Here is a 57671-nt window from a genome sequence, read left to right as displayed (position 1 = left end):
GGCTCGTTGGGGAAGAAGACCTGCGGAAACACCAGCACCGAAGCCAGTGCATAAACGAAGAAGTCGAAGTATTCGGACGCTCGTCCGATCACCACGCCGACGGCGATCTCACCGGGTTCGATCGTGCCGTGTTCGTGGGAAGTGGAAGGATTGTTCGCTTGAGGCCGGAGTTGACCCGAACCCTGAGCATTGTGGATGCTGGTGCTTGCCATGGCTTTGTCTCCCACTGTTAGAGGTTTAGTCGCAGTACGTGCTACAGGGCCTGTTCACATTTAATCTGCGAGTGCGAGAGGTCGCCAAGCGTTGACTGCCTAGGCGCAGCGACGCGCCGTGGTGGTGCCACGGCAAGGAGCTGCAACAACGGCAGGCGACGCTTGGCGGCCTCTCCCGGAGGGTTGCCCCCAGAAGGCGCGCTGGCCGCGTTGCACGTCAGGGCTGGTGGCGCCACCACCAGCCCTGACGCGCGCCTTGCCACCACGCCTTCTGGGGGCAACGCATCTCGCAGATTAAATGTGAACAGGCCCTAATCCCAACCTGGCAGGTGGCAAGTGACAGGGTGGGACAAAACGTCCAATCGCCAACACACTTTATTGGCGTTACATTACCACGCTCTGATACATACGACTGGAATTTTCCTTCATGGTTTCTCAAATCCTCCGTCGCGGATTGCTCCTGCTTCCTGCGCTTCTGTTGGCTGGGTGCAACACCGTCGTGATGAATCCTTCCGGCGACATCGCTAACCAGCAAGCACGCCTGATCGTCATCTCGACTGCGTTGATGCTGCTCATCATCGTTCCGGTGATCATCCTGACGCTGCTGTTTGCATGGCGTTATCGCAAGAGCAACACTTCCGCTCCCTACGAGCCGGACTGGGATCACTCGACCCGCCTGGAGCTGGTCATCTGGGGCGCGCCCCTGCTGATCATCATCGCCCTGGGCCTGCTGACCTGGATCACCACCCACACCCTGGACCCGTACCGTCCGCTCTCGCGCATCGACGCCGAGCGTCCGTTGTCGCCCCAGGTCAAGCCGCTGGTGGTGGAAGTCGTGGCGCTGGACTGGAAGTGGCTGTTCATCTATCCGGAGCAGGGCATCGCCACCGTCAACGAGCTGGCCGCACCGGTGGATACCCCGATCCAGTTCAAGATCACTGCCTCCAACGTGATGAACTCCTTCTACATCCCGGCACTGGCAGGTCAGATCTACGCCATGCCGAGCATGGAAACCAAACTGCACGCCGTGATCAACAAGGCCGGCGAATACGACGGCTTCTCGGCCAACTACAGCGGTGCCGGCTTCTCGCACATGCGCTTCAAGTTCCACGGCCTGGATCAGGCCGGCTTCGACGCCTGGGTCCAGAAAGCCAAGGCGTCGGCCGGCAAGCTGGACCGTGCCGAGTACATGAAACTGGAACAGCCGAGCGAACGTGAACCTGCCCGCCTCATCGGCAGTGTCGAGCCCGACCTGTTCCACGCCATCGTGAACCGCTGCGTGGCTGCCAACACGGTCTGCATGGACAAGATGATGGCCACCGACCTGAACGTGAAACCGGGCCAGCAAAAGGCCGAATGATTTCCTTGCCTGGTAGCCGTATCAGCGCAGCAGAATACCGCTGCGCCCCCATTTCCTTTTTCCCCGGGAAGTAAAGATGTCTGACAATTTTGACCTGATAAAGCTGATCTTCGGCCGTCTCAGTCTGGAAGCGATTCCATACCATGAGCCGATCCTGATTGGTACCTTCGCCATGGTGGCGCTGGGCGGCATAGTGGTACTGGGCCTGCTCACCAAATATCGCCTGTGGGGCATGCTGTGGCGCGACTGGTTCACCAGTATCGATCACAAGCGCATCGGCATCATGTACATCGTGCTGGCCATCGTCATGCTGCTGCGTGGCTTTGCCGACGCGCTGATGATGCGTGCGCAGCAGGCCATCGCGTTCGGCGACAATGCCGGCTTCCTGCCTCCGCACCACTATGACCAGGTGTTCACCGCCCACGGCGTGATCATGATCTTCTTCGTGGCCATGCCCCTGGTGACCGGTCTGATGAACTACGTCGTGCCCCTGCAGATCGGTGCGCGTGACGTGGCCTTCCCCTTCCTGAACAACTTCAGCTTCTGGATGACCACCTTCGGCGCAATGCTGGTGATGGCCTCGCTGTTCGTGGGCGAGTTCGCCCGCACCGGCTGGCTGGCCTACCCGCCGCTGTCGGGCATCCTCTACAGCCCCGACGTGGGGGTGGACTACTACATCTGGGCCTTGCAGGTGGCCGGGGTAGGGACACTGCTATCCGGCATCAACCTGGTGGTGACCATCGTCAAGATGCGCGCCCCGGGCATGAACATGATGAAGATGCCGGTCTTCACCTGGACTTCGCTGTGCACCAACGTCCTGATCGTGGCGGCCTTCCCGGTGCTGACCGCCGTGCTGGCGATGCTGTCCCTGGACCGCGTCTTCGGCACCAACTTCTTCACCAACGACATGGGCGGCAACGCCATGATGTACGTGAACCTGATCTGGATCTGGGGCCACCCTGAGGTCTACATCCTGATCCTGCCGGCCTTCGGCGTGTTCTCGGAAATCGTCTCGACCTTCAGCGGCAAGCGCCTGTTCGGCTACACCTCGATGGTGTACGCGACGGTGGTGATCACCATCCTGTCCTACCTGGTGTGGCTGCACCACTTCTTCACCATGGGTTCGGGCGCCAGCGTGAACTCGTTCTTCGGCATCACCACGATGATCATCTCGATCCCGACCGGTGCCAAGATCTTCAACTGGCTCTTCACGATGTACCGTGGCCGTATCCGCTTCGAAGTGCCGATGCTGTGGACCATTGGTTTCATGGTCACCTTCGTCATCGGCGGCATGACCGGCGTGCTGCTGGCCGTTCCCCCGGCTGACTTCGTGCTGCACAACTCGCTGTTCCTGATCGCCCACTTCCACAACGTCATCATTGGCGGCGTGGTGTTCGGCATGTTTGCCGGCATCAACTTCTGGTTCCCGAAGGCCTTCGGCTTCAAGCTCAATGAGTTCTGGGGCAAGTGCTCGTTCTGGTTCTGGCTGGTCGGCTTCTACCTTGCCTTCATGCCGCTGTACGTGCTGGGCCTGATGGGTGTGACCCGCCGCATGAGCCACTTCGACGATCCGTCGCTGCAGATCTGGTTCGTGGTCGCTGCACTGGGCGCCGGCCTGATCGCCCTGGGCATCGGTTCCTTCATCATCCAGATCGCCGTCTCCATCCGCGACCGCAAGAAGCTGGCTGATGTGACCGGCGACCCGTGGAATGGCCGTACCCTGGAATGGTCGACCTCGTCGCCGCCGCCGGCCTACAACTTCGCCTTCACCCCGGTCGTGCATGACAACGACGCCTGGGCTGACATGAAGAAGAACCAGTATCAGCGTCCGCTGGGTGACTTCGTGGAAATCCACATGCCCAAGAACACCGGTGCCGGCTTCATCATCGCTGCACTGTCGGCCGTACTCGGTTTCACCCTGATCTGGCACATGTGGCTGCCGGCCGTGGCGATCTTCGTTGCACTGATCGCTGCCACCATCATCCACACCTTTAATTACAACCGCGACTACTACATCCCGGCCGACGAAGTCGTCCGTGTCGAAGCAGAGCGCACTCGTCTGTTGAATAGCCATGTCTGAAGCAATCAACCACACGGCCGACGCGACGCCAAGCTCGCGCTACTTCGTCCGCCATCATCATCCGGAGAACGGCACCCTGCTGGGCTTCTGGATCTACCTGATGAGCGATTGCCTGATCTTCGCCTGCCTGTTTGCGTGCTACGCCGTGCTCGGCCGCAACTATGCAGGCGGTCCGACCGGCGCCGAGCTGTTCGACCTGCCGCTGGTGGCGCTCAACACTGCGCTGCTGCTGCTGTCGTCGATCACCTACGGTTTCGCCATGCTGGCCATGCAGGCCAAGAAGCAGCAGAACACCATCATCTGGCTGGTCATCACGGGTCTGTTGGGTGCGGGCTTCATCTACTTCGAACTGTATGAGTTCCTGCACCTGATCCACGAAGGCGCCGGCCCGTCCCGCAGCGGCTTCCTGACCTCGTTCTTCGCGCTGGTCGGTACCCACGGTCTGCACGTCACCTTCGGCATCATCTGGCTGATCGTGCTGCTGTTCCAGATCAACAAGCATGGCCTGACCGAAGCCAACGGTCGCCGCCTGATGTGCCTGTCGATGTTCTGGCACTTCCTGGACGTGGTCTGGATCGGCGTCTTCACCTTTGTCTATCTGATGGGAGTCCTGCCATGAGCCGCGGCCACCAAGAACACCCGGCCCGTCCGATGGGCCAGCATGACGACCATGGCCACGGCCACGGTCATGGCGACCACGCCGCCCACGGCACGATGAAGGATTACGTCACCGGCTTCGTGCTGGCCGTGATCCTGACCGCGATCCCGTTCTGGATGGTGATGAACAAGACCATTTCCAGCTCGTCGACCCTGGGCATCGTGCTGCTGGCCTTCGCGGCCGTGCAGATCGTGGTGCACATCAAGTACTTCCTGCACATGAACGGCAAGTCCGAAGGTGGCTGGAACATGCTGGCGATGATCTTCACCGTCGTCATCGTGGTCATCGCGCTGTCCGGTTCGCTGTGGGTCATGTATCACCTGAACCACAACATGATGCCGACCATGTCGCCTGAAAACATGCCCACCGAAACGGTGCCGCAATCGATGCAAGGTATGCCGGGCATGCAGGATATGCAGCACGGCGCAGCCCAATCGAAATGAGCCCGACGCCAACCGATGGCGTGACGCAAGGCAAAGAAAGCGGGGCGGTGCAAGCCGCCCCGGTATCCCGCACAAAGGCCAGCTTGCTGCTGCTGACGCTTTTGGCGGGATTTTTCTTTCTGGTCTTCGCTGCGCTGGGAACCTGGCAGGTCTATCGCCTGCAATGGAAGCTGGACCTGATCGCCAAGGTCGATGCCCGCGTCCACGCCGCACCGGCGCCGCCGCCTGGTCCGCAGGAGTGGCCGAGCGTGAACGCCGAACGCGACGAGTACAAACGCGTGGTTCTCGCGGGCCGCTATCTGTACAGCAAGACAGTTGCCGTGCAGGCCAGTACCGACCTGGGCAGCGGCGCCTGGCTGCTCACCCCCTTGCAGATGGCCGATGGCAGCGTGGTGCTGATCAATCGCGGTTTCGTAGCGGTCTCGCCGCTCAAGCTGGCGGAAATGCAGCTGACCGATGCGCCTGCAGGACAAATGAACGAAGTGACCGGGCTCTTGCGCATGAGCGAGCAGGGCGGCGGCTTCCTGCGCAGCAATGACGCCGCGCAGAACCGCTGGTATTCACGCGATGTGAAGGCAATTGCGCAAGCGCGTGGCCTGCCGCTGGCGCAGGTGGCCCCTTACTTCGTCGATGCCGACAAGGCTTCCGCGCAAGCCAATGCCGCCGTGGCGCCGGATGCACAGAAACCGGTCGGCGGACTGACGGTGATTGCCTTCCACAACAGCCACCTGGTCTACGCCCTGACCTGGTATGCCCTGGCTCTCATGTCGCTGGCTGCAGGCTACTGGGTGATCCGCGACGAGCGCCGCTGGCGCCAGCGCATTCTGGATGCGCAAACCGGGCACTGAGTCATGACCGCCTCCGACACCGTCGCCAAGCGCAAGACGCTGCGCGAGCGCTGGCAGCGTCTGCGCCAGGGCGAGCAGAATCCGGCCGGCCACCAGAACATGCTGCTGCTGATCCAGCTGCGCTGGCTGGCGGTGCTGGGGCAGGTGTCCACCATCGCCTTCGTGGTGCTGGTATTCGACCTGCACCTGCCGCTGCCGCACATGCTGGAGGTGCTGTCCTGCCTGATCGCCTTCAATATCGCCAGCCACCTGCGCTGGCACGAGCGGCGCATCGCCACCAATGCTGAACTGTTTCTGGCCTTGCTGGTGGATGTGGCCGTACTGACCTTCCAGCTCTATCTCAGTGGCGGCATCACCAATCCCTTCGCCTTCCTGTATCTGATGCAGATCATCCTCTCGGCGGTGCTGCTCAAGCCCTGGTCGAGCTGGGCCATCGTCGGCGTGACCATGCTCTGCCTGGCCGGGCTGGCGCTGTTTTCCGAACCACTGGCGCTGCCGCCGGACCATAACGCCGGCCTCCTGAGCCTGTACGTCGAAGGAACGCTGATCTGCTTCCTGCTCAATGCCGGATTGATGGTCTTCTTCATCACCCGCATCAGCAGCAACCTGCGCGCCGGTGACGCCTTGCTGGCCGACCTGCGCCAGCGCGCCGCCGAGGAAGACCACATCGTGCGCATGGGCCTGCTGGCCTCGGGCGCTGCGCATGAGCTCGGTACGCCCCTGGCGACCGTCTCGGTGATCCTGGGCGACTGGAAACGCATGCCCGAGATCAGCCAGCGCGCCGACATGCTTGACGACATCGCCGAGATGGAAGCGCAGCTGCAGCGCTGCAAGTCCATCGTCAGCGGCGTGCTGTTGTCTGCCGGTGAGGCGCGGGGCGAATCCTCCATCAAGACCACGATCAATACTTTCCTCGACAGCGTGGCCGAGGACTGGCGCAAGACCCGTCCCGTCGAGATCTTCGAATACCGCAACCAGATCGGGCAGGATGTGCCGGTGGCCTTCGACTCGGCCATCAAGCAGATGCTGGGCAATGTGCTGGACAACGCCTTCGAGGTCTCGCCGCAATGGCTGGCCCTGGAAGTGCGGCGCGAAGGCGATCTGCTGCTCATGGAAGTGAGCGATCGCGGTCCCGGTTTCCCCGACTGGATGATCAATCAGATCGGCAAGCCCTACCAGTCCACCAAAGGCAAGCCTGGACGCGGCCTGGGCCTGTTCTTCGTGGTCAACGTTGCGCGCAAGCTGGGCGGTCGCGTTTGGGCCAGCAACCGTTCAGCCGGCGGCGCGCGCGTGACGCTGGAGCTGCCCCTGTCGGCCATCAGCCTCGAACCGCTGGAGCAGGCTGGTCCCGCCAGCGAAGCGCCGGACTATCCCACCGGCGCTTGAGCTGCCGCAAGCCGCCTCTGAAGCGGCTTTGACCGTGATCATTTCCTTTTTCTTCAGGGGCCGGCCATGTCCGGTGCCGTCTCGCCTTACAATACCGGCTTTGGCAAAGTAGAAAAATAGGGAATGACCATGTCGGCTGATCGCCTGCTGCTGATCATCGAGGACGACGCCGCCTTCGCACGCACCTTGGGACGCTCCTTCGAACGTCGCGGCTACACCGTCCTGCTGGCCGCCAGCCAGGAGGAAGCGGCCCTCCACCTGAAAGAACACAAGCCCGGCTATGCCGTGGTCGACCTCAAGCTGGGCGGCAATGCTTCGGGCCTGGCCTGCGTGCAGATGCTGCACACCCACGATGAAAACATGCTCATCGTGGTCCTGACCGGCTTCGCCAGCATCACCACGGCGGTGGAAGCCATCAAGCTGGGCGCCTGCCAATACCTGGCCAAGCCCTCCAATACCGACGACATCGAAGCCGCCTTCGGCCACGTGGCCGGTGCTTCCGAGCTCGAACTGCCGGCGCGCGCCACCTCCATCAAGACCCTGGAGTGGGAACGCATCCACGAGGTACTGGTGGAAACCGATTTCAACATCTCCGAAACCGCACGGCGCCTCGGTATGCACCGTCGTACCCTGGCGCGCAAGCTGGAAAAACAGCGTGTGAAGTAATCTGCACATGCCGTCGGCAGCGGTTATCATTACGCCCGCCCCGCGCGGTGAAGCGGGCCGGGCACTTTCATCAGAGGGAAATGACGTGAACCATTTCAACTTCCAGCGCGGCCTGCTGTGGGCCTGCACCGCAGCCATCGTGAATCTTTCTGCCGGCACTGCTCGGGCCGAGGACACCATCAAGATCGGCGAGATCAACAGCTACAAGGCCCAACCAGCCTTCCTGGAGCCGTACCGCCGGGGCTGGGAGATGGCCCTCGATGAAGTCAATGCCGCCGGCGGCGTGCTGGGCAAGAAGCTGGAAGTGATTGCCCGCGACGACAACGGCAACCCCGGTGACTCGGTACGCGTGGCCGAAGAGCTGATGGCGCGCGAGCGCGTGGCGCTGCTGTTCGGCGGTTTTCTCTCCAATACCGGCCTGGCCCTGACCGATTACGCCAGGCAGCACAAGGTGTTCTTCCTCGCCGCCGAACCACTGACCGACAAGATCGTCTGGCAGAACGGCAACAAGTACACCTACCGCCTGCGTCCCTCGACGTACATGCTGGTGGCCTCGGTGGTCAAGGAGGCGGCCAAGCTGAAGAAGAAGCGCTGGGCCATCGTCTATCCCAACTATGAGTACGGGCAGTCCGCCGTGGCCAGCTTCAAGACCCTGATGAAGCAGGCCCAGCCGGATGTGGAATTCGTAGCCGAACAGGCCACGCCGCTGGGCAAGATCGATGCCGGCGCGGTCACCCAGGCACTGGCCGATGCCAAGCCGGATGCCATCTTCAATGCGCTGTTCGCGGCTGATCTGGGCAAGTTCGTCCGGGAAGGCAACACGCGCGGCCTGTTCGAGAAGGTGGACGTGGTGTCGCTGCTGACCGGCGAGCCGGAATACCTCGATCCGCTCAAGGGCGAAGCGCCGCAGAACTGGATCGTCACCGGCTATCCCTGGTACGCCATCAACACACCCGAACACAAGAAGTTCGTCGAGGCCTACCGCAAGAAATACAACGACTACCCCCGCAACGGGTCGCTGGTCGGCTACAGCGCCCTGATGTCCATCGCCGCCGGCATCAGGAAGGCCGGCAGTACCGATGCCGACAAGCTCTCCGCAGCCTTCTCGGGCCTCAAGGTGGACACACCGGTCGCCTCCATCGTCTATCGTCCGCAGGACCACCAGTCCACCCTGGGCGCCTTCGTCGGCCGCACCGGCATCAAGGACGGCAAGGGCATCATGACCAGCTTCAGCTATGTCGACGGCGCCAGCCTGCAGTTGCCGGATGCCGAGGTCAAGAAGCTGCGTCCGGCCGACTGATCCGCGCAGCAATCGTGTCCGCCTTCGTATCCGGCCCACGCTGAGGCCATGCGCTCATGACGCTTGCCAGTCTCACCGTCCAGCTGCTCAACGGCCTGGCCGATGCCTGCGCGATGTTTCTGGTGGCGGCGGGGCTGTCGCTGATCTTCGGCGTGACGCGCATCGTCAATTTTGCCCACGGCTCCTTCTACATGCTGGGGCTGTATGTGGCCTACAGCCTGGTGGACCGGCTGGGCAGCAGTGCGCCTGGTTTCTGGGGGGCGCTGCTGCTGGCTGCGCTGGTGGTGGCTGCGCTTGGGGCGCTGGTGGAAGTGCTGATCCTGCGCCGCATCTATCGCGCGCCGGAACTGTTCCAGTTGCTGGCCACCTTCGCCCTGGTACTCATCATCAAGGATGCGGCGCTCTGGCTATGGGGTCCGGAAGACCTCTTCGGCCCGCGCGCACCGGGCCTCTCGGGGGCCGTGCATCTGCTGGGACGCAGGCTGCCGCAATATGACCTGCTGCTCATCGTCATCGGCCCGCTGGTGTTCGCCCTCTTGTGGCTGCTGCTCAATCGTACGCGCTGGGGCACGCTCATCCGTGCTGCCACGCAGGACCGCGAGATGCTGGGCGCGCTGGGGGTGAACCAGGCCTGGTTGTTTACCGCCGTGTTCGCCTTGGGCTGCTTCCTGGCGGGGCTGGGTGGCGCGCTGCAAGGGCCGCGCATGCCGGCCAACCTGGCGCTGGATCTGGACACCATCGGCAACGCCTTCGTGGTGGTGGTGGTCGGCGGCATGGGCTCGCTTGGAGGCGCGTTCGCCGCCGCCTTGCTGATCGCCGAAGTCAAGGCGCTCTGCATTGCGCTGGGCAATGTCTCCTTGTTCGGACTGGAAGTCTCGCTCTCGCGACTCACGCTGGTGGTGGAATTCCTGGTCATGGCGGCGATCCTAGTGATACGCCCGTGGGGCCTGTTCGGCAAGCCGCTGGCGCTGCTGCGCAATGGCGCCGGGCATGACGCGCCGCTGCGCGCATCAGGCCGCCAGGCGCGCCTGGCGGGATGGGCCGCGCTACTGCTCTTGCTGGCACTGCCGTTGCTGGCTGCGCGCTTCCCCTATCTGCCGGTGCTGATGGTGGAAATCCTCATCGCCGTCCTCTTCGCGGCCAGTCTGCATTTCCTGATGGGGCCGGGTGGCATGGTGTCCTTCGGCCATGCCGCCTATTTCGGACTGGGCGCCTACGCTGCCGCACTGGTCACGCTCAAGCTGCAATGGCCGATGCCGCTGGCCATGCTCACGGGGGCGCTCACGGCAATGGCCGGGGCGCTGCTGTTCGGCTGGTTCTGCGTGCGCCTGTCGGGTGTCTATCTGGCCATGCTCACGCTGGCCTTCGCGCAGATCGTCTGGGCGGCCATCTTCCAGTGGGACGACCTGACCGGCGGCAGCAACGGGCTGGTCGGCATACGGCCCAGTGCAGCGCTGGCCTCGCCGCTGGCCTACTACTATCTGGCCCTGGGGTGTGCGGCGCTGGGTGTCTACCTGTTACGGCGCGCGATCCACGCGCCATTCGGCCTGGCCCTGCGTGCCGCACGCGATGCTGCCGTGCGCGCCGAATCACTGGGCATGGACGTGCGCAGCCTGCAGTGGGGTGGCTTTGCCGTCGCCGGGCTGTTCTGCGGGCTGGCCGGGGTATTGTTCGCTTTTTCCAAGGGCAGCATCTCGCCCGAAGTGTCCAGTGTCGGACGCTCGGTCGATGGTCTGGTGATGGTCTTGCTGGGCGGCGTACAGAGCCTGCTTGGCCCGGTGCTGGGGGCGGCCCTGTTCACCTGGCTGCAGGATCTGGTGGCGCGCGAGACCGATTACTGGCGTGCCTTGCTGGGGGGCGTGATTCTGTTGCTGGTGTTGCTGTTCCCGGACGGTATCGCCGGGGCCTGGCAGCGCCTGCGCCGGCCGGTCAGGGAGGAGGGCACATGAGCCTGCTGCAAATCGACGGCCTGCGCAAATCCTTTGGCGGCGTTGCCGCGCTCGATGACCTGTCCTTCACGCTGCCGGCCGGCCAGATGCTGGCACTGATCGGCCCGAACGGCGCCGGCAAGTCGACCTGCTTCAATGTCATCAACGGCCAGTTGCGGCCCGATGCCGGGCGCGTACTGCTCGATGGTGCCGATATCGCCGGTCTGGATCCGCGCCGCATCTGGGCGCGCGGCGTGGGGCGTACCTTCCAGGTGTCGGCGGCTTTCGCTTCGCTCACGGTACTGGAGAACGTCCAGGCGGCCTTGCTCTCGCATCACCGTCGGCTGTGGCAGTTATGGCGTCCGGCGGCCGCCTGCCTGCGCCAGGAAGCCATGCAGCTGCTGGAGCAGGTCGGCATGGCCGACCAGGCCGGGCGGGCCTGTGCTGTGCTGGCCTATGGCGACATCAAGCGGCTTGAGCTGGCCATGGCCCTGTCCAATGCGCCGCGCCTGCTGTTGATGGATGAGCCGACCGCCGGCATGGCCCCGCTCGAGCGTCAGGAACTGATGGCGCTGACGCGCCGCCTGGTCAGCGAGCGCGGCTTGTCGGTGCTCTTTACCGAGCACAGCATGGATGTGGTCTTCGCCTTCGCCGACCGCATCATCGTATTGGCGCGTGGTCAGCTGATCGCCCAGGGCGAGCCCGAAGCAGTCCGCCAGGATGCCCGCGTGCGCGACGTCTATTTCGGTTCCGGCGCCAGTTTCGGGAGTGCGGCATGAGTGCGCCTCTGTTGAGAGTGGAGGGCCTGCATGCGTTCTACGGACAGGCGCACATCCTCTTCGATCTTTCCCTGGAGGTGGGGCGGGGCGAGGTGCTGGCGCTCACCGGTCCCAATGGCGCGGGCAAATCCACCACGCTGAAGGCGTTGATGGGACTGCTGCAAGGCACGCAGGGCCGGGTCATGCTGGACGGACATGACATCACGCGTCTGGCCCCCTATCAGCGCGCACGCCTGGGGCTGGGTTTCGTACCCGAGGACAGGCGCATCTTCACCGAACTGAGCGTCCTGCAGAACCTGGAGACCGGCCGCCAGCCCCCGCGCCAGGGCGTGCCGAGCTGGACCGTGCAGGCGCTGCTGGCACTGTTTCCCAACCTGGCCGCCATGCCGCATCGCCCCGGTGGGCGCATGAGCGGCGGCGAGCAACAGATGCTGACCATCGCGCGCACGCTGATGGGCAATCCCCAACTGCTGTTGCTGGACGAACCGTCCGAAGGGGTGGCCCCGGTCATCGTCGAGCAGATGGCCAGGATGATCCTCGACCTGAAGCAGCGCGGCCTCTCCATCCTGTTGTGCGAACAGAATACGCACTTCGCAAACATGGTCAGCGACCGCAGCTGCGTGCTGGATCAAGGCCGCTTGTTGGTGTAGGAAAACGCCCGATGGCGGCAAGCTCATCCGCGCCAAAGTGGCCTGTGGCAAGGCCCGTAGGGGAGGGGCTGCAAGATGTAACAACGCATGCCCATCCTTGTTGCAAATCGCGGGGAACCGTTGAGGTGGCCCGTGTCCAAACTCCTGAACGCTGCTCGTTTCCTGTTTCCTCACTGCAATCGAGCCCAGCCCAACGGAGAAAAATACAATGCCCAACATCGCCAGGCACCCCACGGTGCATTGGCCTGCCGACGACTTCAATGATGCTGGAATACGCAACGACCACGCCAAGGTCGCGGTAGGCGATGACGCCAACGATATCTTCTTTGCCGCCGTCGAAATGACGCGCATGCCGATGATCGTGTCCGACCCCAACAAGCCGGACAACCCCATCATCTTCGTCAACAATGCCTTCATGAACATGACCGGCTACAGCCGTGCCGAAGTGGTGGGCAAGAACTGCCGCTTCCTGCAAGGGCCGGAGACCGACCGTTCGGTGGTGGCTCAGGTCCGCCAGGCGGTGGCCGAGCGACGCGAGATGGCCACCGAACTATTGAACTACCGCAAGAACGGCTCGACTTTCTGGAATGCCCTGTTCATTTCACCGGTCTATGATCAGCGCGGCGAGCTGAAGTATTTCTTCAGCTCCCAACTGGACATCAGCCGCCGCCGCGATGCCGAACAGGCGCTGGGCCAGGCGCGCAAGATGGAGGCGCTGGGCCAGCTGACCGGCGGCATTGCGCACGACTTCAACAACCTGCTGCAGGTCATCAGCGGTTACCTGGACATCATCAACCTGGCCCTGCGCAGCGATACGCCTGACCTGAGCCGGGTCTCGCGCAGCGCCGACAGCATCCGCAAGGCCTCCGGCAAGGCCGCCATGCTGACCCAGCAACTGCTGGCCTTCGCCCGCAAGCAGAGGTTGGAGGGCCGCACCATCAACCTCAATTCGCTCACGGAAGGTTTTACCGACCTGGTGCAGCGAACCCTGGGCGGCGACATCGTGGTACGGACCCAGCTGACCCCGGGTCTCTGGAATTGCCGCCTCGACCCCACCCAGATGGAAGTGGCCCTGCTCAACGTGCTCATCAATGCTCGCGATGCGATGTCCGGCAAGGGAACGGTACGCATCCATACAAGCAATGAAGACCTCACTTCCGAAGATCGTGCGATCCAGCTCGGCGTCAAACCCGGTCTCTATGTCTGTATCGCGGTCACCGACAACGGTCCCGGCATCCCGGCCGACATCCTGCCGCGGGTGATGGACCCCTTCTTCACCACCAAGGAGGAAGGCAAGGGCACTGGCCTGGGCCTGTCGATGGTGTATGGATTCGTCAAGCAATCCGGCGGCTCGGTGCGGATTTCATCGAGCGTGCAGAGCGGCACGACGGTATCGATCTACTTCCCGGCCACGCAGGACCAGGTTGGCGGGGCATTTGAGTATGACAATCGTACGCACACCCAGGGAGGGCACGAGCACGTCCTGGTGGTGGACGACAGAATCGAAGTCGCCGAACTGGCTCAAGCCATGCTGGAAAGCCTTGGCTACCGAGTGACGATGGTCAATTCCCCTACGGAAGCGCTGCAGGTGTTGCGCGCCGAGCCCAAGGTGGATCTGCTGTTCACCGATCTCATCATGCCGGGCAGCATGAATGGCGTGGTGCTGGCGCGCGAAGCCCGGCGCATGGTACCTTCCATCAAAATATTATTAACTACCGGTTACGCCAGTGAATCGATAGAGCGGCATGGGGCCGACGGCGAGTTTCCCGTCATCGACAAGCCATACCGCCATGATGAGCTGGCCCGCAAGATCCGCATAGTCTTGGACGGCGCCACTGGCGTGAGCTGAAAAAAGAATAACAAGTCGTCCGTACACGTGCCCTCACACGAAGGGGAGTCATCCCATGGAGTTGGGCTCTGGCTCGATGCCAACGAGGTCGACGCCATCTATTCCGAGGAAGCCGTCAGCGAACTGGTGGAACTGTCCAACGCCATGGCCGAACTGGGCCTGGCGAGCTACCGCACCATCTACGACAAGCATGTCACGGCGGTGCGCAGCGGCGCCTCCAATGGGCTCAGGCTGGATCTGGCCAAGTAAGACAGGCGGCTGCTTGCGCTGCCGTCATTGCCGGTGACCACGGCAATCGCCCTAGCAGCGGTGCCTGCAGGCGCTGCACCAGACTGTCTACCATGGCCTCGGCCCGATCTTCGCTCGCATCGATGTGGTTGGCGACCCAGCCAGCCAGGTACAGGCCACAGGATCGTATCGCCAGTGCGCTGAGCAGCGCATGGTTGATGCAGCCCAGGCGGATGCCCACCACCAGCACTACCGGCAGTCGCAGCCGGGTCACCAGGTCGGCGCTGGTGAAATCCGCATTGAGTGGCACCATGAAGCCGCCCGCACCCTCCACGATCAACACATCGCAGGCCCGCTGCAATTGCGCATGACACCGTACAAGGTGTTCCAGCCCGATCTGCACGCCTTCTTCAGCGGCGGCGATGTGCGGTGCCGTGGCCTGCCGCAGCAGGTAGGGATTCACCAGTGAGTCGGGCAAAAGCACATTGGACGCCGCCTGCAAGGCCTGCACATCTTCATTGCACCAGAGACCTTCCTGCAGGAATGCCCCTGAGGCAACCGGCTTCATGCCTGCTGCGCGCAAGCCCCGTGCCGCCAGCAAATGGATCAGCGCCGCCGCCACCCGGGTCTTGCCCACGCCGGTATCGGTGCCGGTAACGAAATAGCTGCGGCCCGTCATGGGCGTGCCTGCTGCTTCATCGCGGCATCGAACGCCGCATGCAGGCGTTGGCCCAGCCACTGCGCCTGCGCCTCGTCCAGAATGTAGGGCGGCATCACATAGAGGGTCGTGCCGATCGGACGCACCAGCAGTTCACGTTGCGCGGCTTCTTCAGCGAGACAGCGTGAGAAGCGCGCAGCCAGGTCGGCCTCCCCGATGACGGCATCACAGGCCCAGATCATGCCGCGCTGGCGTACATGCCGCACCCGTGCATCCTGCGCCAGCGGTTGCAGCGCGCGCGCCAGCACCGGTGCGAAGCGGGCATTGCGTTCCAGCACCCGCTCCTGCGCAAAGAGGTCCAGCGTCGCCAGCGCCGCACGACAGGCCAGCGCATTGCCGGTATAGGAGTGCGAATGCAGGAAGCCGCGCCGCACGTCGTGATCGTAGAAGGCCGCATAGATCGCATCGCTGGCCATCACCAGCGACAGTGGCAGGTAGCCGCCGCTGATGCCCTTGGACAGGCACAGCAGGTCCGGCCACACACCGGCCTGCTCGCAGGCGAAGAAGCTGCCGGTGCGGCCGCAGCCCACCGCGATCTCGTCGGCGATCAGGTGTGCGCCGTGGGCATCGCACAAGGCGCGCAGCCCGCGCAGGTAGTCCGGGTCATACATGACCATGCCTGCCGCGCATTGCACCAGCGGTTCGACGATGACGGCAGCGATGCGTCCGCGGCGTTCCTGCAGCAGCCTTTGCACATCAGCCAGGGCACGACGGCTGACATCGGCGGCACTTTCGCCAGGCGCCGCCTGCCGTGCATCGGGTGAGGCGGCGAGATGGGCCGGGCGCAGCAAGGCCTCATAGGCGGTACGGAACAAGGGGAGGTCGGTCACGCCCAGCGCGCCCACGGTTTCGCCGTGGTAGCTGCCGGCCAGGCAGATGAATTCATTCTTGTCGGCATGCCCGGCATTGCGCCAGGCATGCACGCTCATCTTCAGGGCGATCTCCACTGCCGAGGCACCATCCGAGGCGTAAAAACAGTGGCCCAGCGCCTGACCGGTCAGCGCGGCCAGCCGTTCCGACAGCTGCACCACGGGCTCATGCGTAAAGCCCGCCAGCATGGCATGTTCCAGCTGGCCCAACTGGTCGATCAGGGCAGCGTTGATGCAGGCGTTGGTATGTCCGAACAGATTGACCCACCACGAACTGATCGCATCCAGATAGCGCCGGCCGTCCGTGTCGAAGAGCCACGGCCCGTGGCCACGAGCCAGCGCAATGGGCGGGACCTCTTCATGCCGGCGCATCTGGGTACACGGATGCCAGACGCTGCGCAGGCTGCGCGCGGCCAGGGGGCTGGTGTGCTGCATGTGTTGTCTCTCCTCAGGCCAGGGCGGTCAGCGCCGTTACCAGACGTGCGACGTCGGCCGATGTATGGAGGGCCGACAGGCTGATGCGCAGACGTGCCGTTGCCTTGGGTACCGTGGGGGGACAGATCGCCGGGACCCAGATCCCCTGCGCGCGCAGTGCGCTCGACATGGCGCGGGCCGCTGCGTTGTCTCCGATGATCAGCGGTTGTATCGCCGTAGCGGAGGGCAACAGCGTCCAGGGCAGACCGGCCAGGCCGCTGCGCAGTTGCGCGGCCAGTTCCTGCAGTCGCTGGCGGCGCCATTCATCCTGTGCAATCAGGCGCAGGCTGGCCGAGGTGGCCGCCGCCAGCGCGGGCGGATGGGCGGTGCTGAACATGTAGGTACGGGCGCGCTGCAAAATCCATGCAAGCACCCCGGCTTCACCTGCGACGAAGGCGCCGGCCACACCGGCGGCCTTGCCCAGGGTTCCCATGGTCAATACGTGCGGCGCGTGGACGCCGGCCAGGGCCAGGCTGCCGCGCCCCTGCGGCCCCAGCACACCCAGGCCGTGGGCATCATCGACCAGCAACCAGGCCGCGTGGCGGCCACAGACCGCCGCCAGTTCGGCCAGCGGTGCGAGGTCGCCATCCATGCTGAAGACAGCATCGGTCAGCACCAGCTTGCGTCCCGCCGTGCAGCGCGCCAGCACCTGCTCCAGGCGCTCCACGTCGTTGTGGGGAAACACCTTCAGGCTGGCCCCGGACAAGCGCGCCCCATCGATCAGCGAGGCGTGTGCCAGACGGTCCACGATCACCGTATCGCCCTGGCCGACCAGCGCCGGGGTGACACCGAGATTGGCCATGTAGCCATTGGCGAAGAGCAGTGCCGAGGGCATGCCGACGAAGTCGGCCAGTTCGCTTTCCAGCACCTCATGGGCAAGACTGTGGCCGCTGATCAGCGGCGAGGCCGCCGCACCCAGGCCGTAGCGTTGCAGGGCCTGGGTGGCGGCGGCCAGCAGCGCGGGATGATTGGCCAGGCCCAGGTAATCATTGCTGCAGAAGGACAGCTCAGCGCGTCCATCGACCTGCAACAGCGCGCCTTGCGGACCATCGACCACGCGCCGCGTGCGCAGCAGGCCCTGGTCGGCGAGGGCGTCCAGCGCCGGGGTGAAATCTTGCATGGAGGACCTTTCAGAAACAAACAGACAAGCGATCCAGTGCCCGATAGGCGGCCTTGTCTTGCCAGACCGGCGCAGCCTGAGCCAGGGTCAGGGTGGGCAGGCGCTGCATCAGTGCAGTGAAGGCAATCTCCGCTTCCAGTTGCGTGAGGGCGGCACCCAGACAGACGTGCGGTCCCTGACCGAAGCACAGGTGCATGCCTTCATCGCGCCGGATATCGAAGCGCTGCGGGTCGCGGAAGCGCCGTGCATCGTGGTTGGCCTGGCCGATGTGCAGGATGGCCAGTTGCCCGCGCTGCAGCGTCTGACCCGCCAGGGTGAGGTCCTGCAGCAGGCGGCGGCCGGTGTATTGCACCGGACTGTCATGGCGCAGCATCTCGCGCACGGCCAGGCGCAGGGCAGCGGCATCTGCTTGACTTGCCTGGAGCGCCGCCCATTGCTGCGGATGCTGTAGCAGGGCCAGCAAGCCATTGCCCAGCAGGTTGCGGGTGGTTTCATAGCCGGCCATGAACAGGGTGCAGCATTGCGCCAGCAGTTCGTTGCGGTTCAGTTGCCCGTCCGCATGGGCTAGCAGCAGCCCGCGCAGCAGACAGTCCGGCGGCAGCTCGGCGGGGTGTGCCAGTGTTTGTCCGAAGAATTCACCGAGATTCTGCATGGCCTGCTGCGCAGCCCCGGTCTGGCTCGCCTCGGGCGTGGGACTGCCGATGAAGGCGGCCAGATCGGCCGCCCAATCGATGAATTGCGTCGGCACACGCTCCGGCAAGCCCATCAGTCGGGCAATCACCAGCGCCGGCAAGGGGCGTGCGAAGCGCGCGATGAAATCGAATCCCCGCGCTGCCTGCGGATCGGCCACGATGTCGTCGATCAGTCGATGCGCCAGTGCAGTGATGCTGGCGCGCCGGGCCAGCAGGTCGCCCGGCTTGAACCAAGGAGTGAGCACGCCGCGCAGGCGTCGATGAGCGCGTGCGTCGAGGAACAGCAGGGAGCGCGAGAACAGGCGCTTGAACTGCTGCCGCTGCGGGTCCTGCTTTTGCCCGGCGCTCTCGCCCCGGGTACTGTTGATCCAGCGCGCCGCGCGCCGCACCGAGAAGCGCGGATCGCGCAATGCCCAGGCCACTTCCTCGTAACCGGTGATGACCCAGGCCCCGCCGCAATGGGCGCTGCTCCAATGCAGGCTCATCCGGCGGAGGCAGCGGCCGCCTGCAGTCCCAGGCGCTGCAGCAGATCAAGGTCGGCCGAGACCGGTGCATTGGCGGTGGTCAGCAACTTGGCCCCCAGGAAGATCGAATTGGCACCGGCGGCAAAACACCAGGCCTGGGTCGCCTCGCTCATGCTCTCGCGACCGGCCGACAGGCGGATCACCGCATGCGGCAGCGCGATGCGGGCCACGGCCACGGTGCGCACGAATTCGAATTCGTCCAGTGGCGCAACATCCTGCAGTGGTGTGCCGGCAATGGGGACCAGATGGTTGATCGGCACCGATTGCGGCGGCACCGGCAGGCTGGCCAGCTGGGCAATCAGGCCGGCACGCTGGGCGCGCGTCTCGCCCATGCCGATGATGCCGCCGCAGCACACGTTCAGACCGGCTTCCTGCACGCGCTGCAAGGTGTCCAGCCGATCCTGGTAGCTGCGGGTGGAGATGACCTGGCCATAGAAATCCGGGGCGGTGTCGAGGTTGTGGTTGTAGTAGTCCAGCCCGGCCTGCTTGAGCGCCTCGGCCTGGGTCTGTTCCAGCATGCCCAGGGTCATGCAGGTTTCCAGTCCCAGCGCGCGGACCTGGCTGACCATCTCGGTGAGGGCGGCCATGTCGCGCTGCTTCGGATTGCGCCAGGCCGCGCCCATGCAGAAGCGCGTGGCACCCTGGGCGCGCGCAGCCCGGGCCGCCTGGACCACGTCATCCACGTCCATCAACTTGCCCGCCAGGACGCCTGCCTCCTTGTGATGGGCCGACTGCGCGCAGTAGCCGCAGTCCTCGGCGCAGCCGCCGGTCTTGATCGACAGCAGGCTCGACAACTGGACTTCATTGGGCCGGTGGTGCTCGCGGTGTACGGTCTGTGCGCGGTACAGCAGGTCCAGGAAAGGCAGTTCGAACAATTGCGCAATGGCGCCGCCGTCGACCGTGGTCGGCGCGCGGTACCAACGCAGGGGCGCACTGGCGGGTGCGGCGGTGGGGGAAGGGCACTGGCTCATCGATAAAATCCGGTCCGTGGATAAAAAGGCATAGAATTGCGTTCCGGAGGATTCTAACTTCGCTCAAATTCGTTCAACAATTTCTTTTTTCATAGATTATCTATAAAAATATGGTGCATCATTCCGAGCATCCGAGCACCGTGGAACGCATCGCCGAGGTGCTGCGCACACGCATCATTCGCGGTGAAATCGCAGGCGGGGCGGCGCTTCGGCAGGACCATGTAGCCCAGGAATTTCAGTCCAGCCACGTGCCGGTGAGGGAGGCTTTTCGCCAGCTGGAAGCACAGGGACTGGTGCTCACCTTGCCCCGTCGCGGGGTGCGCGTAACGCAGGTGGACCGGGCCGCCGTGAAGGAAAATGCCGAGATGCGCGGCTCGCTGGAAATCCTGGCGCTGCGCCACAGCGCCCGCAAGTTCGGTTCCGAGCACATCGCCCGCCTGGAACAGGCGCAGCAGGCTTGCGCCGAGGCGGCCTCCCTGATCGAATGGGACGCGGCCAACAACCTGTTTCATGACATCCTTTCCAGCGAGTGCGGCATGCCGCGCCTGCTGGCGGTGCTCAAGCAACTGCAGCTGACCAATTCGCGCTACCTGTTCTCGACCGGATTCAAGCGCGGCTGGCAGCCACGCTCCGATCACGATCACCGTCTCATCATCGACGCCTTGCGCGATCGCAAGACCGACCGCGCCGTGCAACTGCTGAGCATGCACATCGGCACCATGGAACGGGTTGGTTTCGTGGCCGCTTAGGCGGGGGCCTGTCGGGCGAACGCCGAAGGCGGTATGCCCACATGGCGGCTGAAGGCTACGCTGAAGGTGGAGGCCGAACTGTAGCCGACCTGTTGCGCGACCTCGGCCATGGAGACAGTCTCGTGTAGCAACAGCCGCTTGGCCAGGGCCATGCGCCAGGCCAGCAGATATTCCATCGGCGCCAGTCCGACTTCACGGCGGAATCGTTCGAAGAACGAAGAGCGCGACAGTGCGGCGGCCCGCGCCATACGTGCCACGTCCCACTCCTCGGCGGGCCGCGCATGTATGGATCGCAGAGCTGCGGCGAGCCGTACATCGCCCAGGCCGCGCAGCAGGCCCGGTGTCGCTGCGGCACCGGTATCTGCACTGGAGCGCAGTGCCTCGATCAGCAGCACTTCGAGCAGGCGCGAGAGCACCACATCACGCGCCGGTCGTTCGGCGCGGTACTCGTCGCCTACCAGCTGCACCAGCGTAGCCAGACGAGCATGGGCGCGTACCACCACCAGGCTGGGCAGCAGCGAGAGCAGCAAGGGCGTATCCGGCGACTCGAACACGCAATGACCGACCACCAGTTGCACCTGCGGCGGCAGACCCGGCGGACCGAGATGGTAGCGGCCATCCGGCAGACGGGGCGGCGGATGATCTTCATCGAGCACGCAATCCTCGCTGTCTTCCATGCTGGCCACGTTGAAACCTTGCAAGGCAGGGGCCAGGAAAAAATCGCCGGCATGCAGCACGATGCACGCCTCTTCAGGGACCGTTCCTGGTGCATCACGCAGGAGTCGACAACTGCCTTCCAGCACCGCGCAATAGAAGGCCAGATCGGGCCGCGACCGCTGTACCCGCCAGCGGCCGGCACCCTGCACATACTTGGTGTAGCGAGGGGCGGGCTGTAGCAGGCTGACCACTTCAGCCAGGGGATCGATAACGGGTAAAAGGGTCATGGCTGGACGAATGCCAATGAATGATGGACTTTCGATTGTAGCAAGTCCGGTGATGAGAGCCTATTCTTGGTCTTGTTCTCTCTCACCGCACAAGGAAACGATCATGAAAACCGTCCTCATCACTGGCTGTTCGTCCGGCTTCGGCCTGGAAATCGCAAGCTATTTCCTGCAACGTGACTGGCAGGTCATCGCCACCATGCGCACACCCCGCAGTGACCTGCTGCCAGCCTCGCCGCACCTGCGCATTCTGCCGCTGGATGTGACCAGTGCCGCCAGCATTGCCACCGCCATCGAGCGGGCCGGGCCCATCGACGTGCTGGTCAACAATGCCGGCATCGGCGCACTGGCTGCCGTGGAAGGCCAGGTCATGACGCAGGTGCGCGAGATCTTTGAGACCAACACTCTGGGCAGCATCGCCATGACCCAGGCCGTCATCCCGCAGATGCGCCAGCGTGGTGCCGGCGTGATCGTCAATCTCACCTCCTCGGTCACCCTGCGCTCGCTTCCCTTGCTGGCGGTCTACACGGCCAGCAAGGCGGCCATGAATGCCTTCACCGAATCAATCGCCATCGAACTGGCCAGCGTGGGGGTGCAGGCCCGCCTGGTGTTGCCGGGTCGGGCGCCGCATACGCGCTTTGGTGAGAACGCCCGGCCACGCATGGAGGGCGCCATTCCGCCAGCCTATGACGCGCTGGCCGCCCAGGTGTTGAGCCAATTCCAGGATCATGCGCAGATTACCCACGCCAGTGATGTGGCCGCGGCGGTCTGGCAGGCAGCGACCGATACGGCGGCACCCATGCGCATTGCGGCAGGGGCGGACGCGGTGGAATGGATGCGCATGGCCTCGGCTTGAGCGGGCAGGGACTACCAAACCTTGGCACAAAGGGAAGTCACGATGTATGGATTTTTGACGTCCATACATCCATACTAGACGACCGCCCCGCAGGAACGACCTGCTGGCACACTCGTTCATCCCAGGAGCCGCATGGCCAGACCGGACCCCCCACACGCCGCAGGGCATACTCTGCACTGGATTTCCCGCTTTACGGCCGGAGGTGGCCCGCGTTACCTGCAGATCGTCGGCTTCATGGAGCAGGCCATCTCGGAGGAGCGCCTCAAGCCCGGTGACCGCCTGCCGCCGCAACGGGTGCTGGCCGAACGCCTGCAGGTCGATCTGACCACGGTCACCCGCGCCTACGGTGAGGCGCGCCGCCGCCATCTGCTGGAGGCGCGCGGTGCGGCCGGCAGCTTCGTGGCCGCGCCCAAGGTGGATTTGAGTCAGGTGATCGACCTCTCCATGAACATTCCGCCACCCCCGGCCGGCATCGACCTGGACGACCTGTTGCGCCAGGGGGTCTCGCAGGTGCTGATGCACAGCGATATCGATCTGCTAATGACCTACCACCTGGGTGGCGGCAGCAGTGCCGACCGGGCGGCTGGGGCACTGTGGCTGCAGGACATGCTGGGCGCACTCGATGAGAGTCGGGTGCTGGCCTGTCCTGGGGCGCAATCGGCACTGGCCGCCTTGCTGCTCTCGCAGACCCGGCCGGGCGAGACCATCCTGGCCGAGCCGCTGACCTATCCCGGCCTGCTGGCCGCCGCTGCGCAATTGGGGCGCAACGTGGTCGCCGTCGATGTGGATCACGAGGGCATGCGTCCTGATCTGCTCACTACCATGGCGCGCAGGCATGGCGCCCGCCTGGTGTACCTGAACCCGACCCTGCAGAACCCGACCACCCACACCATGCCCGCTGCGCGCCGTGCCGAGATCGCGGCCGTGGCCACGCGCATGGATTTGCGCATCATCGAGGATGATCCCTACTGGCGCTTTGCCGCCAACGCGCCCAGGCCGCTGGCGCACTATGCGCCCCGGCACGTGTTCTATGTCTCCACACTGGCCAAGTGCCTCTTGCCTGGGCTGCGCACCGCCTATCTGGTCACGCCCCAGGGACAGTCACAGGAGGAGGTGCTGGCGGCACTGCGCTCCTTCGTGCTGATGTCCACGCCGCTGACCACGGCACTCTCGACCCAATGGATACACGACGGCACCGCCGCTGCGCTGACCGCGGGCATCCGCCAGGAAGCCTGGGCCCGCCGGGAGCTGGCCTTGCGCACCCTCGGTGATGCAAGCCTGGCCGACAGCGGCGGCATCCACCTCTGGAAAGCCTTGCCGGAGCGCTGGAAGGGACAGGATTTCGTGGTCAAGGCCAGGGAGGCCGGGCTCAATGTAGTGGCTCAGGACAGCTTCGAGGTCGCTACCCAGCGCTCGCGGTTCGGTCTTGGACCGCACATCCGGATCTCGCTGGGGCGTTCACGCAGCCGCTTTGAACTGGTCCACGCATTGCGGCGGCTGATGGAGCTGGCCCATCGCCGCAGTGTGCGTGAAGTGGTGGTGTAGCGTCGTGACGAAGACGTGCGGCTAGGCAGGCAATGCGCTGGTGGTATGGCCACGCGCGGCGGCCAGGATCTCGCCGACGGCTTCGTCTTCGGAGTGGGCAGCCAGCGGCAGGGAGCCTCGGCTGATTTCTGCACGATCCTTCAGGATCGCGTAGGAAGCTTTCCAGCGGCCCTCGCTGTCATCGGCCTGATAGACCAGCAGGTAACCGTCGAATTCGATTTTCTTCATATGAGCTTCTCGCCAGGGCAAGGGGAGCATGTGCACCATGCTCGGTGCTGCTCAGTATGCCCGTGCCGTGCCGCCCCGCCTGTCATCCCTCTTCGCTATCGCGTGTAGGACAAGTGCGCAATCGCATGTCGCCCGTGGCCAGTTGCCATGGCTGTTGCTATTGCGACTGCACCGGTGCCAGCAGGCCGTTGACGGCATCGCTGACGATCAGTCCCGGCAGCGAAGCACGGTCATTGCTGACGATGACGGTGTCCTTTTCCACGTCGCCCGGCAGGGCCAGCTGTGCGATGTAGCGGCAATCGGCACTGCAGGTGTAGCGCAAGACGGTCTGGCCGCGCACGGCTTCGAGGATGTACTGCCCGTTCTCCATGCCGTAATAGCGCACGGCCACCAGCGGCTGTGTCTCGGCTGCCTGGGGATCGCGATAGAAATACTGGCCGCGCTCGACTCGCGCATAGTGCGGCCAGGGCATGCTGCCTTGCGGTGCCAGTTGCTCGATCTGGCGCGTGTCCAGCCCCAGCCGCAGGGCTTCTGCCGCCGCCGGCGCACTTGTGGTGGCGCCTGGCGGCACGGCTGCCAGGGCGGGCACGGGCGATCCGGCCGGTGACTTGGGCGGTGACTTGGGCGGCGTGGCCGACAGCGCCACGGGCGATGCAGCCGGCGCCGCCTGGGCCTGCAGTTCGGCCTGGCGGCGCTGATACCAGGCCAGCAGGCAGTCGCGGTCACGGCAATTCTGTTCGCGCCAGCGCCATTGCGCATCGCTGGCCGTCCGGAAGGCGCGCACATCGGTGGCAGCCTGGCGGGCGCGCCGATAGGTACGGCCCAGTTGGTCATCCAGGGCCGACAGTTCGGGGTCGCGGCAGATGGTCTTCTCGTTGGCCGACCCGGCCTTGCTGCAATCGAAGCTGGCGGCGCGGGCCGGCGAGAGTTCAAGTGCACCCAACAGGCTGGCGCTGCCGAGCAGGAGGACGAGGGGCAGGGATTTCATGGCGAGACTCTCCGTATTGCGGGAACGTGATGGGCGCCAGCATCGCACCGCCTGCCAAGGCTCAAAACGTGGAGAAGAAACGGAATTTTTTAAAAATCTTTGCAGCTGAAAAAGCGTGTTGGGGATTCTTCACAATTGCTCTGCCCCATGGGTGCGCAAGGATGCTCACATCCAAGTAGAATCCCGTCTCCATCGCATGTATCCGCAACCGCCGGTGACCGACGCAGCCACTCCCACGACTTCTTCCGCCTTGCGCCCCGGCGAGCGCGCAGGTTTCCTGCTGTCCCGGCATTGGCGCGATACGCCGGCCGGGGTGGAGATCGAGCTGTGGCTGGCCACCGACGACGGTCCGCAATGCCTGCGCCTGCCGCCGCAGATGGCGGTCGCCTTCGTGCCGCAGGAGCATGCCGATCGGGTGCGGGCACACATCGTCAGCGAACCCGATATGGAACTGCGCACGCTGGCGCATTTGAAGGATCTCAGCCAGCGTCCTGTGCTGGGTCTCTATGCGCGCCAGTACCGCAAGCTGCTGAAGATGGAGAAGGCCCTGATCGCCGCCGGCATCAGCGTCTACGAAGCCGACATCCGTCCGCCCGAACGTTACCTGATGGAGCGCTTCATCAACGCCCCCGTGGCCTTCCAGGGTGTGGACGATGGCCACGGCGTGCTGGTGGAGGGACGCATTCGTGCCTTGCCGGGTTATCGCCCGCCCCTGAAACTGGCCTCACTGGATATCGAAACCAGCTGGCAGGGTGAGCTCTACAGCATCGCCATCGAAGGATGCGGCCAGCGCAGCGTCTTTGCGTTGGGGCCGCCCAGTGGTGCGGTGGCGGCGGTGAACTTCGATCTGCAGTTCTGCCAGAGTCGCAAGGAACTCATCGACTGCCTCAACACCTGGATTGCGCGCCATGATCCGGATGCGCTGATCGGCTGGAACCTGGTGCAGTTCGACCTCAACGTGCTGCAAAAGCAGGCGCAGAAATACCAGACCCGGCTACGTCTGGGTCGTGCCGGGCGCGTGCTGGAGTGGCGCGAACACGGCATGCGCGCCAATCATCTGCTGGTCAATGCGCCGGGCCGCCTGGTGATCGACGGCATCGAAAGTCTGCGTGGGGCCTTCTGGAATTTTTCCTCCTTCAGCCTGGAGAACGTGGCGCAAGCCCTGCTGGGCGAAGGCAAGGCCATCGCCACGCCCTATGAGCGCATGGACGAGATCGATCGCATGTTCAACGAGGACAAGGCGGCCCTGGCGACCTACAACCTCAAGGATTGCGAGCTGGTCACGCGCATCTTCGAGCAGACCGACATCCTTTCCTTCCTGCTCGAACGCGCCAGCGTCACCGGGTTGCAGGCGGACCGCAGCGGCGGCTCGGTGGCGGCATTCACGCATCTCTATTTGCCGCACATGCACCGCAAGGGCTACGTCGCCCCCAACCTGGGCGATGCCGAGGCGCTGGCCAGTCCGGGCGGCTTCGTCATGGAGTCGCGCGCGGGCTTGTACGACTCGGTGATCGTGCTGGACTACAAGAGCCTGTATCCCAGCATCATCCGCAGTTTCCTGATCGATCCGGTGGGGCTGGTCGATGGCACCTTGAATGAACCCGACAGCGCGACCGTGCCCGGCTACAACGGTGCGCGCTTCTCGCGCCACAGTCACAGCCTTCCCGCCATCATCGCGCAGATATGGGAGGCTCGCGAGGCTGCCAAGGCCCAGGGCAACAAGCCGCTGCAGCAGGCGCTGAAGATCATCATGAATTCCTTCTACGGCGTGCTGGGCTCGACCGGTTGCCGCTTCTTCGATTCGCGCCTGGCTTCGTCGATCACACGGCGCGGGCACGAGATCATGCACCGCACGCGCGAGCTCATCGAGGAGGCCGGTTACGAGGTCATCTATGGGGATACCGACTCCACCTTCGTCTGGCTGCGGCAGCCTCATGACGACGCCAGGGCGCGCGAGATCGGATTGCAGCTGACTGCACGCATCAACGCGTGGTGGCGACATCACCTGGCCGAGCAATACCAGCTGGAAAGCGCACTGGAACTGCAGTTCGAGGTGCATTACCAGCGTTTCCTGATGCCGCACGTGCGCGGTGCCGACACCGGCAGCAAGAAGCGCTATGCCGGTTACGTGTGCACGGCCGAGGGCCAGGACAAGGTCACCTACAAGGGGCTGGAAACGGTGCGCACAGACTGGTCGCCACTGGCACAGCGCTTCCAGCAGGAACTGTATCTGCGCATCTTCCGGGGCGAGCCCTACCGCGACTTCATCAGCGGCTATGTGGCCGACCTGCTGGCCGGGCGGCTGGATGCGTTGCTGGTCTATCGCAAGCGGCTGCGCCGCCAGCTCGACCATTACGAGAAGAACGTGCCGCCCCATGTGCGCGCAGCGCGCATGGCCGATCAGGTCAACGAGGAGGGCGGACGACCGCTGCAATACCAGCAGGGTGGCTGGATCAACTACGTCATGACCACGGCGGGACCGGAGCCGCTGGAAAAACGCCGTGCCGCCATTGACTATGGGCACTACCTGGAGCGTCAGCTGGCACCGGTGGCCGACGCCATCCTGGTGTTCGTGGACGATAGTTTCGCGGCAGTTACTTCGCCGCAGCGGGAGTTGTTTTGATGTGCCGGGGCCAATGACAAAGGGCCGGATTCATCGAATCCAGCCCTTGGCCGACCTGCGGGAATACGGCGATTGTTTACGCCAGCGCCATGACTGTATTCACGCTTCAGCGGTAATGCGAATCCTGCTCGTGCGGCGCCCGGCGTACATGGCGCACGCGCACCGGTACCGGCTGCGGTCCTGTCTTGCCATACACCTTCTGCCACAGCACCAGCCCGAACGCCAGACCGCCCGCCAGCAGGTAGACGGCATAGAAGGCGGCGAGATAGCTACCGTAGTGCAGCAGGGTCTGGATGATGGCCATGGGGTCCTCCGTGGAATGAATCAATGTCGATGGCCCCATCGTATTGCACCTGCCGGGATGCCGATATCAGGGTTTTTCTGATGGGCGCACCTGCAACGATGCCGGGGCCGGGGCCGTCTGCAGGTGCTGCAGCAGCTTGCCGATCATGGCGATCACGGTCAGCCCGACGATGCAGAAGAATACCGCCAGCGGCGTGAGACTCTGGATGGAGACGAATCCGGCCAGCCCCATCATGCCCGAGGACACCAGCAGCAGCGCGAAACCCAGGATGGCACTGGTGAGCCCGGCAATGTGCGGGAAGATCGAATTGCCCTTGGCCATGAGCGTGGGATACATGGCCCCGGCGCAGAAAGCCATCACCAGCACCGGCGAGATGAGCGTCCACACCTGCAGCCCCACGGTCAGGCCCAGTGCCAGCATGGCGAAGGCCGCCGCCGTCATCACGCGCGCGCCGATGCGCAGGCGCTGCTCCGCCGTGGGCAGGCGGCGATGGTGGATGCGGTTGGAAATGCCCCCCAGGAAATACATCATTCCGATGGCCAGTGCCAGGTAGCCGAAGAAGGTCGGTGGCTGGTGCAAGGTGTTCTGCACCATGAAGGGCCCGACGATATTGAACACCAGCAGGATGCTGTAGCACAGCCCCTGGGCCAGGAAGCAGCTCTGAAACACCGGGCTGGCCAGGACCATGCGCGCATTCTTGAGCAACGTGACCGGATGCAGCTGTACCGGCCGCTCCAACGTCTCGCGGTAGCGCCACAGGATGGCCCACATCGCCAATGAATAGATCAACAGGAACACCAGACAGGAACGCCAGCCGAAGGCTTCCTGCAGGTGCGCCCCGATCACCGGCGCAATGATCGGGGCCAGGCCCCAGGCAATGGCCATGTAGGTATAGGCATGTACCAGCGCCTGTCCGGCGAAGGAATCGGTGATGATGGCCTTGGCCAGCAGGTTGGTGGCAGCGATGCCGAAGCCCTGCAGCACCCGCGCCGCGACAAAGGTCTCCAGGTTGGGGGCGGCCAGCGACAGCACGCAGCCCAGTGTGAACAGGCCCAGGCCCAGCATCAGGATGCGCTTGCGCCCATAGGCATCGGCCAGCGGCCCGAATACCAGTTGGCCGAAGGCATAGGCGATCAGATAACCCGTCACGCTGGTCTGGATGGCCTGGGCCGAAGTGGCATAGTCGATGGCCATTTCCGGCAGGGCCGGTACGTACAGGTCAATGGCCAACTGACCCGCCGAGGCAAAGGCGCAGATCAGAAACAGCAGGAAACGCGGATGATTGGCAGGACGCGATGCAACGGGGTTCATGGGGAGGCAGTCTGCAGGGCAAAGTCCGCTATTGTGAACCTGGATGCAGTTTTCTGCTGGCGCTCACCCGATCGTAAACACAACGTCACGCATAGGCGGAAAATGTTCTGATCTTTTTGTCATGAACCAAGATAGTTTTAGAGAGAAATTCAAATTTATTCGATAAAAAAAACGAACGAATTCTAGATTCATCGAGCATCTCTGCGGGATTCCTCCCAAACCGAAGCACCACAAGTATCGTCCGCCTGCCGGTCGGCGAAGCAAGGCCCAGAAGGCTTTGCCCGCTGCGGCCGGCTTTTTTTCGGACGAACAGGGAGGGGAAGATGTCGATCTATAAACGGTTTTCAATCAGGCAGATCCTGCTGACGCTCACCGTCATCATCGCGGGGCTGATGGTCACGCTGGTGGTGGTGGCCATGGCCGAGGCGCAGGCCGGGCGCGAACTCAACCAGGCCCATATGCGGCGTCATGTCTCGCAGCAGCTGGCGGCGGAATTGCGTCAGAGCTCGGATGATCTCACGCGCCTGGCGCGCACCTACGTGGTCACCGGCGATGCGGAGTATGAGCGCCAGTATCACGCCATCCTGGATATTCGCGACGGCAAGCGCCCACGTCCCGAGCATTATGAGCGCATCTACTGGGATCTGGTGGCTGCCGACGGCCAGCCGCCCCGTCCCGACAGCAACGTGACGGCCTCGCTGGCCGCGCTGATGCAGCAAGCCGGCTTCACGCAGGCGGAGATGGACAAGCTGCTCGAAGCCAAGCGCAATTCCGATACCCTGGTCGCTACCGAGACCCGGGCCATGAACATCGTCCAGGGACATTACCAGGGCCGCCCGGGCACTGACCTGCTGCTGGCCGAGCCGGACCTGGCGCTGGCTCGCAAGATCATGCACGACCACGCCTATCACGTGGAAAAGGCGCGCATCATGCGCCCCATCGACGAATTCCTGACCATGATGGAGACGCGCACGGAGCAGGAGATCGCTCAGGCCAGCCAGCGCGCCGAATCCCTCAGTGCGCTGACCACCTTCGTGGCGGGCATGGTGCTGCTGGTACTGGCGGTGAGCCTGGCCAGCCTGTACCGGCTCATTGCCGGGCCGCTCAGTCAGGCCGCCGATGTGGCCACGCGGGTCGCCAAGGGCGATCTGTGCGGGCACATCGAGGTCGATTTCAAGGGCGAGACCGGCCAGTTGCTGGCCTCGTTGCAGCACATGCAGCAGGGCTTGATCCACATCGTACGCCAGGTGCGTCATGGCGCCAGGGTCATGCGCGGTTCGGCCGGAGATATTGCCGACGGCGCCCTTGACCTGGCCACGCGCTCGGAGCAGCAGGCTTGCTCGCTGGAGCAAACCGCGGCGGCCATGGAGCAGTTGAGTTCGACCGCGCAGCAGAGCGCTGCACACGCCCAGCGCGCCAGCGCCCTGGCCGATTCGGCAGCACGGGTGGCCGCCGCCGGGGGCGCTGCCGTCGAGCAGGTGGTGCTCAAGATGGGAGCCATCCAGGCCGCTGCCGGCCGTATCGTCGAGATCATCGGGGTGATCGACGGCATCGCCTTCCAGACCAACCTGCTGGCGCTGAACGCGGCCGTGGAGGCAGCCCATGCCGGTGAGCAGGGCCGTGGCTTCAGCGTGGTCGCCAGCGAGGTGCGGGTGCTGGCACAGCGCTCGTCGGCCGCCGCCCAGGAGATCAAGGACCTGATCGTGGCCTCGGTGGCGCAGATCGAAGAAGGAAGCCAGCGTGCCCAGGCGGCCGGCCTGACCATGCAGGAAGTGGTCACGCAGGTGGGTTGCGTGAACCAGGTCATTGCCGAGATCGCCAGCGTGAGCATGCAGCAGTCGGCCGGCGTGGTGCAGGTGGCCGAGGCCGTCAGCGCCATGGATCAGGTCACGCAACACAATGTGGCGCTGGTCCAGCAGTCCTCGGCGGCCGCCGAAGCGATGCGTCTGGCCACTGAACGCATGGCCGAACTGGTGGGGTCGTTCCGGCTGGATCATGGCGAATTCCATGACGGCGATGGCATGGTCATCGACATGGCCGCCTGAGGCGAGCCGCGATGCTGCGCCCGGCCCCGCCATGACGCACCTCAGTAGTCAGTAGCGGGCATCGGCCGGCTTCTTGTCCCGGGGCCAGTCCTTGACCTTGGGGGCGAAGTCAGGACGTGGCTGGTGCGTGAAGAACTCGGCCACATCCACCGCCTCCTGGTCCGACAGCCCGCCCTGACCCAGCGGAAAGCGATCATGCAGGGCGATGGGCATATTTTGTTTGACGAAAGCGGCAGCCGTGTAGGTACGTGCCATGCCGGCACCGATGTTGAAGGACTGCTCGCCCCACAGGGCAGGGTAGATCCACTGGCCGGCCTGGCTGCGCAGCCCTTCGCCCTGTGCCCCATGACAGGCAGCGCACTGGGCGCGGTAGATGTGCTCGCCATTGACGGGATCGGGTTTCAGCGTCCGGTCGATTTTGCCGATGCCGCGTCCCGGCACCTTCTGGCCGGGCTGGGTATCGCGACGCATCCATTCGATATAGGCCAGCATGGCCTTCATGTCTTCCGATCCCGGTGGCAGGGGCTTGCCGTTCATGGAGCGGGGGAAGCAGCCATTGATGCGGTCTTCCAGCGTGATGACCCGTCCGGCCCGCGCCGCATAGCTGGGGAAGGCTGCCGATACACCGACATAAGGCGAACCACCGCCGACCGTGCCGGCATTGAGATGGCAACTGGCGCAGTTCAGTCCGTTACCCACGTGCTGCGGCAGCATTCGTCCGGTCTCGATATTGAGGCGGGCTCCGTGAACCAGCTGGGCCGCATTCTTCTCCTTGAGCATGTCGGCCAGGCGCGGGGCGTCGAAGCGTGGACCGCCCCGTTTTTCCTGATCCGCGCCAAGCTGCGCGCGCAGGGCGGCCACCTGCTGCCCGCTGATGGGGGTGCCTTGGCGTCGGCCCCAGCTGGCCCGCACGAAGTTGATGATCTCGGCAATCTCGTCATCGCCCAGCTCGGCAAACGCAGGCATGCTCAATACCCGCGGCTGGCCATGTGTGCGGGCGGTACGCCATCCGGTGAGCATGATGTGGATCAGCGAGGATGGCTCATCGCTCTGCACGGTCGGATTGCCCGCCAGCGGAGGGAACAGCGCCTGTACCCCGTTGCCGTCGCTGCGGTGACAGGACACGCAGAACTGCACATAGCCCAGTCCGCCGCGCGAGGTGTACAGATTGGAGGGGACGGTACCGGCGACCTCGATGGCCGGCGTGGCCGTACCAGCGGCATGGGATGGGGAGGGCAGGCTGGCCAGATAGCTGCCCACGGCGAGCAGATCCTCGTTGGTCAGGTATTGCGTGCTCTGCTGGATCACATCGACCATGTTGCCCGCCACCGTCCCATGGCGGTTGCTGCCGGTCCTGAGCAGTCGGGCCAGCTCCTCCGGTTGCCATTTCCCGCGCAGGTCGAGGGCGCGCCAGTGTTCCACCGTCTCGCCGGAAAGGAACAGCGAGCCATTGCTGCCGGCCTCGCTCATGGTCTTTTCCTGGAAGCCGACGCCGCGTGGCGTATGGCAGGCGCCGCAGTGACCGGGGCCCTGGACGATGTAAGCGCCGCGATTCCATTGCGCCGAGCGGGAGGGGTCCGGCTGGAAGACGCTGCGTTGCAGGAAGGCCATGTTCCACAGCGCCATGCCCCAGCGCTGGTTGAAGGGGAAAGACATCTCCAGCGGCTGGTTGGCTTGCCTGACCGGCTTGACCCCTTGCATGAGATAGACGTACAGGTCGCGCATGTCCGCTTCGGTCATCTTCGCGTAGGACGGATAGGGCATGGCCGGATAGAGATGGTGTCCGTCCGCCGTGACGCCTTCACGCATGGCGCGGTCGAACTGCGGAAAGCTGTATTGGCCGATTCCGGTCTGGCGATCCGGGGTGATGTTGGTGGAGTACAGCTTGCCGAAGGGCGTTTCCAGCGCCAGGCCACCGGCCAGGGGCTTGCTTTTGTCGCTGGTGTGGCAGGCCGCGCAGTCACCCAGCCGGGCGATGTAGCGGCCGCGCAGGACCTGTTCACGGGTGCTGGCGTCGAGGGCGTCACTGAAGTCGGCAGGAAGGTCATCCGGCACGGCGGGCAGGATCGCTGCGCCGGGCGGCGCACCTGCCGGCGGGGAGGCAGCGGCCAGGGGCGAGGTCAGGGTGCAGCACAGCGTGAGCCACGCAAGCAAGAGCGCGGTCTGTCGGGCAAGGGCAAGACGAAGCGTTGACATGATGGGTCCTGATCGTTTTTGTCGAGAGGGGATGCCACCATTTAAACCTTGCTCCGCAGTCACTTCGACGCGATGATCCGACCCTGCTTGATCTTGCGCAAAGACCGTTGGCGAGATGCCTGTCAGGTTTTTGACAGCCTTCACAAACAGGCCGAAGCATGAAAAAAACGCCACCCGGAATGCCCGGATGGCGTTGTCGTCAGAGCAGGGGCAGCAACAGCTGCTGCCCGCGTCAGGCGAGGGCTACTTGCGCGCTGAACGCAAGGACATCCGCTGCAGGATCGGCATGCGATCAAACAGCTGGTGCCACAGCGCGCCCAGCACATGCAGCCCGACCAGGAAATAGACCGCATTGCCCATGAACTCGTGCACTTCCTTGATGGGGCCGCGCACGGCCATGTCCTTGGCCAGGATCACCGGCAGCGTCATGCCGAAGAAGACCACATCGCGCCCACCGGCCTGGGTGAACAGGATGCCGGTAATGGGCAGGCCGATCATCACCGCATACAGCAGCAGGTGCACTGCCTGCGCACCGAGTTGCTGCAGGCGCGGCAGCGGCAGCTCCGCTGGCACGCCCAGCGTCTTGCGGGCGATCAGGCGCACCACGACCAGGATCAGTACCAACTGGCCGGCGTGCATGTGCACGGTGCGCAGCAGATCGCGCAGGGGATCTCCCTTGGGGATGTCATCGCGGTATTCGATGGTGGCCAGCGCCACCACGAACAACAGGAACATCAGCCAGTGCAGCGCGGCGTAGAGGGGGTGATAACGGGTGCCTTGCCCGAGTGCATCATCGGTATTGTTCATCTGGGTTCCCATGGAAAAAATGTTCCCAATGGTAAGTCAGGAAACTTAGATCAGCATTAGCCTGGCGCAATATTTTTCTGACCAATGCTGACCACTACCCTGTCATTGCCCCGCAACTTGTATGGATCAGATCACGCATCCAGCCATACATGCTCGGCGAAGGAATACCCCATCATGCCGCCCAGCGGAATCGGCGAGAGTCCCTTAAGCTTGCTGCTGTACCCGTCCAGGCTGGCGAGGAACATGGGAATACCGATCCCGGCCTGCTCATGAATGAGGGTCTGCATGTCTCCATACATCTGCTTGCGCTTGCCGATATCGATCTCGGCGCGCGCAGCCGTCAGCAACTGGTCGAACTGCTCGCTCTTGAAACGCGACTCGTTCCAGGCGGCCTGGGACTGGAAGAACTGCGTGAGCAGTACGTCGGCGCTCGGACGCGGATTGACGTTGCCGAATCCGACCGGATTGCTGAGCCATTGGTTGGCCCAGTAGCCTTCGGGCGGCATGCGTTTCAATTCCAGTTCCAGGCCGATGCGCTGCGCGGTCTGCTGCAGCACCGTGGCGATATCGACGGAATACATGGCCGCCACCGAGCAGACCATGGGCACCTTGCCGGTCACGCCCGATTTCTGCAGGTGGTACTTGGCCTTGTCCAGGTCCATCTGGCGTTGGGGCAGGCCGGCCAGATAAAAGCGGTTGGTCGGATCAATGGGCTGATCGTTGCCCAGCACGGCGTGGCCGCGCGCGATGTTCTTGCGCATCACTTCGCGGTCCATCAAATACTTCATGGCCAGCACGAAGTCGGGGTTGCTGCCGGGGCCGATGTCCTTGCGCAGGATCAGGTCGGTGTAGGCGCCGGACTGGGTTTCCAGCACCGCAAAGCCGGAGCTGCCCTTGATCCGCTCGATGGTGCGCGGATTGAGGTTGGCCACCAGGTCGAGTCCGCCCGAGAGCAGGGCGTTGACGCGTGCATTCTCGTCGCCGATGCCGACCAGTTCGATCTCGTCCAGATAGGGCTTGCCAGGCTTCCAGTAGTTGTCGTTGCGCACGACCACGGAGCGGATGCCCGGACTGAATTCCTTGAGCTTGTAGGGGCCGGTACCGATGCCGGTGCTGAAGTCGGTCGTGCCGGCCTTGACGATGTGGAAGTGGAAGGTGCCGACGATGACCGGCAGGTCGGCATTGGGTGCAACCAGGGTGACGGTGACTTCGTTGGGCCCGCTCTCCTTGACGCTGTCGATCTGGTCGGCCAGGGTCTTGGCCTTGGACGCCGTGGCCGGATCCTTGTGGCGCATGAGCGAGAACACCACGTCGGCCGGCGTGAGCGGCTTGCCGTCATGGAAGGTAACGCCACGGCGCAGCTTGAACACCCAGACCTTGGCATCCTTGCTGCTGAACGACTCGGCCAGCGCCGGTTGCGGCGTCAGACTGGCATCCAGCGAGGTCAGGCCGTTGTAGAGCATGGTGCCGCGCGAGTAATCGGTTTTGTTGGCCTGCTTGGCCGGGTCCAGCGTGTCGCTGACCGAGGCGGTGTCGCTGCCCACGCGCAGCTTGCCGCCGCGACGCGGAGTCTGGGCGTAGGCGCTGGCGGCGCTGGTCGCCAGGCTGCCGGCCAGTGCGGCCTGCATGCCGCCGGCCATGAGCACCTTGAGAATATCGCGGCGGCTGGCGCCACGCTTGAGGCAATCCATCACACCGGCGGTAGCGCTGGCCAGCAGAGTGAGATCGTGTTTGTTCTTGCCGTTGTCGTCCATGTTGCAGCTCCCTGTGTGGTTGAGGCGTGAGAAGACAGGCGGACCGGGGGGATGGCCGGTCCGGACTTGGATGAACTGATGCAAGCTGGCGCCGCGCAGCGCCAGTCAGGGCGGGCTGTACGGCCCGCCGGGAGATGGGCGGATCGCGCGATCCGCCCTGCGTCACTGACCTGCTTCTACCGCATCGGCCAGTTGGGCCAGCGTGTGGAAGTGGTAATCCGGTACCGTATGTTCGGAGGCGATGGTGCCGCCCGAACTGGGCTTGCCGTGACGGCGCTCGATCCAGCAGGTGGTGATGCCCAGGCGTTTGGACACGCCGATGTCGTGATACTGGCTTTGCGCCACATGCAGGTTGTCGGCCTGGCGATAACCCCATTGACCTTCGAAGCGGCCGCGTGCGTAGGCGAAATATTGCGGGTCGGGTTTTTCGCAGAGCGCGTCGTCGCAGCTGAGCAGCAGGTCGAAGGGTTCGCCCAGGGTGCGCGCGAAGTGCTGCAGGGCCCAGGTCTGGGCGTTGGTCATGGTGACCAGCTTGAAGTGCTTGCGCAGACGCTGCAGGGCCTCGACCGAGTCCGGGAACGCCGGCCAGTCGGCCACCGAGTCACGCAGGCCGCGAGCCAGCGCGGGCGTATCGGGCAGGCCCAGGCCAGGGGCGATGACATGCCAGCAGCGTTCCAGGTCATCCGGATACCAGACTGTGTTGCCGTCACTGCGGGCGGTGCGATAGGCTGCCAGGAAATCCTCATCCGAGATCTTGCTCTCGGGGACAGCCTTGCGCAGATAGGCGAGCATGCCGCCTTCGAAATCGATGAGGGTGCCGACGACGTCAAACGTGAGTACCTTGAAATCCTTCAGAGGCATGTCTTGCTCCAGAAAAAGGGAATGACGATGAGAGTGGGGGCATAGCCACGAATGAGAGCGCTTGAGCTATTGCTTCAAGAATACGGGCGCGCGCGCCTGCACTGGATGCAAAGTAGGCTGGTCAAACCGCACAGAATTTTTTTCTGGACACCTGTCACAGCATGCTGTGGCATGCTTTTTCCAGCGTTGCCGCAGGCCGGGAATGCGCTCCTGCAAGTTCTCATGGCGAGGTGGCGCCAGGCGGTCCGTTCTTCCCCGTGGTGCCCCCAGGTCCGCTCGCAAGGCGGCGTGGATCCGGTGTCATGGCATGGGAAAGACCGCAGCTTGTCGGTGTTGAAATCAGGAAACGCCTGATGGCGCTGCAGCGGGGCGAGCCCTATCTTGGTTTGCACAACAAGGAGGGAGACATGTGTACCAATGCCATGAGCATCGCGCGGCGCCACCTGTGCATCATCGTGCGGCTGTGCGAGATGTCCGAACAGGAGGAGCCGATCGGCGAACTGGTGCGTGCCACCGTACGCAATTGCCTGCTGGCCATGCAGACAGCGGGAACCGAGCCCATCGAGGCCGCCGAGATCATCGAGCAATTGCTGCAGCATGAACTAGCAGCGCTGCCTACGGAGCGAGCGAAATGTCGCCAGGTGCTAGAAGCGGCACACCTGCACGCCGAATACCTGACCATGGCCGAGCGGCGAGCGACCCATTGAGCGGGGTGGTGTGCGAGTTCACGCTCATCCCGATGAGCCGGCCATTCAGATAGGCAATGGCCGGCTTGCCGCTACATCAGGCGTGCGTATCGATCATTGTGCCGAGCGTGCCGGACATCGGCTTGGCCTTTTCTACTTCACCTGGCCGACTGTTGTCATTATCTCCGTCACTGTCAGTCTTGCTGGCGCTTTGACGCGGATTGGCCGCCACAACATTGTTGTAAAAGCTGCTGGAGAGACTGCTGATCGCTGAAGTCATGGATGGCTCCTTGGGTTGATGGATGTTGCCAGACAATAGTTCTGGCAGCTTGAGCTTATTGTTCGAGACTTAGCCAGGCCTTAGCCGCCCGGATATCTGCAGTCCGGCTTCTGCCGCATACCTTCCTGTCTCATGTGGGCCCAGTCCGTGCTCAGTCCGGGCTCAGTCCTGGCTAAGTTTTCCTGGCTACATTTCTCCTGTCCACCAAATCTTCCTGCTCATTTTGCAATGCGCCGCGTGTTGTGGTTGTCGCAAGCCATCATCAAGCCGACCGTCCATCATCGTTCATTGCCAGCGCTCCATCATGGAAAATATCAATAACATTGTCTTCTTGTGGTTCAATGCCTCCGCGCATCCCAGTCTGATTGCCGTCGACCTGGCCACGGTGCTCGCAGAATTCCAAATCTGGATCGTTCCGATCGTGATTGCCGTGATCTGGTTGCGCGGCCACGAGCCTCAGCGCCGAACCATGCTCGCCGCGACCGTAGCCGGCCTGATCGCATTGTCCGCCAATCAGCTCATCGGCATGGTCTGGTGGCATCCTCGTCCTTTCATGATCGGACTGGGACATACACTGATCCCGCATGCCGCCGACTCTTCTTTTCCCAGCGATCATCTGTCGCTGTGGTGGGCGGTGGCCTTCAGTTTCCTGCTCGCCCCTTCGTTGAGACTTTCCGGGATTATCCTCTGCATTTTTGGTCTGCCGTTGGCCTGGGCACGTATCTATCTCGGCGTGCACTTCCCCTTCGATATGGCGGGGGCCGCCATCGTGGCGATGCTCAGCGCAATCCTCATGCACCGCCTTCCTGTTTGGTGTCTTGATGCCATTTACCTGGTGACGATCCGCATCCACTGCCGTCTTCTCTCCAGGTTCATCGCCAATGGATGGGTCCGTGGCACCAGCTAAGTGAGAGCTAAGTGCGACGGTCCAGACTTCTCACCATCAAATTTCTGTCAGGAGAGCGACATGATCATGTCTAATGTTGAACGTCCCACGCACTGGCTGAACAAGGTTCCCGAAGTCGGTTTGTCGTTCTGGATCATCAAGATCATGTCGACTACCGTAGGTGAGACCGGGGCGGATTTTCTCGCATTCCATGTTGGATGGGGCCAGGCAATCACCAGTGCGATCATGGCAAGCATCCTTGCAGTCGTTCTTTTTGCCCAGTTGAAGACTCGCCGGCATATCCCCTGGCTCTATTGGATGAGCGTGATACTGGTCAGCATCGTGGGCACTCAGATTACCGATCTCCTGACTGATAACCTGGGCATCAGCCTTTATGTCAGTACCAGTGTCTTCTCTCTGTTGCTCGCCGTGATTTTCTTCGTGTGGTATCGCGTCGAGCACAGCCTGTCCATTCACCATATCGTGTCACGTCGCAGAGAGCTTTTCTATTGGGCCGCCATTCTGTGCACTTTTGCTCTGGGCACTGCCGCTGGCGACCTGGCAACAGAAGCATTGGGCCTGGGATTCGCATGGGGTGCGCTGATCTTCGGCACGCTGATCGCTATCACCTACCTCGCTTGGCGCCGGGGTGGCAATGCGGTCGCCAGCTTCTGGATTGGCTATATCTTGACACGACCTTTCGGTGCAGCGCTGGGCGATCTGCTGACCCAGAACAAGGCGGACGGTGGCTTGGGAATGGGAACGATGTGGATCAGTGCGTTGTTTCTGGCGGTCATCATCATGCTGGTCGCCGCCGCACAGGTCGGCACCAGCAGGCAGCGATCAGCCTGAACATCTGCGGCCGATCAAACATTGGATCGACGAACTGCTGCGTCTACAATCAATTTCGAAGGAAGATAGATGAAAACATATTCTGAAAATGTCTTGGCAAAAGTGCCCGAAGTGACTCTGGGATTCTGGCTCATCAAGATCGCAGCGACCACGCTTGGCGAGACCGGAGGTGACGCGGCCTCCATGTCGATGAACCTCGGCTATCTGACCAGTACGGGCATCTTCGCTGCACTCTTCCTGATCGCTGTGGCGTACCAGATCAAGTCCAAAACTTTCCATCCCTTGATCTATTGGTCCACGATTATCGCCACCACCACCGTCGGTACCACGCTGGCTGATTTTGCGGATCGCTCCTTGGGGATCGGTTACGCCGGTGGCACGACCTTGTTGTCCGCGCTTTTGCTGGCGTCCCTGTTGCTTTGGAAGCGCATGCTCGGCTCTGTTTCCGTGAACACGGTAAGCAGCCCGCGAGCAGAAATGTTCTACTGGATGACCATCATGTTTTCGCAGACATTGGGCACGGCACTCGGGGACTGGACGGCCGATAGCGCAGGACTGGGTTATACCGGTGCGGCTGCGGTTTTCGGTGGACTGCTCGTTTTGTTGGTGTTGGCCTACTACGGAACAAAAATCTCCCGCACCCTGCTATTCTGGGCGGCGTTCATTCTGACGCGACCACTGGGCGCCGTGGTGGGTGACTTTCTCGACAAACCCCTGAGTGCCGGTGGCCTGGCCCTGAGCCGCTACGGTGCGTCCATCGCGTTGCTGGCGTTCATGCTGTGCGCCATGCTGGTGTTCCGGCAGAGGGCGGCAACGGCAGCACATTGACACCATTCCAACGGAGGCAACATGCGGGTACTGCTGGTCGAAGACGACGCAATGATTGGCGAGGCGATCCAGGCCGCGTTGAAGGATGCGTCGTACGCGGTGGACTGGGTCAAGGACGGACAGATTGCCGTCACCACCATCACCAGCCAGCATTACGACATTGCCTTGCTGGACTTGGGATTGCCAGGCAAAGACGGGTTGGATGTGTTGAGAAGCATACGCGCGAAGAACATCCCGATTCCCTTGCTGATCATCACGGCGCGCGACGGGCTTGATGATCGGCTGCAAGGACTGGATGGCGGCGCAGACGACTACGTCCTCAAGCCCTTCCAGATGGCCGAGCTGCTGGCCCGCATGCGCGCGGTCCTGAGGCGCAAGGGGGGAATGGCTTCCCCTTTGCTCACCAATGGACTGGTGTCACTTGACCCGGTCAGCAAGGAGGCAAGTCTGCCAGAGGGAGGCGCGACGCAATTGTCCAACCGAGAGTTCGCTCTGCTCCACGCATTGCTGATACGTCCGGGAGCAATTCTGTCGCGCAGCGAATTGGAAGACAGAATCTATGGCTGGAACGAGGAAGTCGAAAGCAACGCGGTCGAGTATTTGATCCACGCCTTGCGCAGAAAGCTTGGCAGCGACATCATCAAAAACGTCAGGGGGGTAGGATGGATGGTCTCAAAAGACGGCTGAACGAATCGGTTCAGCTGAAGCTATCCGTCACACTTTGCATGGCGATACTGGCCGTAGCCGTTGTGGCAGGGGTGTTTTCATTCGCCTCCGCGCTGGATGAAGCGCACGAGTTGCAGGACGATGTGCTTCGTCAGATCGCACATCTGATGGAACGCCAGCGACTTTCGCCTGGCTCTCCCGTGCCTGAGGTCAGTTTCGCTTCGTCGAACGAAGAGTCTCGCGTCATCGTTCAACATCTTGGCTACGCCGCCAGCAAAGCCGAGGTGGATGCAGAAGAAGCACTCCCTCTGCCGTCCAACCTGACCGATGGCCTGCACAATCTTGACGCTGCGGGAGAGAATTTCCGCGTGCTGGTTCAGACCATGCCGGGTGGAGAACGCATCGCCGTTGCACAAGAGTCCGATTTTCGCGATGAAATCGCCAGAGACGGTGCCTTGAGGACCGTCATGCCCTTCCTGCTCCTGATGCCGGTCCTGCTGCTGATCGTCGCCGATCTGATCCGGAAAATGTTCCGTCCCATCGCGGCATTATCCAGGGAAGTGGACCAGCGCCAGGATGAGCAATTGCATCCGGTACAGACCAGTCACTTCCCTGTTGAAGTAAGACCGTTTGCGGTGGCCATCAACCGACTGCTGGGTCGGGTCGAGCAATCGATGGCGTCGCAGCGGCGCTTTGTTGCGGACGCCGCACATGAACTGCGCTCCCCCATGACGGCCATCTCTCTGCAGGCGGAAAGGTTGGCGCAAGCCGACATGCCGGAGCAGGCGCGGCAACGCTTGCACGCATTACGTGATGGAATCGACAGAGGTCGCAATCTTCTCAATCAGCTGCTGGACCTGGCAAAGGCTCAGTCGTCCGTGTCGGTGGTCGATACACCCGTCTCCGTCCAGTCCGTTTATCGTCGGGTGTTGGAGGAGCTCATGCCATTGGCCGAGTCCAAGCAGATCGATATCGGCGTGGATGGTCAGCGAGATGCTCATCTGATGGTGAGCGAACTCGATCTGTTTTCGCTCCTCAGAAATCTTGTTGATAACGCCGTGCGGTATACGCCGAATGGGGGCAAGGTGGATCTTTCAATCGAATTTGACGATAAAAACGTGGCCTTGATTGTTGAAGATAGCGGGCCAGGTATCCCTGTGATCGAGCGGGCGCGAATCTTCGAGGCGTTCCACCGGTTGCTGGGTAGCGATCAGGTCGGCTCCGGCCTGGGCCTGTCCATCGTCAAGGCCATCGCAGACAGGCTGGGGGCGAGCATCACGCTGGGCTTCAGTGACGAGTCAAGTCAAACTGGACTGCGCGTGGTGGTCAATATCCCGAATCAATGAGTGCGTCAAACAGAAGTCCAAATCAGTGAAATCCAAGGAGCCATCATGTCCAACAGTGTTCAAGAACAATATTCACCCATCGCCAAGTTTTTCCATTGGATCACGGTACTGCTCATCATCGCCCAGTGCACCATAGGCTGGACCATGCCAGATGTGGACGATCTGCAATCGCCCGAAGGATTGGTCAGTCTGCACATCTCGGTAGGATTGCTGATTCTCCTGGTCATGCTGGCCAGACTGATCTGGCGCCTGATCAGTCCGGCGCCCAAACCGCTACATACGCGTGTGACGCTCACCGTGGTTGTCGCCAAGCTCGTGCATGGCGGACTCTACCTTCTTCTGGCCATCTCACCCATCCTGGGCTGGATGAACGCTGCAGAGCGAGGCTGGAACCTGTCCTTCTTCGGTTTGATGCAGTTGCCCGCCATCTTCCCGGCAAATTCCGATCTGCTGGCCACGATCGGAGATTGGCATATTGCCTCGGTCTGGGCGCTGTTGGCCTTGATTGGCCTGCATGTCTGCGGTGCGCTCTATCATCAACTTGTCGTTAAAGATGGAACTCTCTCGCGCATGCTTCCATTGAGCAAGCGGTAATCATCAGCTTGTCCGCCCTGCAGGGCGTCGGTTTGCGCCCGGGTTCAAGCCTCAACAGACGTCTTCAAACTGCTCGGCCGGCATCGGGCGTCCGAACAGGTAGCCCTGATAGCGCGTGCAACCCAGTGCCGCCAGGAACTGTTGCTGCTCGCGGGTTTCCACGCCTTCGGCAATCACTTCCAGGCCCAGGGCATCGGCCAGCGTGATGATGCTCTTGGCAATGGCCACGTCGCTGGGCGCAAACAACAGTTCGCGTACGAACGACTGATCGATCTTGAGCTGGTCGATGGGCAGGCGCTTGACCAGAGACAACGAGGAATAGCCCGTCCCGAAGTCATCCAGTGACAAGGCCAGGCCATGCTGCTTGAGTTCCATCATCTTCTCGATGGTGGACTGAACATCGTCGACCATGGCTGATTCGGTCAACTCCAGCTTGAGATGACAGGGGTCGGCGCCGGTCGCCTTGATCGTTTCCAGCATGCACTGCACGAAGTCGGGCTGGCGTACCTGTACTGCGCTGACGTTGACTGCGATCACCACGGGCTGACGACGACTGTCGCGATTCCATCGGACAGATTGCCGACAGGCCTGCTGGAAGACCCAGTGGCCCAGCGGCAGGATCAGTCCCGATGACTCGGCTACCGGAATGAAGATGGCCGGTGAGACGCTGCCCCGGAAGGGGCTGTTCCAGCGCGCCAGGGCTTCCACGCCGATCAGATTGCCGGCCTGGTCGCGCTGCGGCTGGTAATGCAGCAGGAATTCGCTGCTGCCGATGGCGCGCCGCAGATCGCTCTCCAGGCCCGTACGGAAATGCAGCGCATGCTCCATGGCCTGGTCAAACAGGCAGCAGGTATTGCGTCCTTTCTGCTTGGCTGCGTACATGGCCAGGTCTCCCTGGCGCAGCAGGTCTTCGACGCTGGCGCCTTGTTCCTGCATCAGCGCTACACCGACCGAGCAGGTCGCGAAATGGCTGAGCCCGTCCAGATCGAATCGCTGCTCCATGGCTGCGACGATGCGCTGGGCAAATCCGGTGGCGGTCTCCTCGATGATTGCCTGCGTCGCCGCTGGCTGCTGTTGCAACACCACGAACTCATCTCCACCCAGGCGCGCCACCAGGGCGCCTGCAGCCAGTTCCTGCAGACGTGCGGCAATCTGGCACAGCAGACGATCGCCGATCGAATGCCCCAGCGCATCGTTGAGGTCCTTGAAGTTGTCGATGTCGATGAAGAACAGGGCGGCCTGATCTCCCAGAGCGCTGGCGGCGGCGATCCTGTCGAGCAGCAAGCGTCGGTTGGGCAGCCCGGTGAGAGGGTCATAGAAGGCCAGTTGCCGGGTCTCCTCCTGCAGACGTTTCTGGTCGCTGATGTCGACCTGGGTGCCGACATAGTGCGTAATGCGTCCGCTCGGATCGGCAACGGCAGTCAGCGTCACCACGGCGTAGAAGGACTCGCCATTGCTGCGCCAGACGCGCAGCTCTCCCTGCCACTTGCCGTCGCGCTGGACCAGTGCCCACAGTCGTGCGCGGAAATCCTCATGGTCTTCTTCGCGCTGGCACGGCGGCATGCCTGAGGCGGGTACCTCGTGCTGCTGGTAGCCGGTCAGTGCAGTAAAGGCGGCATTGGCATCGAGCACCTTGCGGTTGGCGTCCATCACCCAGATCGCCTCGGAGGAGTGGAAGGCCGCTGCCGCGATGCGCAGCGAGGTTTCGCTCTGCTGCAATCGGGCCGTGCGCCGGGCCACTTCGCGCCGCAGATAGGCCGCGATGCCCAGGGCGCCCAGCAACAGCGCCAGTGCGCCACACAGCAGCCACCAGACATAGCCAGGCAGGGTGGTATTGCCGCGCCCCCATTTGCGCAGGATCTTGAAATAGATGGAATCGGGATCGCCCTGCCACTGGCTGAGCGCACGGTCGACCGCAGCCAGAATCTCGGGGGGCTGCTGCCTGGCGCTCACGAAGAACAGCTTCACCGGCTGGAATACGATGTTGGTATCGGCCAGGTGATAGCGGTCGACCAGCATGTCACCGACCTGCTGGCTGGCCACGAGGCCATCGATCTCGCCCGCTGCCGCCATCCTGAACCCGTCCTCGATGCTGTGCAGCGCGACCAGCCGGACCTTGATGCCGGAGTTGTCCATCAGGTTGCGGAAATAATTGGACTGCACCGAGTTTTCCAGCAGGCCTATCCGCTTGTCCTTGAGATCGAAGATGGAGTTGATCGCCACCGAGCGGTTGCGATAGAGGATGGACCAGCTGTAGAGCGCCGGAACGGTCGGAAAACGCATCAGTTTTTCGCGCTGCTCGGTCCATGCCACGTCAGGCAACAGGTCGATCTGGCCGTTCTCCACCTGCTGCAGGCAGGCCTGCCACTCACAGGGGACGAAGCGCAGTTGCCAGTGCTCGCGCTCGGCGATGAGTCGGATCAGATCAATGTGCAGTCCGCTGGCCGTGCCTTCGCCATCGAAGAAGATTTTTGGGGGATTCTGGTAAACCCCGACCGTGAGCACCTTGCCCGGTTCAGGTGGCTGCGCCTGTGCGGTAAGCCAAACACCGCAGCCGACCAGCAAAGCCAGCCCCACCAGCGCTGCCCGGCTGCGCAAAGCGACATGCAGCCAGCGCGCCGCTTGCCACGCGCGGTGGCATGGCGGCCGGTCTCGATGGCCGCCGGTCTGACTCTCCCCCGCCGCAGCCGGAATGGGTGCTGGATGCTTCATGCTGCCTGCGCCTGTCCCTGATTTGGTTTTTTGTCTACTTTATAGAACATCCAGCCAAATGGAAACCCTCATTGGTGCAGGGCATGCTGCCGTCCTCAGGATGTGCCAAAAATAAGCACATACCCCTCTTTCAATTGATAATGGTTCTTGTTACTATTTGAGACGTAATTAAAACTTAAAGTGACGACGTGCGCATTCAATGCCTGTGAATGTCATGGGCCAGCCGTCGTGACTCCCGCTCAAGAAGCGAGCCGCAAAACAGACAGCCATAGCCTCGATCCGATGTTGTAGTGATCGACGGTCTCCAGCCATCCAATCAATCAAGTCACGCCCCGTGCCGCCACCTTGGCGCCGCGCAGGACCTGCCGCCATGCAAAGGCCCCGTCACTTCGGACGGATTGGTCCTGAACCGGGCCAGATGGTGCCAGGTGCACGTGCGTGATGGTGTAGAGGAAAAGCGCTATGTCTGACCAATCCAATCCGATGGACCTGCGCCTTCAGTTCATCGCTTGCCGCTCGCAGCTGCGTGACGCCGCTGCGAGAATTCTGGGATGTCGCCAACGTGCAGAGGATGTGGTGCAGGATGCCTGGTTCAAGATCGCCGAGTTGCCTGAAGAATTCTCCGCCCGTCATCCTAAGGCCTTCCTGCTCCAGGTCACCCGCAACCTCGCCATCGACCGCCAGCGCCGCATGGCCATGGAGTCCTTCATGTTCGCCGAGGAAGAGGAGGGCATGGATGTCATCTGCCACCAGGCAAGCCCGGAGGGCACAAGCATTTCGCGGCAGACCCTGGTGAGCGTCGCGAATGCCTTGTCGACTCTGCCGGAACGCACCCTGCGAGCCTTCGAACTGCATCGCCTGGAAGGCTATACCCAGCGCGAAGTAGCCGAGCACCTGGGCGTCTCCACCACGCTGGTGAACTTCATGATCCGCGACGCAATGCAATGCTGTCTCAAGCAAGCCGTCTGACACACCGTGGTTGTCCATGCCCGTGCGGATCTGAAAACGCTAAATTTATGGCCTCGTGATTCGTCAATATAAACAAGATTGATTCGCATTTGCATATTGCAATGTGAATAATTCATGAACAGGGCGAACGATCTGTGAAATGAACGTTCGCCGCGAATCAGGAAAGTTGAGACGAACGATGAGCTTCGACCGTGAAGATGGCGTATTCCGCGTGCTGGTCAACGAGGAAGAGCAGTATTGCCTCTGGCCCGACTACAAGAGTATCCCTGGTGGCTGGCGTGACGCCGGCGTCAGTGGCAGCAAGCAGGTCTGCCTGCAGCATATCGAAACGGTGTGGACCGACATGCGTCCGCGCAGTCTGCGCGAATTCATGCAGGGTCAGGGCCAGGCATGATCACACTGTTCTGCCTGCCCTGTGCCGGCGGCAGTGCCAGCATGTATTTTCCCTGGCAAGCCGCCTTGCAGGATGTAGCGCGACTGCAGGCCGTCGAGCTGCCCGGTCGCGGCCGTCGCATCCGCGAGCCGCTGCTGCAGGACTATGTCGTGCTGCTGGATCGACTGACCGATGAGTTGGCCGGCACGGCGGCGCCATCTTCCGGCTACATGCTGTTTGGTCATAGCATGGGCGGCCTGCTGGCGCAGGGATTGGCGCGCAGCTTGCCGCAGCGCGGCTGGCCCGCGCCCCGCGCGTTGATGGTATCGGCCTGCGCGGCGCCGCTGGCGCGTGAGTGGGTGACGCCGGAGGATTCCGATGCCGCCCTCATCGCCGCCATGCGCCGCCAGGGTGGCACCCGCGAGGAGGTCTTCGACTGTCCCGAGCTGCTGGAACTGGCGCTGCCCGTCTTGCGCGCCGATTACCGCGTATGCAGCAGTTTCCAGATGCAGCGTCCAGCCGATGAAATGGCTGACTTGCTCGATCTGCCGGTACATGTCTATGGCGGCATCGGCGACCCGTTGGGTAGTGCAGCGCTGCAGGCATGGCAGCGCGAAACCCGGGGCAGCGTCACGCTGGACTGGTTCGACGGTGGTCACTTCTATCTGCAAGGTCAGCAGGACGCGTTGCTGGCCCGTTTGCGGCGTCATCTTCAGGCGCATGCCAATTCCTTGTCCCACGCCGATCATGCTGCAGCGCTTGCCCACGCCTGAGGGCGTTCCCGCGCAGATCGAACTGTGGCAGGTCGCCTTCGACCTGGATCATGGTGATGACGCAAAGGATGCGCTTGTGCTGAGCCCGCAAGAGCAGGCCCATGCGCGCCGCTACCGCCGCCGCGACGATGCCCGGCGCTTTTGCTGCATGCGTGCCTGCCTGCGCCGCCTGCTGGGCGAGCGCCTGGACTGCGCTCCGCAAGCCGTGCCGCTGGTGCGCAACGCCTATGGCAAGCCGCTGCTGGGCGGGCCGGGCGGGCTGTCCTTTAATGTCTCGCATGCTGGCGATATCGGGCTGCTCGCCATGGCACCCGGTCTGGCGCTGGGCATTGACGTCGAATGCGGCATCGCTGCAGGGCTGCAAGAGTTGCACGGTATGGCCAGGCAGGTACTGAGCCCGGATGAATGGGCCGCATTGCCAGCTCCGCTGGACGAAGTGCGCTTCCTGCGTCATTGGGTCGCCAAGGAAGCCGTGCTCAAGGCGCTGGGCCTGGGTATCGGTGAGCACCTGCAATCCATTCACCTCGATCTGGAGAGCCACCCGCGCTACCAGATCTTCCATCAGCAGTCGCAGTGGCCTGCACCCGCACGGCTGCATGCACGCGCCTTGTCCACCCGACCCGGCCATGCCGCCGCGCTGGCCTGGATCGACGCCTGACCCCGGAGAATCCTCTTGAGCACCGCTATCACCGCCACCATCGATACGCCCTCCCAGACGCCGCTGACCTTCAGTCGTCATCTCCGCCCCGACGCCGGCAGGGACGTCCTGCCGGTGCTGCTGCAGCCGCTGCACCCCGGCCAGACGCTGGCGCAGGCACGGGATGCCTTGTCCGGTCAGATCGAGGCGCATCTGCGCAGTGTCGGCGGGGTACTGTTGCGCGGCTTCGAGGTGCCCGGCGTAGCCGACTTCCAGCAGTTCGCGGCCAGTTTCGGCGATCCGCTGTTGCGCTACGAATTCGCCTCCACACCGCGTTCCTCGGTGGCCAACGGCATCTATACCTCCACCGAGTATCCGGCCCACCAGCACATCCCGCTGCATAACGAGCAAGCCTACACGCGCGAATGGCCGATGCGCATCTGGTTCCACTGCGTGACCGCTTCGCCCACCGGTGGCGAAACCCCGATTGCCGACAGCCGCGCGATCTATCGCCGCATGCCTGCCGCCATCCGCGAGCGCTTCGCCCAGGGGCTGCTCTACGTGCGCCACTACAGCCATGATTTCGACCTGCCATGGCAGGACGTCTTCGGGGTGCAGACCCGCGCCGAAGTGGAAGCCTTCTGCCGCCGCCAGCATATCGAGTGGCAATGGCTGGAGGACGACGGCCTGCGCACCCGCCAGCGTTGCCAGGGCGTGGAGCGCCATCCGGTGACCGGCGAGATGGTCTGGTTCAACCAGGCACACCTGTTCCATGCCTCCAACCTGGCGCCCGAAGTGCGCGCATCGCTCATCGACCTGGTCGGCGAAGACCAGTTGCCACGCAATGTCTGCTGGGCCGACGGCACGGCCATCGACGATGCCGTCCTCGACCAGGTGCGCGAGGTCCTGGCGGCGGAGACGGTGATCTTCCCTTGGCAGGCGGGCGACGTACTGATGCTCGACAACATGCTGGTGGCCCATGCCAGAACACCGTTTTCCGGACCGCGCAAGGTGGTGGTGGCAATGTCGCGCTCCCACACCAATCTCGACTGATCCCTTTGCCCACGATTGCCACGCCATGACGATTACCGCCGATTCCCCCGACCGCGCCACTCACATCGTCGCGCGTCTTTTTCAGCTGGCGCAGACGCGCCCGCATGACCTGGCGCTGACCACGGTCAAGGCTGAAGGCGAGCGCGCCTTCAGCTACCTCGAACTGGCCGACGCCACGCGCACGCTGGCCGCGCACCTGCAACAGCATCACGCACCGGGTGAGCGCGTCTTGCTGCTGCTGGACAATGACCATCATTACGTCATCGCCTTCTTCGCCTGCCTGGCCGCCGGCCTGATCGCGGTACCGCTGCATCGCCCGGAGTCGATGCGTCAACAGCACCTGCAACGTCTGAGCGGGATCGCCGAGGACGCCGGGGCCGCCTGCTGGCTGGTCACCTCCGCCGTGCGCGACGCCTTGCAGGCAGCAGCGGCACCACTGGCCGGGCAGGCGCCGATGCTGGCCGTCGATGCGCCGCAGGCCGGGGAGGGCGTCTTCCGCGAACATCCGATCGCGCCCGCCGACGTCGCCTTCCTGCAATACACCTCCGGCTCGACCTCCCAACCCAAGGGCGTGATGGTTACCCACGCCAACCTGATGGCCAACGAAGCCGCCATCGAGGAGCGCCTGGGGGTGGGCAGCGACGATGTCTTCGTCAGCTGGCTACCGCTCTACCACGACATGGGGCTCATCGGTGGACTGCTGCAGCCGCTGTATCGCGGCATCCCGGTGGTACTGATGTCACCGGCCTTCTTCCTCGAACGTCCGGTGCGCTGGCTGGAAGCGATTTCACGTCATCGCGGCACCATCAGCGGCGGCCCCGATTTTGCCTATCGGCTGTGCGTGGACCGCATCGGCGGCGAGCGTGCGGCAGGGCTGGACCTGTCCTCGTGGCGGGTGGCGTTCTCGGGCGCTGAACCGGTACGTCACGATACCTTGCAGGCGTTCATCGACCGCTTCGGTCAGATCGGCTTTGCTGCCGATGCCGTCTATCCCTGCTATGGTCTGGCCGAATCGACCCTGCTGGTCACCGGGGGCCGGCGCGGGCAGGGCATGCAGGTCGCGGCCTTCGAGGCCGAAGGCCTGCGCCAGGGGCGTGCCGATGTCATTGATGTCATCGCGCCGGCAGCGCAGGCGGTTCATCTGGTAGCCTGCGGCATTTCGCCAGCGGGCCATGCCTTGCGCATTGCCGATCCGGCCACCGGCGCCGCGCTGGCCGAAGGCCTGGTCGGCGAGATCTGGGCCGCCGGCCCCAGCATTGCCGCTGGCTACTGGCGCCGCCCACACGACAGCGACCACGCCTTCGTCGAGCAGGAGGGCCAGCGCTGGCTGCGCACCGGCGACCTGGGATTCTGCCGCGCAGGCGCCCTGTTCGTCACGGGCCGCAGCAAGGACATGATCATCGTGCGCGGTCAGAACGTCTATCCGCAGGACATCGAGCGCGCCATCGAGCGCGAGGTCGAACTGACCCGCAAGGGCCGTGTGGCGGCTTTCGCCATCCCGCGCCAATGGCATCCGCAGGGGATCGAGGGTATCGGTGTGGCGCTGGAAATCTCGCGTAGCGTGCAAAAGATGGTCGCGCCACAGCAACTGGTGGAAGCGCTGCAGGAATGTATCGTACAGACCTGCAACGAGGCCGCCAGCGTCATCGTGCTGCTCAATCCCGGTGCCTTGCCCAAGACCTCCAGCGGCAAGCTGCAACGCAGCGCCTGCCGCGAGGGCTGGCACACGCAGAGTCTGGACGCCTATGCCATCCTGGCCTTCGGCCATCTGCAAGGCGGCACGCAGCCTACGCCCACGACCGCTCCTGCAACCCGGGGCGACAGCCCCGACACCGCCACTCTGCGCAGCTTGTGGGAGAGTGTGATGCACACGCCTGCGTTGGCGGGCCAGTCACATTTCTTCCGTCAGGGTGGCAATTCGCTCCAGGCGGTACAGCTGGCGGCGGCCATCGGCGAACAGTGGCAGATCGATTTCCCGGTGCGCCTGATCTTCGAATACCCGCAGCTGGAGCAACTGGCCGAACAGTTGCAGGCATTGCGCCAGAACGCGCCGCGCCGGCCAGCTGTGGTCATGGCCGGCCTGAACGAGAGCCAGCGCCAGGCCGGCCTGCCCCTGTCGCCGGGCCAGCATTCGCTCTGGACCACCTGGCAGCTCGACCCTGACAGCCCGGCCTACAACATGCCGGGCATCCTGCATCTGCAGGGTGCGCTGGATGTGGCGGCGCTGGGCCGCAGCCTCGATGACCTGGTCACGCGCCATGCCATCCTGCGTACGGTGTACCGGGTGCAGGCCGACGGTGTACCGGTACAGTTGGCCTTGCCGCCCGGTCCGGGTGTACTGGAAGTGTTGGGCGACGTGTCCGGCGATGCGGGGCAAGCACGCGCATGGCTGGAGCAACGCGCCCGCCTGCCGTTCGCATTGGCGCAGGAGATTCCCTTGCGCGCATGCCTGGTGCGCATTGATGAGCAGCATCATGCACTGGGCATCACGCTGCACCATATCGCCGCCGATGGTCAGTCGCTGCCGGTATTGCTGCAGGAGCTATGCGCGCTGTATGCGTCGCATCGCCAGGGCCAGCCATTGCCGGCCGCTCCCGTGCGGCAGTTCAGCGATTACGTCATGTGGCGACAGCAGCAGCTGGACAGCGCCGAGATCGCCCGTCAGCTTGACTACTGGCGTAACGCTTTGGGCAGCGAGCACGAAGCACTGCCTTTGCCGGAGGGTCGCCGTCAGGCGAGCCCGGGAGAGGGGTTGCCCGAGGCGCGCCACGCTTTCACCTTGCCGACCGATATCTCACGGGCGCTGCGCGCCTTGTGCGCGGCACAGGGTTGTTCGCTGTACATGGGCATGCTGGCCTTGCTGGATCTGGTGCTGTATCGCGCCACCTGTTGCAGTGATCTGCGTGTCGGTGCGCCCATGGCCGAGCGCAGCCATCCGCAGACGCGGACCATGATCGGCTATCTGCTCAACCTGCAGGTGCTGCGTACTCGTCTGGACAGCCGGCTCGGCTTTGACGCCTTGCTGCGCCAGGTACGCGCGACGGTGCTGGCGGCGCGCCAGCATCAGGATGTGTCCTTCGACATGGTGGTGCAAGCCCTGCAGCCGCAGCGGCAGTCGCACGTGCATCCCCTGTGCCAGGTCAAGTGCACCGAACGTGAGGCCTTGCCGGTGTGGCAGGCGGACGCACTGTCGCTGCAGCTGGAAGAGTTGAGCGCAGGCCAGGCCCACTTCGATCTGAGCCTGGACTTCAGTCTTGCGGGCGAGGAGCTGCACTGCCTGTTCGCCTCCGCCAGTACGCGCTGGACGCAGGAAGAAATCGGCCAGATGGCCGACGCCCTCGCCAGGTTCGCCCGGCAAGTTTGCGCTGCCCCGACTTCGCCGCTGGGGCAGCTGCCCTGGCCGACAGCGCCCGCCCCGCTGGCCGCGCCCCAGACCGAGTGCGCCGCCATCGACAGAGAGGGGGATGTGATCGCACTGTGGCTGACCCACGCCCGGCGCGCACCGCAGGCCCTGGCGGTAGCCGATGAGCGCATCCACCTGGAGGCGCAGCAGTTGCGCACCCAGGTGGAGCAGTTGGCGCGCCAGTTGCGCGAGCTGGGTGTGCAGGCCGAAGACAGGGTGGCCATCGCAAGCGCGCGCCAGGTCGAGTTCGTCGTCGCCGTGCTTGCCTGTCTGCGCGCTGGCGCCTGCTATGTCCCGCTGGACCCGCAGTTGCCGGACGAACGCCTGGCCTATCAGCTTGCCGATAGCGGCGCCCGCCTGCTGCTGACCACGCCCGAGGCTGCGCGCCTGCACAGCTTGCCGGGCGCGCCGGCGCACTACCTGACCATTCCGGCGGCCACTGCCGCCGTCGAGGAAGCCGCGCCAGGGGAGGACTGGCCCGCAGTGCATCCGCAACAGGCCGCCTATCTGATCTACACGTCAGGCTCTACCGGTCGTCCCAAGGGCGTGGCGGTGAGCCGTGCTGCGTTGAGCAATTACGTGCAGGCGCTGCTGCTGCGTCTGGCGCTGCCGGCGGAGGTGCGCAGCATGGCCATGGCCTCGACGGTAGCCGCCGACCTGGGCCATACCACCTTCTTCGGCGCCTTGTGTTCCGGCCGTGCGCTGCAGTTGCTGCCGGCTGAGGCAGCCTTTGATCCGGCACAGTTCGCCGCCTTCATGCAGGAGCGCCGCGTCGATGTGCTCAAGATCGTGCCCAGCCATCTTCAGGCGCTGCTGCAATCCGCACAGGCGACGCAGATCCTGCCGCGCCATACCCTGGTCGTCGGTGGCGAAAGCACCAGCCCGGCCTTGCTGGAACAGATCCATGGGCTGTGCCCGGACTGTCGGGTGGTCAACCACTACGGCCCGACCGAAACCACGGTGGGCATACTCACCCAACTACTGGAAGGCGATCAGCCTTTGCCGCTGCCCTTGGGCCAGCCATTGGCACAACTGAGGCTGCAGGTGCTCGATGCCGATCTCAATCCGGTGCCGCGCGGGGCAGCGGGCGAACTGTATATCGGCGGCGCCGGTCTGGCACGTGGCTACCACGGCAAGCCCGGCGCCACAGCCGAGCGTTTCATCGCCGATCCGGCCGGCAACGGCGCGCGCCTGTACCGGAGCGGCGACAAGGTCAGGCTGGACCGCGCCGGACGGCTGGTGTTCCTGGGCCGTATCGACGATCAGATCAAGATTCGCGGCTACCGTGTCGAACCACAGGAAATCGCCGTGGTCCTGCGCGCCCAGCCGGGCGTGAGCGCGGCCGAAGTACTGGCCCTGCCGGGTCCCGAGCAACGTCTGCAGCTGTGCGCGTATGTGGTCGGCAGCGCCGATCCGGTGGCCCTGCGCAACGCCCTGGCGGCGCAACTGCCCGACTACATGGTGCCGGCCCACTTCGTGCCGCTGGCGCAATTGCCGCTGACGGCCAATGGCAAGATCGACCGCAAGGCATTGCCGCTGCCGCAGGAGGGCAGCCAGCACAGCACCGGACTGTCCGGGGAGGATAGTCCGCAAGAGGGCGTCGAAAGCGTGATCGCGGCAATCTGGGAAGAAGTGCTGGGAGTGGCTCAGGTGAGCCGCCATGACAATTTCTTCGCCCTCGGCGGCGACTCCATCCTGACGCTGAAGATCGTTGCCCGTCTGCGCAAGGCCGGCTGGCGTATCACGCCGCGTCAGCTGATGCAGACCCAGGATCTGGCCGCCGTCGCCGCGCTGGCGCTACCGCTGGACGGACAGGGCAATGCACCCGCGGCTGCACCGGCAGCGGCGACCGAAGGCCCGCGCTCATGGCCGCTCACCCCGATCCAGCAGTGGTTCTTCCGGCATCACGCGCAGCCGCCGGCGCACTGGAACCAGAGTGTGCAGTTGGAAGGACCGGCCGATACCTCGGTCGATCGCCTGCACCATGCCATCGACCAGTTGGGTCGTCTGCATGAGGCGCTGCGTCTGCGCTTTCACCGTAGCGACGACGGTGTCTGGCGGCAAACGGTGGCGCCGCATGCCGGCCAGTGCTTCGACGTGCGGCACGTGGCCGACGCGGCGGCGCAGGCGGCGGCGATTGCAGCCGCCCAGCGCAGTCTCGATCTGTCACAGGGGCCGCTGTGGCGAGTGCTGTGGCTCACGCAGCCGCGTCAGTCGCGCGGCATGCTGGTGCTGATCGCGCATCATCTGGTAGTCGATGGCGTGTCCTGGCGCATTCTGCTGGAGGATCTGCTGAACCTGCTGCAAGGCACGACGCCACCCGAGAGCAGCAGCGGCTTCAGCGCCTGGGCCGGCGCAGTGGCGGCGGCCCGTCTGAGTACGGCGGAGCAGGCACACTGGGAGGCACTGGCATCGACCGGTGATGAGGATTTGCCCTGCACGCCGGCGCATGGCGTGGGCATGCGCGCCACCAATACCATCGGCCGCAGCGCACGTGAAGCCGTGGTGCTGGATCACGACAGCACCACCTTCCTGCTTGGTCCGGCCCACGCCGCCTATCGCACGCGCATCAACGACATCCTGCTGGCCGCTGCCGCCCAGACACTGTGCGAGTGGGCAAAGCGCGATCGCATCCTCATCGAGCTCGAAGCGCACGGCCGCGAAGAGTTGCCCGGTGCCGCAGGAGAAGCACCGGATCTGAGCCGTACCGTGGGATGGTTTACGGCGCTCTGTCCGGTGCAACTGACGGTCACCAGCAGTGCACCGGGCATCCTGCTGGCACAGACCAAGGAGCAACTGCGCCAGTGGCCCGGGCAGGGGCAGGGTTATGGTCTGTGGCGCAGTCAGAGCGGGCAGGGCGGTCTGCAGCCGCAGGTGAGCTTCAATTATCTGGGGCGCTTCGATGCGCTGCCCGAGACCTCCGGCTGGCAGATGCTGCCCCGCACGGCGGCGCAAGCCGACCTGGAGCGCGATCCGGCCAGCCTGCGGCGCTGCCTGCTGGACTTCACGGCCCTGGTCACCGATGGTCAACTCCATCTGGAGTGCCTGTATTGCAGTGCCTTGCACCAGCAGGCCGACATCGCCGCGTTGCTGCAGCAATACCTGCATAACCTGCGTGCGCTGCTGGCCCATTGCGCCGGGGTGAGCGGTCGGGCCACGCCATCGGATTTCCCGCTGGCGCGCCTGCAACAGCCCCAGCTCGACCACTTGATGCAGAGCCTGCCGGCCGAACGCGTGGCCGATCTCTATCCGCTCTCGCCGATGCAGGCTGGTCTGTTTTTCCATGCGCTGCTGGCGCCACAAGGCGGCGCATATCTCAACCAGTTGCAGGTGCGTCTGCACCGCCTCGATGTAGAACGCTTCCGCCAGGCCTGGTGGACCGTCCTGGACCGTCATGACATCCTGCGCAGCGGCTTCCTGATGCAGGGCGACCAGCCGCTGCAATGGGTGGCCCGAGACGCCGCGCTGACCATCGACGAACACGACTGGCGCCAGCGCCCCGATCTGGATTGCGCCCTGCAGGCGCTGGCTGCCACCGAACACGCACGCGGCGTCGATCTTCAGCATCCGCCGCTGATGCGCCTGAGTCTGGTGCGGGTGGACGATCAGGTGCATCACCTGATCTGGACCCGTCATCACCTGCTGCTGGACGGCTGGAGCAGCCAGCAGTTGATCGGCGAAGTGCTGCGACTTTACCGGGGCGCGATTCTGCCCGCGCCGACGCTGCGCTATCGCGACTACATCGCCTGGTTGCAGCAGCAGGACCGTGGCAGTGCCGAGCAATTCTGGCGCGCTCATTTGGCTGGCGTCGAAGGCCCGACCAGTCTGGTCAACAGCCTGCCGCCACTGCAGCAGCCGGGCCGGGGCCAGGGCAGTTGCCAGGCCACGCTGGATTTGCTGGCCACGGCGCACCTGCAGAGCTTCGCACGCGAACATCAGTGCACTCTCAACACCCTGGTACAAGCGGCCTGGAGCCTGGTACTCGCCCGTTATTGTGGCCAGTCCACGGTGATCTTCGGTGCAACCGTCGCAGGCCGTCCCGACGAACTGGAAGGAGCGGAGAATCTGCTGGGCCTGTTCATCAATACCCTGCCCATCGTGACCCGCCTGCAACCGGAGATGACGGTACAGACTCTCTTGCAGCGGCTGCAGACCAGCAATCTGGCCGTGCGCGAGTTTGACAGCACGCCGCTCTACGACATCCAGACCTGGGCCGGACATGCCGGACAATCGCTGTTCGACAGCATCCTGGTATTCGAGAACTATCCGCTGGATCTGGCCTTGCAGGCCGAGCAGCAGCAGGGCCTGCGTCTGGAGGTGCTGCACAACCGCGAAGAGACCCATTACCCCCTGACCCTGATTGCCACGCTGACCGAACGGCTGCAACTGGAATGGCGCTACGACACCGCGCGCATCGCGCCCGCCAGCGCGCAAGCATTGCGGGACCTGACGGTGTCACTGCTGTTGCAATTGGCCGGACATCTGCACCGTCCGCTGGCCGAACTGACCTGGCACAGCCGGGCTGAACAGACGGCAATGCTGGCCTGGTCGCGCAATGCGCAAGTCCATGAGGCCGGCAACGTGCTGGCGTTGATCGAAGCACAGGCAAAGGCACACCCCGAGCGGCCCGCCTTGCGGGTACCGCATACC

At 63.7% G+C, this 57671-nt stretch carries 48 protein-coding genes (1 of these 48 running past the window's edge); 31 read left to right on the top strand and 17 right to left on the bottom strand.

All coding sequences use genetic code 11. The features are described 5' to 3' along the window. Nucleotides 1–212: the start of an MFS transporter gene (locus HWE01_RS17825; protein WP_008329105.1), read on the bottom strand. The gene continues 1132 nt to the left of window position 1, outside the view; 212 of the gene's 1344 nt are visible here — the first part of the coding sequence; its start codon is at nucleotides 210–212; the stop codon falls past the left edge of the window. A gap of 427 nt (nucleotides 213–639) precedes the next feature. On the opposite strand from HWE01_RS17825, the gene cyoA reads away from it, so the two are divergent. The 13 genes from cyoA (at nucleotide 640) to HWE01_RS17760 (ending at nucleotide 14408) form a co-directional block, all read left to right on the top strand. After that, nucleotides 640–1572 carry a ubiquinol oxidase subunit II gene (gene cyoA / locus HWE01_RS17820; RefSeq protein ID WP_034350360.1) on the top strand — a complete coding sequence of 311 codons (933 nt, stop codon included), beginning with the start codon at nucleotides 640–642 and terminating at the stop codon, nucleotides 1570–1572. A 76-nt stretch (nucleotides 1573–1648) separates the two neighbouring features. Beyond that, nucleotides 1649–3652, top strand: coding sequence for a cytochrome o ubiquinol oxidase subunit I (gene cyoB / locus HWE01_RS17815; RefSeq protein WP_008329103.1), 2004 nt, complete (start codon nucleotides 1649–1651; stop codon nucleotides 3650–3652). Beyond that, nucleotides 3645–4271, top strand: coding sequence for a cytochrome o ubiquinol oxidase subunit III (gene cyoC / locus HWE01_RS17810; RefSeq protein ID WP_008329102.1), 627 nt, complete (start codon nucleotides 3645–3647; stop codon nucleotides 4269–4271). The genes cyoB and cyoC overlap by 8 nt, the downstream gene beginning before the upstream one ends. Beyond that, nucleotides 4268–4753, top strand: a complete 486-nt coding sequence (gene cyoD, locus HWE01_RS17805; RefSeq protein WP_034350358.1) for a cytochrome o ubiquinol oxidase subunit IV — start codon at nucleotides 4268–4270, stop codon at nucleotides 4751–4753. Before cyoC ends, cyoD begins: the two co-directional genes overlap by 4 nt. Beyond that, complete coding sequence (locus HWE01_RS17800) at nucleotides 4750–5601, top strand: SURF1 family protein (protein ID WP_008329100.1); 852 nt, start codon at nucleotides 4750–4752, stop codon at nucleotides 5599–5601. Before cyoD ends, HWE01_RS17800 begins: the two co-directional genes overlap by 4 nt. A gap of 3 nt (nucleotides 5602–5604) precedes the next feature. Next, nucleotides 5605–6987 (top strand): ATP-binding protein, encoded by a 1383-nt coding sequence (locus HWE01_RS17795; RefSeq protein WP_008329099.1) that lies wholly within the window; start codon nucleotides 5605–5607, stop codon nucleotides 6985–6987. A gap of 129 nt (nucleotides 6988–7116) precedes the next feature. Continuing rightward, nucleotides 7117–7653, top strand: coding sequence for a response regulator transcription factor (locus HWE01_RS17790; protein ID WP_008329097.1), 537 nt, complete (start codon nucleotides 7117–7119; stop codon nucleotides 7651–7653). Nucleotides 7654–7765: 112 nt separating this feature from the next. After that, nucleotides 7766–8953 (top strand): ABC transporter substrate-binding protein, encoded by a 1188-nt coding sequence (locus HWE01_RS17785; RefSeq protein ID WP_217509867.1) that lies wholly within the window; start codon nucleotides 7766–7768, stop codon nucleotides 8951–8953. Nucleotides 8954–9009: 56 nt separating this feature from the next. Beyond that, nucleotides 9010–10902, top strand: a complete 1893-nt coding sequence (locus HWE01_RS17780; RefSeq protein ID WP_008329095.1) for an ABC transporter permease — start codon at nucleotides 9010–9012, stop codon at nucleotides 10900–10902. Next, nucleotides 10899–11660, top strand: coding sequence for an ABC transporter ATP-binding protein (locus HWE01_RS17775; RefSeq protein WP_241822463.1), 762 nt, complete (start codon nucleotides 10899–10901; stop codon nucleotides 11658–11660). The genes HWE01_RS17780 and HWE01_RS17775 overlap by 4 nt, the downstream gene beginning before the upstream one ends. Beyond that, nucleotides 11657–12310, top strand: coding sequence for an ABC transporter ATP-binding protein (locus HWE01_RS17770; protein ID WP_008329092.1), 654 nt, complete (start codon nucleotides 11657–11659; stop codon nucleotides 12308–12310). The genes HWE01_RS17775 and HWE01_RS17770 overlap by 4 nt, the downstream gene beginning before the upstream one ends. Nucleotides 12311–12518: 208 nt before the next feature. Next, a complete protein-coding gene (locus tag HWE01_RS17765) occupies nucleotides 12519–14159 on the top strand; it encodes a histidine kinase famiy protein (RefSeq protein WP_008329090.1) in 1641 nt (546 codons plus the stop codon). Nucleotides 14160–14186: 27 nt separating this feature from the next. Further along, nucleotides 14187–14408 (top strand): hypothetical protein, encoded by a 222-nt coding sequence (locus HWE01_RS17760; RefSeq protein WP_241822462.1) that lies wholly within the window; start codon nucleotides 14187–14189, stop codon nucleotides 14406–14408. Here the strand turns inward: HWE01_RS17760 and bioD are convergent. The 5 genes from bioD to bioB are packed head-to-tail and all read right to left on the bottom strand — an operon-like array spanning nucleotide 14386 to nucleotide 19755. Then, nucleotides 14386–15066 carry a dethiobiotin synthase gene (gene bioD, locus HWE01_RS17755; RefSeq protein ID WP_241822461.1) on the bottom strand — a complete coding sequence of 227 codons (681 nt, stop codon included), beginning with the start codon at nucleotides 15064–15066 and terminating at the stop codon, nucleotides 14386–14388. The genes HWE01_RS17760 and bioD overlap by 23 nt on opposite strands. Next, nucleotides 15063–16409, bottom strand: a complete 1347-nt coding sequence (bioA, locus tag HWE01_RS17750; RefSeq protein WP_008329084.1) for an adenosylmethionine--8-amino-7-oxononanoate transaminase — start codon at nucleotides 16407–16409, stop codon at nucleotides 15063–15065. Before bioA ends, bioD begins: the two co-directional genes overlap by 4 nt. Before the next feature lie 13 nt (nucleotides 16410–16422). Beyond that, a complete protein-coding gene (bioF, locus tag HWE01_RS17745) occupies nucleotides 16423–17568 on the bottom strand; it encodes an 8-amino-7-oxononanoate synthase (protein ID WP_008329082.1) in 1146 nt (381 codons plus the stop codon). Nucleotides 17569–17578: 10 nt separating this feature from the next. Next, a complete protein-coding gene (locus HWE01_RS17740) occupies nucleotides 17579–18745 on the bottom strand; it encodes a cytochrome P450 (RefSeq protein WP_241822460.1) in 1167 nt (388 codons plus the stop codon). Next, on the bottom strand, nucleotides 18742–19755 hold the full coding sequence (gene bioB, locus HWE01_RS17735) for a biotin synthase BioB (protein WP_241822459.1): 1014 nt from the start codon (nucleotides 19753–19755) through the stop codon (nucleotides 18742–18744). The genes HWE01_RS17740 and bioB overlap by 4 nt, the downstream gene beginning before the upstream one ends. A 110-nt stretch (nucleotides 19756–19865) precedes the next feature. On the opposite strand from bioB, the gene HWE01_RS17730 reads away from it, so the two are divergent. After that, nucleotides 19866–20504 carry a GntR family transcriptional regulator gene (locus HWE01_RS17730; protein WP_008329077.1) on the top strand — a complete coding sequence of 213 codons (639 nt, stop codon included), beginning with the start codon at nucleotides 19866–19868 and terminating at the stop codon, nucleotides 20502–20504. On the opposite strand, the gene HWE01_RS17725 is transcribed toward HWE01_RS17730, so the two are convergent. Continuing rightward, a complete protein-coding gene (locus HWE01_RS17725) occupies nucleotides 20501–21448 on the bottom strand; it encodes an AraC family transcriptional regulator (protein ID WP_241822458.1) in 948 nt (315 codons plus the stop codon). The two genes, HWE01_RS17730 and HWE01_RS17725, sit on opposite strands and share 4 nt — an antisense overlap. A 103-nt stretch (nucleotides 21449–21551) precedes the next feature. Between HWE01_RS17725 and HWE01_RS17720 the strand changes: the two genes are divergently transcribed. Then, nucleotides 21552–22301 carry an SDR family oxidoreductase gene (locus HWE01_RS17720; protein ID WP_241822457.1) on the top strand — a complete coding sequence of 250 codons (750 nt, stop codon included), beginning with the start codon at nucleotides 21552–21554 and terminating at the stop codon, nucleotides 22299–22301. A gap of 132 nt (nucleotides 22302–22433) precedes the next feature. Next, complete coding sequence (locus tag HWE01_RS17715) at nucleotides 22434–23846, top strand: aminotransferase-like domain-containing protein (RefSeq protein WP_241822456.1); 1413 nt, start codon at nucleotides 22434–22436, stop codon at nucleotides 23844–23846. 21 nt (nucleotides 23847–23867) lie between these two features. Here the strand turns inward: HWE01_RS17715 and HWE01_RS17710 are convergent, their stop codons facing one another. Together HWE01_RS17710 and HWE01_RS17705 are read right to left on the bottom strand one after the other, a co-directional pair. Then, the gene (locus HWE01_RS17710; protein WP_241822455.1) at nucleotides 23868–24074 is read right to left on the bottom strand and encodes a hypothetical protein; all 207 of its coding nucleotides are present in this window, start codon (nucleotides 24072–24074) and stop codon (nucleotides 23868–23870) included. Between the two features lie 157 nt (nucleotides 24075–24231). Further along, nucleotides 24232–25062 (bottom strand): lysozyme inhibitor LprI family protein, encoded by an 831-nt coding sequence (locus tag HWE01_RS17705; RefSeq protein ID WP_241822454.1) that lies wholly within the window; start codon nucleotides 25060–25062, stop codon nucleotides 24232–24234. 196 nt (nucleotides 25063–25258) lie between these two features. Here HWE01_RS17705 and HWE01_RS17700 point away from each other — a divergent pair, with 196 nt between their 5' ends. Next, the gene (locus tag HWE01_RS17700; RefSeq protein ID WP_241822453.1) at nucleotides 25259–27685 is read left to right on the top strand and encodes a DNA polymerase II; all 2427 of its coding nucleotides are present in this window, start codon (nucleotides 25259–25261) and stop codon (nucleotides 27683–27685) included. A 106-nt stretch (nucleotides 27686–27791) separates the two neighbouring features. Here the strand turns inward: HWE01_RS17700 and HWE01_RS17695 are convergent, their stop codons facing one another. Both HWE01_RS17695 and HWE01_RS17690 read right to left on the bottom strand, forming a co-directional pair. Further along, nucleotides 27792–27989 carry a hypothetical protein gene (locus tag HWE01_RS17695; protein ID WP_008329069.1) on the bottom strand — a complete coding sequence of 66 codons (198 nt, stop codon included), beginning with the start codon at nucleotides 27987–27989 and terminating at the stop codon, nucleotides 27792–27794. Between the two features lie 66 nt (nucleotides 27990–28055). After that, the gene (locus HWE01_RS17690; RefSeq protein WP_008329068.1) at nucleotides 28056–29300 is read right to left on the bottom strand and encodes a multidrug effflux MFS transporter; all 1245 of its coding nucleotides are present in this window, start codon (nucleotides 29298–29300) and stop codon (nucleotides 28056–28058) included. 323 nt (nucleotides 29301–29623) lie between these two features. Between HWE01_RS17690 and HWE01_RS17685 the strand changes: the two genes are divergently transcribed. Beyond that, nucleotides 29624–31345 carry a methyl-accepting chemotaxis protein gene (locus tag HWE01_RS17685; RefSeq protein WP_241822452.1) on the top strand — a complete coding sequence of 574 codons (1722 nt, stop codon included), beginning with the start codon at nucleotides 29624–29626 and terminating at the stop codon, nucleotides 31343–31345. A gap of 48 nt (nucleotides 31346–31393) precedes the next feature. Here HWE01_RS17685 and HWE01_RS17680 read toward each other — a convergent pair whose 3' ends face one another. From HWE01_RS17680 to HWE01_RS17665, 4 genes are all read right to left on the bottom strand, one after another. After that, nucleotides 31394–33541, bottom strand: coding sequence for a c-type cytochrome (locus HWE01_RS17680; RefSeq protein WP_241822451.1), 2148 nt, complete (start codon nucleotides 33539–33541; stop codon nucleotides 31394–31396). A gap of 243 nt (nucleotides 33542–33784) precedes the next feature. Further along, on the bottom strand, nucleotides 33785–34348 hold the full coding sequence (locus HWE01_RS17675) for a cytochrome b (protein WP_241822450.1): 564 nt from the start codon (nucleotides 34346–34348) through the stop codon (nucleotides 33785–33787). 131 nt (nucleotides 34349–34479) lie between these two features. Continuing rightward, complete coding sequence (locus HWE01_RS17670) at nucleotides 34480–36102, bottom strand: ABC transporter substrate-binding protein (RefSeq protein ID WP_241822449.1); 1623 nt, start codon at nucleotides 36100–36102, stop codon at nucleotides 34480–34482. Nucleotides 36103–36264: 162 nt separating this feature from the next. After that, nucleotides 36265–36963, bottom strand: a complete 699-nt coding sequence (locus tag HWE01_RS17665; RefSeq protein WP_241822448.1) for an HAD-IA family hydrolase — start codon at nucleotides 36961–36963, stop codon at nucleotides 36265–36267. 407 nt (nucleotides 36964–37370) lie between these two features. Here HWE01_RS17665 and HWE01_RS17660 point away from each other — a divergent pair, with 407 nt between their 5' ends. After that, the gene (locus HWE01_RS17660; protein ID WP_008329061.1) at nucleotides 37371–37670 is read left to right on the top strand and encodes a hypothetical protein; all 300 of its coding nucleotides are present in this window, start codon (nucleotides 37371–37373) and stop codon (nucleotides 37668–37670) included. Between the two features lie 76 nt (nucleotides 37671–37746). Here HWE01_RS17660 and HWE01_RS17655 read toward each other — a convergent pair whose 3' ends face one another. Beyond that, complete coding sequence (locus HWE01_RS17655; RefSeq protein WP_008329060.1) at nucleotides 37747–37929, bottom strand: hypothetical protein; 183 nt, start codon at nucleotides 37927–37929, stop codon at nucleotides 37747–37749. A 304-nt stretch (nucleotides 37930–38233) separates the two neighbouring features. On the opposite strand from HWE01_RS17655, the gene HWE01_RS17650 reads away from it, so the two are divergent. The 6 genes from HWE01_RS17650 (at nucleotide 38234) to HWE01_RS17625 (ending at nucleotide 43101) form a co-directional block, all read left to right on the top strand. After that, on the top strand, nucleotides 38234–38836 hold the full coding sequence (locus HWE01_RS17650) for an undecaprenyl-diphosphatase (RefSeq protein ID WP_241822447.1): 603 nt from the start codon (nucleotides 38234–38236) through the stop codon (nucleotides 38834–38836). A gap of 60 nt (nucleotides 38837–38896) precedes the next feature. Beyond that, the gene (locus HWE01_RS17645) at nucleotides 38897–39667 is read left to right on the top strand and encodes a COG4705 family protein (RefSeq protein WP_008329058.1); all 771 of its coding nucleotides are present in this window, start codon (nucleotides 38897–38899) and stop codon (nucleotides 39665–39667) included. 69 nt (nucleotides 39668–39736) lie between these two features. Beyond that, entirely contained in the window at nucleotides 39737–40495 is a 759-nt protein-coding gene (locus tag HWE01_RS17640) for a COG4705 family protein (RefSeq protein ID WP_241822446.1), read from the top strand. 21 nt (nucleotides 40496–40516) lie between these two features. Then, nucleotides 40517–41182: a response regulator gene (locus tag HWE01_RS17635; RefSeq protein WP_241822445.1), complete on the top strand. Its 666-nt coding sequence runs from the start codon at nucleotides 40517–40519 to the stop codon at nucleotides 41180–41182. Continuing rightward, on the top strand, nucleotides 41158–42507 hold the full coding sequence (locus HWE01_RS17630) for a sensor histidine kinase (RefSeq protein ID WP_241822444.1): 1350 nt from the start codon (nucleotides 41158–41160) through the stop codon (nucleotides 42505–42507). The genes HWE01_RS17635 and HWE01_RS17630 overlap by 25 nt, the downstream gene beginning before the upstream one ends. Before the next feature lie 45 nt (nucleotides 42508–42552). After that, nucleotides 42553–43101, top strand: coding sequence for a cytochrome b (locus HWE01_RS17625; RefSeq protein ID WP_175343557.1), 549 nt, complete (start codon nucleotides 42553–42555; stop codon nucleotides 43099–43101). A gap of 51 nt (nucleotides 43102–43152) precedes the next feature. On the opposite strand, the gene HWE01_RS17620 is transcribed toward HWE01_RS17625, so the two are convergent. Next, a complete protein-coding gene (locus HWE01_RS17620) occupies nucleotides 43153–45813 on the bottom strand; it encodes an EAL domain-containing protein (RefSeq protein WP_241822443.1) in 2661 nt (886 codons plus the stop codon). Nucleotides 45814–46275: 462 nt separating this feature from the next. Between HWE01_RS17620 and HWE01_RS17615 the strand changes: the two genes are divergently transcribed. The 6 genes from HWE01_RS17615 to HWE01_RS17590 form a co-directional block, all read left to right on the top strand. Then, complete coding sequence (locus tag HWE01_RS17615) at nucleotides 46276–46782, top strand: RNA polymerase factor sigma-70 (RefSeq protein WP_241822442.1); 507 nt, start codon at nucleotides 46276–46278, stop codon at nucleotides 46780–46782. 178 nt (nucleotides 46783–46960) lie between these two features. Further along, nucleotides 46961–47176, top strand: a complete 216-nt coding sequence (locus HWE01_RS17610) for an MbtH family protein (protein WP_241822441.1) — start codon at nucleotides 46961–46963, stop codon at nucleotides 47174–47176. Next, the gene (locus HWE01_RS17605) at nucleotides 47173–47928 is read left to right on the top strand and encodes a thioesterase II family protein (RefSeq protein WP_241822440.1); all 756 of its coding nucleotides are present in this window, start codon (nucleotides 47173–47175) and stop codon (nucleotides 47926–47928) included. Before HWE01_RS17610 ends, HWE01_RS17605 begins: the two co-directional genes overlap by 4 nt. After that, nucleotides 47903–48586, top strand: coding sequence for a 4'-phosphopantetheinyl transferase family protein (locus HWE01_RS17600; RefSeq protein ID WP_241822439.1), 684 nt, complete (start codon nucleotides 47903–47905; stop codon nucleotides 48584–48586). Before HWE01_RS17605 ends, HWE01_RS17600 begins: the two co-directional genes overlap by 26 nt. A gap of 15 nt (nucleotides 48587–48601) precedes the next feature. Continuing rightward, on the top strand, nucleotides 48602–49618 hold the full coding sequence (locus tag HWE01_RS17595; RefSeq protein ID WP_502798453.1) for a TauD/TfdA family dioxygenase: 1017 nt from the start codon (nucleotides 48602–48604) through the stop codon (nucleotides 49616–49618). Between the two features lie 25 nt (nucleotides 49619–49643). Further along, nucleotides 49644–57671 (top strand): non-ribosomal peptide synthetase (locus tag HWE01_RS17590; RefSeq protein WP_241822438.1); only part of this gene is annotated, 8028 nt, incomplete at its 3' end.

The organism is Herbaspirillum sp. C7C8 (genome assembly GCF_022627875.1).
Classification (GTDB): Bacteria; Pseudomonadota; Gammaproteobacteria; order Burkholderiales; family Burkholderiaceae_D; genus Herbaspirillum.
This window is presented reverse-complemented; position numbering and strand designations above follow the sequence as displayed.

Excerpts from the sequence above, each read along its gene's own strand:
- cyoA (WP_034350360.1), top strand. The coding sequence starts at position 640 with ATGGTTTCTCAAATCCTCCGTCGCGGATTGCTCCTGCTTCCTGCGCTT.
- cyoB (WP_008329103.1), top strand. The coding sequence starts at position 1,649 with ATGTCTGACAATTTTGACCTGATAAAGCTGATCTTCGGCCGTCTCAGT.
- cyoC (WP_008329102.1), top strand. The coding sequence starts at position 3,645 with ATGTCTGAAGCAATCAACCACACGGCCGACGCGACGCCAAGCTCGCGC.
- cyoD (WP_034350358.1), top strand. The coding sequence starts at position 4,268 with ATGAGCCGCGGCCACCAAGAACACCCGGCCCGTCCGATGGGCCAGCAT.
- HWE01_RS17800 (WP_008329100.1), top strand. The coding sequence starts at position 4,750 with ATGAGCCCGACGCCAACCGATGGCGTGACGCAAGGCAAAGAAAGCGGG.
- HWE01_RS17795 (WP_008329099.1), top strand. The coding sequence starts at position 5,605 with ATGACCGCCTCCGACACCGTCGCCAAGCGCAAGACGCTGCGCGAGCGC.
- HWE01_RS17790 (WP_008329097.1), top strand. The coding sequence starts at position 7,117 with ATGTCGGCTGATCGCCTGCTGCTGATCATCGAGGACGACGCCGCCTTC.
- HWE01_RS17780 (WP_008329095.1), top strand. The coding sequence starts at position 9,010 with ATGACGCTTGCCAGTCTCACCGTCCAGCTGCTCAACGGCCTGGCCGAT.
- HWE01_RS17775 (WP_241822463.1), top strand. The coding sequence starts at position 10,899 with ATGAGCCTGCTGCAAATCGACGGCCTGCGCAAATCCTTTGGCGGCGTT.
- HWE01_RS17770 (WP_008329092.1), top strand. The coding sequence starts at position 11,657 with ATGAGTGCGCCTCTGTTGAGAGTGGAGGGCCTGCATGCGTTCTACGGA.
- HWE01_RS17765 (WP_008329090.1), top strand. The coding sequence starts at position 12,519 with ATGCCCAACATCGCCAGGCACCCCACGGTGCATTGGCCTGCCGACGAC.
- bioD (WP_241822461.1), bottom strand. The coding sequence starts at position 15,066 with ATGACGGGCCGCAGCTATTTCGTTACCGGCACCGATACCGGCGTGGGC.
- bioA (WP_008329084.1), bottom strand. The coding sequence starts at position 16,409 with ATGCAGCACACCAGCCCCCTGGCCGCGCGCAGCCTGCGCAGCGTCTGG.
- bioF (WP_008329082.1), bottom strand. The coding sequence starts at position 17,568 with ATGCAAGATTTCACCCCGGCGCTGGACGCCCTCGCCGACCAGGGCCTG.
- HWE01_RS17740 (WP_241822460.1), bottom strand. The coding sequence starts at position 18,745 with ATGAGCCTGCATTGGAGCAGCGCCCATTGCGGCGGGGCCTGGGTCATC.
- bioB (WP_241822459.1), bottom strand. The coding sequence starts at position 19,755 with ATGAGCCAGTGCCCTTCCCCCACCGCCGCACCCGCCAGTGCGCCCCTG.
- HWE01_RS17730 (WP_008329077.1), top strand. The coding sequence starts at position 19,866 with ATGGTGCATCATTCCGAGCATCCGAGCACCGTGGAACGCATCGCCGAG.
- HWE01_RS17725 (WP_241822458.1), bottom strand. The coding sequence starts at position 21,448 with ATGACCCTTTTACCCGTTATCGATCCCCTGGCTGAAGTGGTCAGCCTG.
- HWE01_RS17720 (WP_241822457.1), top strand. The coding sequence starts at position 21,552 with ATGAAAACCGTCCTCATCACTGGCTGTTCGTCCGGCTTCGGCCTGGAA.
- HWE01_RS17715 (WP_241822456.1), top strand. The coding sequence starts at position 22,434 with ATGGCCAGACCGGACCCCCCACACGCCGCAGGGCATACTCTGCACTGG.
- HWE01_RS17710 (WP_241822455.1), bottom strand. The coding sequence starts at position 24,074 with ATGAAGAAAATCGAATTCGACGGTTACCTGCTGGTCTATCAGGCCGAT.
- HWE01_RS17705 (WP_241822454.1), bottom strand. The coding sequence starts at position 25,062 with ATGAAATCCCTGCCCCTCGTCCTCCTGCTCGGCAGCGCCAGCCTGTTG.
- HWE01_RS17700 (WP_241822453.1), top strand. The coding sequence starts at position 25,259 with ATGTATCCGCAACCGCCGGTGACCGACGCAGCCACTCCCACGACTTCT.
- HWE01_RS17695 (WP_008329069.1), bottom strand. The coding sequence starts at position 27,989 with ATGGCCATCATCCAGACCCTGCTGCACTACGGTAGCTATCTCGCCGCC.
- HWE01_RS17690 (WP_008329068.1), bottom strand. The coding sequence starts at position 29,300 with ATGAACCCCGTTGCATCGCGTCCTGCCAATCATCCGCGTTTCCTGCTG.
- HWE01_RS17685 (WP_241822452.1), top strand. The coding sequence starts at position 29,624 with ATGTCGATCTATAAACGGTTTTCAATCAGGCAGATCCTGCTGACGCTC.
- HWE01_RS17680 (WP_241822451.1), bottom strand. The coding sequence starts at position 33,541 with ATGTCAACGCTTCGTCTTGCCCTTGCCCGACAGACCGCGCTCTTGCTT.
- HWE01_RS17675 (WP_241822450.1), bottom strand. The coding sequence starts at position 34,348 with ATGAACAATACCGATGATGCACTCGGGCAAGGCACCCGTTATCACCCC.
- HWE01_RS17670 (WP_241822449.1), bottom strand. The coding sequence starts at position 36,102 with ATGGACGACAACGGCAAGAACAAACACGATCTCACTCTGCTGGCCAGC.
- HWE01_RS17665 (WP_241822448.1), bottom strand. The coding sequence starts at position 36,963 with ATGCCTCTGAAGGATTTCAAGGTACTCACGTTTGACGTCGTCGGCACC.
- HWE01_RS17660 (WP_008329061.1), top strand. The coding sequence starts at position 37,371 with ATGTGTACCAATGCCATGAGCATCGCGCGGCGCCACCTGTGCATCATC.
- HWE01_RS17655 (WP_008329060.1), bottom strand. The coding sequence starts at position 37,929 with ATGACTTCAGCGATCAGCAGTCTCTCCAGCAGCTTTTACAACAATGTT.
- HWE01_RS17650 (WP_241822447.1), top strand. The coding sequence starts at position 38,234 with ATGGAAAATATCAATAACATTGTCTTCTTGTGGTTCAATGCCTCCGCG.
- HWE01_RS17645 (WP_008329058.1), top strand. The coding sequence starts at position 38,897 with ATGATCATGTCTAATGTTGAACGTCCCACGCACTGGCTGAACAAGGTT.
- HWE01_RS17640 (WP_241822446.1), top strand. The coding sequence starts at position 39,737 with ATGAAAACATATTCTGAAAATGTCTTGGCAAAAGTGCCCGAAGTGACT.
- HWE01_RS17635 (WP_241822445.1), top strand. The coding sequence starts at position 40,517 with ATGCGGGTACTGCTGGTCGAAGACGACGCAATGATTGGCGAGGCGATC.
- HWE01_RS17630 (WP_241822444.1), top strand. The coding sequence starts at position 41,158 with ATGGATGGTCTCAAAAGACGGCTGAACGAATCGGTTCAGCTGAAGCTA.
- HWE01_RS17625 (WP_175343557.1), top strand. The coding sequence starts at position 42,553 with ATGTCCAACAGTGTTCAAGAACAATATTCACCCATCGCCAAGTTTTTC.
- HWE01_RS17620 (WP_241822443.1), bottom strand. The coding sequence starts at position 45,813 with ATGAAGCATCCAGCACCCATTCCGGCTGCGGCGGGGGAGAGTCAGACC.
- HWE01_RS17615 (WP_241822442.1), top strand. The coding sequence starts at position 46,276 with ATGTCTGACCAATCCAATCCGATGGACCTGCGCCTTCAGTTCATCGCT.
- HWE01_RS17610 (WP_241822441.1), top strand. The coding sequence starts at position 46,961 with ATGAGCTTCGACCGTGAAGATGGCGTATTCCGCGTGCTGGTCAACGAG.
- HWE01_RS17605 (WP_241822440.1), top strand. The coding sequence starts at position 47,173 with ATGATCACACTGTTCTGCCTGCCCTGTGCCGGCGGCAGTGCCAGCATG.
- HWE01_RS17600 (WP_241822439.1), top strand. The coding sequence starts at position 47,903 with ATGCTGCAGCGCTTGCCCACGCCTGAGGGCGTTCCCGCGCAGATCGAA.